The sequence below is a fragment of the Xanthomonas sp. WHRI 6106 genome, assembly GCF_040202405.1.
GTDB lineage: Bacteria > Pseudomonadota > Gammaproteobacteria > Xanthomonadales > Xanthomonadaceae > Xanthomonas > Xanthomonas cannabis.
Genome location: NZ_JBEGFC010000008.1, coordinates 1 through 57671, shown reverse-complemented (window position 1 = coordinate 57671; position 57671 = coordinate 1). Strand labels below are relative to the sequence as shown.

At 66.2% G+C, this 57671-nt stretch carries 48 protein-coding genes and 1 tRNA gene (1 of these 49 running past the window's edge); 29 read left to right on the top strand and 20 right to left on the bottom strand.

The window, feature by feature from the left end:
* The 4 genes in view from ABQZ09_RS12950 to ABQZ09_RS12935 are tightly spaced (at most 12 nt apart) and all read right to left on the bottom strand, a layout consistent with a single transcriptional unit that may run on beyond the window.
* Positions 1 to 938, bottom strand: partial view of a glycosyltransferase family 2 protein gene (locus tag ABQZ09_RS12950; protein WP_349777068.1) — the 5' portion only. It extends 1 nt beyond the left edge of the window; only the first 938 of its 939 coding nucleotides appear in the window; it begins with the start codon at positions 936 to 938; the stop codon is cut by the window's left edge — 2 of its three bases fall inside, at positions 1 to 2.
* Positions 935 to 2188, bottom strand: a complete 1254-nt coding sequence (locus ABQZ09_RS12945) for an O-antigen translocase (protein ID WP_349777067.1) — start codon at positions 2186 to 2188, stop codon at positions 935 to 937. The genes ABQZ09_RS12950 and ABQZ09_RS12945 overlap by 4 nt, the downstream gene beginning before the upstream one ends.
* Positions 2185 to 3297, bottom strand: a complete 1113-nt coding sequence (locus tag ABQZ09_RS12940) for a DegT/DnrJ/EryC1/StrS family aminotransferase (protein WP_456362211.1) — start codon at positions 3295 to 3297, stop codon at positions 2185 to 2187. Before ABQZ09_RS12940 ends, ABQZ09_RS12945 begins: the two co-directional genes overlap by 4 nt.
* Positions 3298 to 3309: 12 nt before the next feature.
* Positions 3310 to 3780, bottom strand: coding sequence for a sugar 3,4-ketoisomerase (locus tag ABQZ09_RS12935; protein ID WP_184557149.1), 471 nt, complete (start codon positions 3778 to 3780; stop codon positions 3310 to 3312).
* 311 nt (positions 3781 to 4091) lie between these two features.
* Between ABQZ09_RS12935 and ABQZ09_RS12930 the strand changes: the two genes are divergently transcribed.
* The 14 genes from ABQZ09_RS12930 (at position 4092) to ABQZ09_RS12865 (ending at position 15565) form a co-directional block, all read left to right on the top strand.
* A complete protein-coding gene (locus ABQZ09_RS12930; RefSeq protein WP_349777066.1) occupies positions 4092 to 4712 on the top strand; it encodes a cytochrome b in 621 nt (206 codons plus the stop codon).
* Positions 4713 to 4777: 65 nt separating this feature from the next.
* Positions 4778 to 6124 carry a cytochrome C gene (locus ABQZ09_RS12925; RefSeq protein WP_104580097.1) on the top strand — a complete coding sequence of 449 codons (1347 nt, stop codon included), beginning with the start codon at positions 4778 to 4780 and terminating at the stop codon, positions 6122 to 6124.
* A 34-nt stretch (positions 6125 to 6158) separates the two neighbouring features.
* The gene (locus ABQZ09_RS12920; RefSeq protein ID WP_228313807.1) at positions 6159 to 6548 is read left to right on the top strand and encodes a c-type cytochrome; all 390 of its coding nucleotides are present in this window, start codon (positions 6159 to 6161) and stop codon (positions 6546 to 6548) included.
* 527 nt (positions 6549 to 7075) lie between these two features.
* The gene (locus ABQZ09_RS12915; protein WP_166743155.1) at positions 7076 to 7753 is read left to right on the top strand and encodes a hypothetical protein; all 678 of its coding nucleotides are present in this window, start codon (positions 7076 to 7078) and stop codon (positions 7751 to 7753) included.
* 51 nt (positions 7754 to 7804) lie between these two features.
* A complete protein-coding gene (locus ABQZ09_RS12910; protein ID WP_179455132.1) occupies positions 7805 to 8398 on the top strand; it encodes an RNA polymerase sigma factor in 594 nt (197 codons plus the stop codon).
* A complete protein-coding gene (locus ABQZ09_RS12905; RefSeq protein ID WP_047696831.1) occupies positions 8395 to 9039 on the top strand; it encodes a zf-HC2 domain-containing protein in 645 nt (214 codons plus the stop codon). Before ABQZ09_RS12910 ends, ABQZ09_RS12905 begins: the two co-directional genes overlap by 4 nt.
* The gene (locus ABQZ09_RS12900; protein ID WP_166743156.1) at positions 9036 to 10361 is read left to right on the top strand and encodes a S8 family serine peptidase; all 1326 of its coding nucleotides are present in this window, start codon (positions 9036 to 9038) and stop codon (positions 10359 to 10361) included. Before ABQZ09_RS12905 ends, ABQZ09_RS12900 begins: the two co-directional genes overlap by 4 nt.
* A 10-nt stretch (positions 10362 to 10371) precedes the next feature.
* Complete coding sequence (gene ccmC / locus ABQZ09_RS12895) at positions 10372 to 11130, top strand: heme ABC transporter permease CcmC (protein WP_184557130.1); 759 nt, start codon at positions 10372 to 10374, stop codon at positions 11128 to 11130.
* On the top strand, positions 11127 to 11333 hold the full coding sequence (gene ccmD / locus ABQZ09_RS12890) for a heme exporter protein CcmD (protein WP_228313806.1): 207 nt from the start codon (positions 11127 to 11129) through the stop codon (positions 11331 to 11333). The genes ccmC and ccmD overlap by 4 nt, the downstream gene beginning before the upstream one ends.
* The gene (gene ccmE, locus ABQZ09_RS12885) at positions 11330 to 11800 is read left to right on the top strand and encodes a cytochrome c maturation protein CcmE (protein ID WP_039409431.1); all 471 of its coding nucleotides are present in this window, start codon (positions 11330 to 11332) and stop codon (positions 11798 to 11800) included. Before ccmD ends, ccmE begins: the two co-directional genes overlap by 4 nt.
* A gap of 63 nt (positions 11801 to 11863) precedes the next feature.
* Positions 11864 to 13852 carry a heme lyase CcmF/NrfE family subunit gene (locus ABQZ09_RS12880; protein ID WP_349777065.1) on the top strand — a complete coding sequence of 663 codons (1989 nt, stop codon included), beginning with the start codon at positions 11864 to 11866 and terminating at the stop codon, positions 13850 to 13852.
* The gene (locus tag ABQZ09_RS12875; protein WP_166743160.1) at positions 13849 to 14391 is read left to right on the top strand and encodes a DsbE family thiol:disulfide interchange protein; all 543 of its coding nucleotides are present in this window, start codon (positions 13849 to 13851) and stop codon (positions 14389 to 14391) included. The genes ABQZ09_RS12880 and ABQZ09_RS12875 overlap by 4 nt, the downstream gene beginning before the upstream one ends.
* Positions 14388 to 14873 (top strand): cytochrome c-type biogenesis protein, encoded by a 486-nt coding sequence (locus tag ABQZ09_RS12870; protein ID WP_349777064.1) that lies wholly within the window; start codon positions 14388 to 14390, stop codon positions 14871 to 14873. Before ABQZ09_RS12875 ends, ABQZ09_RS12870 begins: the two co-directional genes overlap by 4 nt.
* Positions 14873 to 15565 carry a tetratricopeptide repeat protein gene (locus ABQZ09_RS12865; RefSeq protein ID WP_503019079.1) on the top strand — a complete coding sequence of 231 codons (693 nt, stop codon included), beginning with the start codon at positions 14873 to 14875 and terminating at the stop codon, positions 15563 to 15565. Before ABQZ09_RS12870 ends, ABQZ09_RS12865 begins: the two co-directional genes overlap by 1 nt.
* Before the next feature lie 174 nt (positions 15566 to 15739).
* Here the strand turns inward: ABQZ09_RS12865 and ABQZ09_RS12860 are convergent, their stop codons facing one another.
* Both ABQZ09_RS12860 and ABQZ09_RS12855 read right to left on the bottom strand, forming a co-directional pair.
* A complete protein-coding gene (locus ABQZ09_RS12860) occupies positions 15740 to 17836 on the bottom strand; it encodes a PAS domain-containing protein (protein ID WP_503019077.1) in 2097 nt (698 codons plus the stop codon).
* Positions 17799 to 19313: an ATPase domain-containing protein gene (locus tag ABQZ09_RS12855; RefSeq protein WP_349777062.1), complete on the bottom strand. Its 1515-nt coding sequence runs from the start codon at positions 19311 to 19313 to the stop codon at positions 17799 to 17801. The genes ABQZ09_RS12860 and ABQZ09_RS12855 overlap by 38 nt, the downstream gene beginning before the upstream one ends.
* Before the next feature lie 298 nt (positions 19314 to 19611).
* On the opposite strand from ABQZ09_RS12855, the gene ABQZ09_RS12850 reads away from it, so the two are divergent.
* Entirely contained in the window at positions 19612 to 19956 is a 345-nt protein-coding gene (locus tag ABQZ09_RS12850) for a response regulator (RefSeq protein ID WP_039409498.1), read from the top strand.
* Between the two features lie 159 nt (positions 19957 to 20115).
* On the opposite strand, the gene ABQZ09_RS12845 is transcribed toward ABQZ09_RS12850, so the two are convergent.
* Entirely contained in the window at positions 20116 to 22971 is a 2856-nt protein-coding gene (locus tag ABQZ09_RS12845) for a hybrid sensor histidine kinase/response regulator (protein ID WP_349777061.1), read from the bottom strand.
* Positions 22972 to 23598: 627 nt separating this feature from the next.
* Between ABQZ09_RS12845 and ABQZ09_RS12840 the strand changes: the two genes are divergently transcribed.
* The gene (locus tag ABQZ09_RS12840; protein WP_349777060.1) at positions 23599 to 25710 is read left to right on the top strand and encodes a methyl-accepting chemotaxis protein; all 2112 of its coding nucleotides are present in this window, start codon (positions 23599 to 23601) and stop codon (positions 25708 to 25710) included.
* A gap of 72 nt (positions 25711 to 25782) precedes the next feature.
* On the opposite strand, the gene ABQZ09_RS12835 is transcribed toward ABQZ09_RS12840, so the two are convergent.
* The 3 genes from ABQZ09_RS12835 to ABQZ09_RS12825 form a co-directional block, all read right to left on the bottom strand.
* On the bottom strand, positions 25783 to 26388 hold the full coding sequence (locus ABQZ09_RS12835) for a DUF488 domain-containing protein (RefSeq protein ID WP_349777059.1): 606 nt from the start codon (positions 26386 to 26388) through the stop codon (positions 25783 to 25785).
* A gap of 355 nt (positions 26389 to 26743) precedes the next feature.
* Positions 26744 to 26833: transfer RNA gene (locus ABQZ09_RS12830), tRNA-Ser, on the bottom strand.
* Between the two features lie 356 nt (positions 26834 to 27189).
* Positions 27190 to 28206: a LysR family transcriptional regulator gene (locus ABQZ09_RS12825; protein WP_003485786.1), complete on the bottom strand. Its 1017-nt coding sequence runs from the start codon at positions 28204 to 28206 to the stop codon at positions 27190 to 27192.
* 100 nt (positions 28207 to 28306) lie between these two features.
* Between ABQZ09_RS12825 and ABQZ09_RS12820 the strand changes: the two genes are divergently transcribed.
* Positions 28307 to 28885, top strand: a complete 579-nt coding sequence (locus ABQZ09_RS12820) for an FMN-dependent NADH-azoreductase (RefSeq protein WP_349777058.1) — start codon at positions 28307 to 28309, stop codon at positions 28883 to 28885.
* Positions 28886 to 29232: 347 nt separating this feature from the next.
* Here ABQZ09_RS12820 and serS read toward each other — a convergent pair whose 3' ends face one another.
* Entirely contained in the window at positions 29233 to 30513 is a 1281-nt protein-coding gene (serS, locus tag ABQZ09_RS12815; protein ID WP_184557096.1) for a serine--tRNA ligase, read from the bottom strand.
* A 111-nt stretch (positions 30514 to 30624) separates the two neighbouring features.
* Between serS and ABQZ09_RS12810 the strand changes: the two genes are divergently transcribed.
* Positions 30625 to 31287 carry an energy transducer TonB gene (locus ABQZ09_RS12810; protein ID WP_349777057.1) on the top strand — a complete coding sequence of 221 codons (663 nt, stop codon included), beginning with the start codon at positions 30625 to 30627 and terminating at the stop codon, positions 31285 to 31287.
* Positions 31288 to 31638: 351 nt separating this feature from the next.
* Complete coding sequence (locus ABQZ09_RS12805) at positions 31639 to 32106, top strand: energy transducer TonB (protein WP_349777120.1); 468 nt, start codon at positions 31639 to 31641, stop codon at positions 32104 to 32106.
* On the opposite strand, the gene aroA is transcribed toward ABQZ09_RS12805, so the two are convergent.
* From aroA to serC, 3 genes are all read right to left on the bottom strand, one after another.
* Positions 32090 to 33406: a 3-phosphoshikimate 1-carboxyvinyltransferase gene (gene aroA / locus ABQZ09_RS12800; protein WP_184557092.1), complete on the bottom strand. Its 1317-nt coding sequence runs from the start codon at positions 33404 to 33406 to the stop codon at positions 32090 to 32092. The genes ABQZ09_RS12805 and aroA overlap by 17 nt on opposite strands.
* Positions 33407 to 33517: 111 nt before the next feature.
* The gene (gene pheA / locus ABQZ09_RS12795) at positions 33518 to 34759 is read right to left on the bottom strand and encodes a prephenate dehydratase (RefSeq protein WP_349777056.1); all 1242 of its coding nucleotides are present in this window, start codon (positions 34757 to 34759) and stop codon (positions 33518 to 33520) included.
* A 66-nt stretch (positions 34760 to 34825) separates the two neighbouring features.
* Positions 34826 to 35911, bottom strand: a complete 1086-nt coding sequence (gene serC / locus ABQZ09_RS12790; protein WP_039412638.1) for a 3-phosphoserine/phosphohydroxythreonine transaminase — start codon at positions 35909 to 35911, stop codon at positions 34826 to 34828.
* Positions 35912 to 36087: 176 nt separating this feature from the next.
* Here serC and msrP point away from each other — a divergent pair, with 176 nt between their 5' ends.
* Both msrP and msrQ read left to right on the top strand, forming a co-directional pair.
* The gene (gene msrP / locus ABQZ09_RS12785; RefSeq protein ID WP_039412641.1) at positions 36088 to 37056 is read left to right on the top strand and encodes a protein-methionine-sulfoxide reductase catalytic subunit MsrP; all 969 of its coding nucleotides are present in this window, start codon (positions 36088 to 36090) and stop codon (positions 37054 to 37056) included.
* A gap of 95 nt (positions 37057 to 37151) precedes the next feature.
* Positions 37152 to 37808, top strand: coding sequence for a protein-methionine-sulfoxide reductase heme-binding subunit MsrQ (gene msrQ, locus ABQZ09_RS12780; protein WP_349777055.1), 657 nt, complete (start codon positions 37152 to 37154; stop codon positions 37806 to 37808).
* Here the strand turns inward: msrQ and ABQZ09_RS12775 are convergent.
* Positions 37750 to 38556, bottom strand: coding sequence for an FHA domain-containing protein (locus ABQZ09_RS12775; RefSeq protein ID WP_349777054.1), 807 nt, complete (start codon positions 38554 to 38556; stop codon positions 37750 to 37752). The genes msrQ and ABQZ09_RS12775 overlap by 59 nt on opposite strands.
* A gap of 235 nt (positions 38557 to 38791) precedes the next feature.
* On the opposite strand from ABQZ09_RS12775, the gene ABQZ09_RS12770 reads away from it, so the two are divergent.
* The 3 genes from ABQZ09_RS12770 (at position 38792) to ABQZ09_RS12760 (ending at position 41126) form a co-directional block, all read left to right on the top strand.
* A complete protein-coding gene (locus tag ABQZ09_RS12770) occupies positions 38792 to 39067 on the top strand; it encodes a polyhydroxyalkanoic acid system family protein (RefSeq protein WP_039412646.1) in 276 nt (91 codons plus the stop codon).
* A gap of 165 nt (positions 39068 to 39232) precedes the next feature.
* Entirely contained in the window at positions 39233 to 39790 is a 558-nt protein-coding gene (locus ABQZ09_RS12765; protein WP_039412647.1) for a phasin family protein, read from the top strand.
* Between the two features lie 349 nt (positions 39791 to 40139).
* Positions 40140 to 41126 (top strand): restriction endonuclease, encoded by a 987-nt coding sequence (locus tag ABQZ09_RS12760; protein WP_349777053.1) that lies wholly within the window; start codon positions 40140 to 40142, stop codon positions 41124 to 41126.
* Between the two features lie 292 nt (positions 41127 to 41418).
* On the opposite strand, the gene hutC is transcribed toward ABQZ09_RS12760, so the two are convergent.
* Complete coding sequence (gene hutC / locus ABQZ09_RS12755; RefSeq protein ID WP_162183144.1) at positions 41419 to 42156, bottom strand: histidine utilization transcriptional repressor HutC; 738 nt, start codon at positions 42154 to 42156, stop codon at positions 41419 to 41421.
* 15 nt (positions 42157 to 42171) lie between these two features.
* Positions 42172 to 43569 (bottom strand): formimidoylglutamate deiminase, encoded by a 1398-nt coding sequence (locus ABQZ09_RS12750; protein WP_349777052.1) that lies wholly within the window; start codon positions 43567 to 43569, stop codon positions 42172 to 42174.
* Between the two features lie 60 nt (positions 43570 to 43629).
* On the opposite strand from ABQZ09_RS12750, the gene hutI reads away from it, so the two are divergent.
* From hutI to ABQZ09_RS12725, 5 genes are all read left to right on the top strand, one after another.
* On the top strand, positions 43630 to 44835 hold the full coding sequence (gene hutI, locus ABQZ09_RS12745; RefSeq protein WP_349777051.1) for an imidazolonepropionase: 1206 nt from the start codon (positions 43630 to 43632) through the stop codon (positions 44833 to 44835).
* 15 nt (positions 44836 to 44850) lie between these two features.
* Positions 44851 to 46392, top strand: a complete 1542-nt coding sequence (gene hutH, locus ABQZ09_RS12740; protein WP_228313791.1) for a histidine ammonia-lyase — start codon at positions 44851 to 44853, stop codon at positions 46390 to 46392.
* A 184-nt stretch (positions 46393 to 46576) separates the two neighbouring features.
* Positions 46577 to 47434 carry an N-formylglutamate deformylase gene (hutG, locus tag ABQZ09_RS12735; protein WP_349777050.1) on the top strand — a complete coding sequence of 286 codons (858 nt, stop codon included), beginning with the start codon at positions 46577 to 46579 and terminating at the stop codon, positions 47432 to 47434.
* A 16-nt stretch (positions 47435 to 47450) separates the two neighbouring features.
* Entirely contained in the window at positions 47451 to 49130 is a 1680-nt protein-coding gene (gene hutU / locus ABQZ09_RS12730; protein WP_349777049.1) for a urocanate hydratase, read from the top strand.
* Positions 49131 to 49375: 245 nt separating this feature from the next.
* Positions 49376 to 50104, top strand: a complete 729-nt coding sequence (locus ABQZ09_RS12725; RefSeq protein ID WP_228888754.1) for a hypothetical protein — start codon at positions 49376 to 49378, stop codon at positions 50102 to 50104.
* Positions 50105 to 50471: 367 nt separating this feature from the next.
* On the opposite strand, the gene ABQZ09_RS12720 is transcribed toward ABQZ09_RS12725, so the two are convergent.
* The 3 genes from ABQZ09_RS12720 to mtnA form a co-directional block, all read right to left on the bottom strand.
* The gene (locus ABQZ09_RS12720) at positions 50472 to 52952 is read right to left on the bottom strand and encodes a membrane-bound PQQ-dependent dehydrogenase, glucose/quinate/shikimate family (protein ID WP_349777048.1); all 2481 of its coding nucleotides are present in this window, start codon (positions 52950 to 52952) and stop codon (positions 50472 to 50474) included.
* 215 nt (positions 52953 to 53167) lie between these two features.
* The gene (gene gyrA, locus ABQZ09_RS12715) at positions 53168 to 55870 is read right to left on the bottom strand and encodes a DNA gyrase subunit A (RefSeq protein ID WP_184370052.1); all 2703 of its coding nucleotides are present in this window, start codon (positions 55868 to 55870) and stop codon (positions 53168 to 53170) included.
* Positions 55871 to 56079: 209 nt separating this feature from the next.
* Entirely contained in the window at positions 56080 to 57144 is a 1065-nt protein-coding gene (gene mtnA / locus ABQZ09_RS12710) for an S-methyl-5-thioribose-1-phosphate isomerase (protein WP_039565335.1), read from the bottom strand.
* Between the last annotated feature and the right edge of the window lie 527 nt (positions 57145 to 57671).

Genomic DNA, 57671 nt, shown 5'->3' with positions numbered 1-57671 from the left:
CAGGACGCTCTCCTGATGGTGGAAAGCACCAACGCAACAACACGCTTTTTTAGATACATCGACAAATGCCACGCCACAACAACGTAGCTTTTTTCTAGAAACGCGATCTTTGCGCGTATCAGGCTCAACCGAGCCTGCAACAGCCGACATTCGACACCGGAAAAAAAAGCACAGCCGCGTTCCGCCACCCGAGCGAATTCGCTGAGATTCGCCAACCGTCTTTGCACATCACGTGTCTTACTGACATTCGTTCCATGCAGCCGATACGCACAGACCTTGACATCAATGAAACCAAGAGAATTACTAGCAACCAATCGTAGGAATAAGTCCCAGTCCTCAATCCTGAGCGTCTCGTCCCACGTCATCCCCCTGTCAAAGGCACTACGCCTGAGCATTGTCACCGCACCGCTGACAGCCCAGTTGCAGATGACAGCGCGACGGATGCCCGGGTCGGATGCGTACAACCGCTTGTCGGCGCGATGAAGGTCGCACATAGCACTTGCATGCAGCAGCCTGCCCTCGCTATCGACAACGGATGCATCGCCAATCACAGCGAATTTATGGGGTGTGGCATCGAGATAGGCTACCTGTGCCTCGATTCCGCCGGGGATCAAATAATCGTCGCTTGCGACCACCCGCATGTACTCGCCACGCGCGATTCGCCCGGCTTCATTCAGTGTGCCTGCAACACCCCGGTTCTCCCGCTGCACAAATTGCACAGGCAGCCGATGCCCGTGCTCCGCGACCCATTCCCCGATCTTCTCGGCAGTGGCATCGCTGGAGCCATCGTCGATGATGACGATCTCCTTGCACGGGTAAGGCTCTTCCAGCACGCTGTCCAGACAGCGCTGAACGAAGCGCGCGTGGTTGAATGCCGGGATCAGCACCGACACCAGCGGCCAGTGTGCACGCTCCGACGGTGGCATTCGGTCGCTCACGCCGGTTGCACCAGGTAGCGACGCACCACCACGATGTTGAACAGCAGATAGAGCACGTAGTTGGCGACGAACGCGTACATCGCACCGACCAGGCCGAAGTGCGCGGTGAACAGGTACACCAACCCCAGATAACTGGCCGCAAACACGCATTCGGACAGCACGAACACGCGCGTCATCGCCTTGGCCAGCATCACATACGACAACACGAAGGCGGCGATCTTGACCACGTCGCCGAGCAGCTGAGGCGCGTACAACGCCCTGGCCGGGGAAAATCCTTGGTCGAACAGCACCCAGGTTACCCAGTCGCGGCAGACATAGACGCCCAGCGCCATGACGATCACCGCAGGCATCACGTAGCGGTACGCGGCGCGCAGCTCGCGCCCCAGCGCGGCACGCTCGTGCAATGAGGCCAGCTTGGGCAGGTAGTACACATTGATGGAGGTGGTGAAGAACAGCAGGTACGCATCCGACACCCGGCTCACCGCTTGCCAGTAGCCGACCTGCTGCCAGCCGAACTGCGCGACAAGATGGTCACGCACCAGCATGACCACCATTTGCGGCACCAGCGTGGAGGTCAGCGTCATCACCGAAAACGCGGCCAGACGGCGCGCCATCGGCGCATCGAAGCGCATGCGCAGCATCTCGCGTCGAAAGTACGGGCTGGCCCGCAAGGCCGGCACGCCGGCCAGCAGCCACAGCACCTGTCCCAGCACCAGCGCCAGCAGCGCGCCCTGCAACTGGGCCCGGCTGGACAACCACGCCACCAAGGCCACACTCAATACCGCACCGCTCACCTGCACCACGGCCAGGCGGCGCACGTCCATGAAGCCGTTGATCACGGCAAGAATGTAGTTGACCACTGCGATGCCCAGCTGCGCGATCGCCAGCACGCAGATCAGCGGCCGGTAGCCGGCATCGCCCAGCAGGCGCTCGGCGAGCGCCTGGCTGAACAGCAGTGCCAGCACGGCCAGCACGCAGGAGGCGCAAAACGCATACCACAGCGCCGTGCCCAGCAGGCGTGCCTGGGCCTGCGGGTCGCCGCGATATTCGGCCACATACTTGACGATCCCGGCGCTGATGCCGCCACCGGCCAGCACCGCCAGCACCGACATCAGATTGAGGAACTGCCCGAGCCGGCCCACCCCTTGCGGCCCGGCATGGATGGCCACCAGCTTGACCACCACCAGTGCAGCGAGCAGCTTGGCCAACGTCGCAACGCCGGTGTAGGCGCTGCTGCGCAGCAGATTCATGTGCGGGCGCCGAAGGATTGGCATGCGTCAATCACCCGCTGCACCGACGCGGCGTCCAGCGTCGGGCTCATCGGCAGACTGAGCACCTCCGCATGCAGGCGCTCGCTGACCGGCAGGCAGGCATCGCCCAGGGTGGCGTAGGCCGGCTGCCGATGCGGCGGCACCGGGTAATGAATCTGGGTGTGGATGCCATGGCGCAGCAGATGCGCCTGCAACGCATCGCGCTGCGGGCTACGCACCACGAACAGATGCCAGACATGCTGCTCGTCGCTGACCACGGCCGGCAGCGTGATCAAGGGGTTGGCGATCCCCTGCAGATAGCGCTGCGCCACCTCGCGCCGCAGCGCGATCTCTTCGTCCAGATAGCCAAGCTTGACCCGCAGCAAGGCGGCCTGCAGCTCATCCAGGCGCGAGTTCACGCCCTGATACAGGTGGTGATACTTCACCTCCGAGCCGTAGTTGCGCAGCGCGCGAATGCGCTCGGCCAGATGGGTATCAGCGGTGACCACCGCGCCGCCGTCGCCCAGCGCACCAAGATTCTTGGTCGGAAAGAAACTGAAAGCAGCGGCATCGCCGAAGGCACCGGCGCGCCGGCCGTGCGCCATCGCACCGTGCGCCTGCGCCGCATCTTCGATCAACAGCAGCCCGTAGCGGTGCGCCAGCGTCTGCAACGCCGCCATATCGGCCAGCTGACCGTACAGGTGCACTGCCATGATGGCGCGGGTGCGTGGCCCGATCGCCTTTTCCACACTGGCCGGATCCATGTTGAAGGTGGCCGGATCCGGCTCCACCGGAACCAGCACCAGATGGTTCTGGCTGATCGCCAGAAAGGTGGCAATGAAGGTGTTGGCCGGCACGATGATTTCATCGCCCTCGCGCAGCGCGCCAAGCTCCCGATAGCCGCGCAGGATCAACGATAGCGCATCCAGGCCATTGCCCACGCCCACGGCATGGGCGGTGCCACAGTAGCTGGCAAACTCTTCCTCGAACCCGGCCAGCTCCTGGCCCAGCACGTACCAGCCGGCATCGATCACCCGCGCGGCGGCGGCCTTGAGTTCATCCGCATAGCGCGCATTGACCGCGCGCAAATCCAGGAAAGGCACCTCCATAGAACCGATCATCTACGACTGCACTCCCAGCAAGGCACGCCGCTCGGAAGGAACCTGATGTGTATTCATCGGATCTTTGCCGCCACGCACTTCGCTCAGGAATTGGTCGTAGTCCAGGATGTAGTCGCCCGGGTCGTAGAACTGGTCGGCCAGCACCATCAGCACGCAGTCGGGGCTGAAGTGATGCAGGTCGCGCCACACCATGCGGCCCAGCAGCAGGCCTTGCGCCGGGTCGTCCAGCACCACTTCGGTCGGGCCATCGCCCTTGCCTTCGTCCAGCAGGATCCTCACCGAGCCGTGCAAGGCCACCGCAAGCTGGTTGAGCTGGCGGTGCGCGTGCTGTCCGCGGTGCACGCCACTGCGGGTGCCGAACAGGTAGTACACGCGGCGTATCTCGAACGGGACATCGCGCTGCTGCTCCAACGACACGAGCAGGCCGCGATCATCACCGTGGGTATGCAACTGGATGGGTTCGAAGGCCATGATCCGGGGGCGTTACCGCTGACTGCACGTAGTGCGACATGCCTGAGTGCGCCGCGATGCGCGAAAGGTTGCGCCACGCCGGGGCCCTGCGAAGCGGCCTGCGCGCAAGCGCAGCAGCACGCGTGGCGCAGCGCCGATGTCCCGCCGCCGCGATAAAAATTCGTTGTGGCGATGCAACCTTTCATCGGCATCGCCGCACATATCGGTGCACGTTCACCTGGCCGCAGCTTAGCCGGCGTGGGGAGCCAGGCCTGGCAGCGCGACACGCATTGCCGGAACCAACGACCACCACCGGTGAGGACACCGACCAGATGCGTTCTTCCCCTCAGGCTTCCGACCCGGCGGCCAGCGCCGATGCCACCGCGCTGCCATCGGCGCCAGACACCGCGCCGGCCGCGCGCGTCATTCCGCTCCCCAGACCGATGCGCGTGCTGCACTGGCTCACGGTGCTGTGCCTGGTGATGGCGGCCAGCCTGATCCTGCTGCGTGCCGAACTCGATGGTCGCGCATTGCGTCAGTGGCTGCTGGAAGGCCACCGCCACTTCGGCCTGATGGTGTTGCTGCTGTTCGTGTTGCGCGTCGGCCTGCGCCTGCGTCTGCGCAAGCTGCCGCCCGGCCCGCCCGCCCCGCTGATCACCCGCTTGCTGGCCGGTGCCACCCACCTGGCCATGTACGGCCTGATGCTCGCACTGCCGCTGATCGGCTGGTCGCTGAGCAACGCCTTCGGCAAGACGGTGCATCTGTTCGGCCTGCCGCTGCCGAACCTGGTCGAGGTGGACGCGGATCTCGGCGACACCCTGGGCACCTGGCATCTGAACGCGGCCTGGGCGCTGCTGGCGCTGGTGCTGCTGCATATCGGCGCCGCGCTCTGGCATCACCTGGTGTTGCGCGATGGCCTGTTGCGCCGCGTGTTGCCAGGCAAGCACGCATGAGCCCTCGCCCGTTCTCCGCACGCATCCAATCCGTTGCATTCCGTCCCGCCGAACAAGGACTTTCCATGCCCAACTCCCAGCCCGCTCCGCGCCGCGCCACCGCCTCGCGTGCCGCCTCCCTGACGTCGTTGCTGTGCGTCACCGGCCCGTTGCTGCTGATGGCGAGCAACCAGGCGCAGGCGGTTGCCGCCTTCGCACGCCAGACCGGTTCGTCCTGCGCTGATTGCCACATCGGCTCGTACGGCCCCTCGCTCACGCCGTATGGCATGCGCTTCAAGCTCGGAGGCTTCACCGATACCGACGGCAACGGCACCAAGATCCCGGTGTCCGGCCAGCTCACCTGGTCGCGCAACAACCCCAGCCGTGGCGACAGCACCGCACGCCTGACCCAGGCCGACCTGTATCTGGCCGGCCGCGTCAGCGACAACGTCGGCGGCTACTCCAAGATCCGCTCCAACAACAGCGGCAATGCCACCTTCGATACCCGCCTCGACGACGTCGATCTGCGCTTTGTGACCAAGCCGTTCCAACTGGCCGGCAAGGACACCATGGTCGGTGTCAGCGTCAACAACAATCCGGGCATCTCCGACCCGATCCACGTGTTGCCCAATGCCTCCACGCTGACCCCGGCGTCCAACGGCGGCGCCTCCACCATGCTCAGCTCCTCGTCGCTGTCCAACCGCGTCATCGGTGCCAGCGTGTACGGGCTGTATGACAAGAACTGGTACGGCGAAGTGGGCAGCTACAGCGCCTTGTCGCCGTCTGCACAGGACCGTCTCGGCTGGCCGATCAACGGCGACCCGGGCAAGCTCAGCGACACCACCTACGCGCGCGTGGCCTACATGAAGGACATGAAGCGGCAGTTCTTCTCGGTGGGCCTGACCGCGCTCAACACGCGTCGCCAGCGCCCGCGCAACGGGCCCAGCGACGACCTCACCGACTTCGGCTACGACCTCACCTACCAGTTCCTCGGCACGCGCGAGCACGTGGCGTCGCTGGCCTACGTCAACATCTACGAGCGCCGCAAATATGGCAGCCCGCTGATTCCGTCCGACCCGACCATGCCGGCGCTGGACCGCGGCAGCGTGCGCGATCAGACCTTCAGCGTGAACTACGCCTTCAAGCAGACCTATGGCGTGCTGGCCGCGCACATGATCAACACTGGCTCGTTCGATGCGGCGCGCTATTCGCCGGTGGGCATCCCCGACACCACCAGCAATCTGATCCTGCTGTACTGGAGCCCGTTCGGCCGCGAAGGCACCTACACCACCAACGCCAACCTGCGCGTTTCCGCTGGCTGGTTCCGGTTCGACAAATTCAACGGCAGCACCTCCAACGTGTTCCGTGGCCCGCCGATCACCAATCCGCGCGATCTCGACAGCTTCTCGCTGTCGGTCAACCTGGCGTTCTGATCCCCCACCGTTGCACGCAACCGTACGGACTCATATGCACTCATTCCACAAAACGTTGTTATGCGCACCGCTGGCCGGCCTGTTGCTGGCCGGCGCAACCCTGGCCACGCCGGCGCGTGCCGCCGATGGCAAGAGCGTCTTTGCGACCGAATGCGCCGAATGCCATAGCGCCACGCAGGGCAAGAACAAGAAGGGTCCGTCCCTGTTCGGCATCGTCAATCGCCCCGCCGGCACGGTGGCGGACTTCAGCGGCTACTCCCCTGAGCTCAAGGCAAGCAAGCGCACCTGGGATGCGGCCGGCCTCAAGGCCTTTTTGAGCGCGGATTCGAAGAAAGCGATACCGGGTACGAAGATGAAGTACGAAGGGCTTGAAGACGCGAAGGAGCTGGACGCCCTGATCGCCTACCTCAACACCCTGCACTGAGACGAACGGCAAGCCATGCCGGAAACGCCGGCCGGCGGGGGTGTCCCTGCCGGCACGGGGACGGCAAGGCAGTCGGGTCTGCCCGAGCCATCGCTGCAGGCATCTGAAGACCGCGCTCAGGCAGGGGCGATCGCTTCAAGCCAGGTACAGCCTGCCGGCCGCAGTCTCCGCGGCCAGCAGCCGATCACATGCCGCACCAGGACAGGTGCAAGGTATCGCGTTGCCTGAGCCGACACCTTCGCGTATACGGACGGAACCGCCGCAACCGGGGCGGTCTCGCCCTGCGTGATGGGTCACTATCGCGCCCCGCTTCGTGTCCACGTCCTACGCCCTTGCCGAACCTGCTGTCCGCCAAGCAGTCTCCGTATCTACCGCGACGCCATTGCGCCTGCGAGGGGCAGCCGTGGGCCGCATCGCACGGCTATGCACCGTCGTACTCCTCGTCGCCTCGACGCGTGCCCTGCCTGCACGCGCATTGCGGAACGCCGGCACCGCAGGTCCGGCGCTTACAGCTGCACCATGCAGTCATGCTCGCCTTGCTCCTGGGCCCCTGCGGCAATGCACTGGCGGATAATGTTGGCGGGGCGGTCGCAGTCGCCTCCTCCCTGATCGATCGCGGCATCGCGATTGCGCCCAACCGCGTCACCCTGCAGACCGCCGGCTACTGGCTGCCGTCGCCGGGCTGGTCGGTCTCGGTCTCTGCCGCGCTGCAATCGCCGTCGCTAAGCAAGCCGGTGGCATTCACCATCCAGGGCGCGCGCGCCTGGATGCTGGACGACCGCTGGCAGATGCAGGCCAGCCTGCTGTACTACGCCTACCCGGCCGACCGCCAGTCGCGCACCTTCGACCGCCAGGAAGCGAGCCTGGCCTGGTCCTACCGCGACATGCTGACCTTTTCGCTGTCCACCTTCAATTTCCCGCGCGCGCAGCGCTCGCCCTGGAACACGGTGATCGACGTCACCGCCAGCGTGCCGCTGTCGTCCAGTTTCAGTCTCTCCGCCGGCGCCGGCATCTCCGATTTTCCGGCGATGACCTACGGCGCTGCCAGTTCCGGCCGCTATCGGTATGGCCAACTGGGCCTGAAGTGGAACCACGCCGCATGGACCGTGAAGCTGGACCGGATCCTGACCAGCAGCAACACCCCGCGCGCGCAGGGGGGCCCCGGCGAAACGCCCTGGGTGGGCATGGTCTCGCGCGCGTTCTGATCCACCCGCAACCTTTTGCCCGCCTGCGGGCACTCAAAGGTGTCCTACGCCATGCCTGCCTCGATGAATGACACCGACACCCTGGGCGATGCCACCGATCGCATGCTGTTGCGCCGCATGGCGGCGGGCGATCGCGACGCGTTGGCCAGCATGTACACCAGTTATCACGGGCGGTTGTGCCGGTTTCTGTCGCGCCTGACCCGCCGCCCCGACATCATCGAGGAGGCCATCAACGACTGCTTCTGGATCGCCTGGCAGAAAGCCGGCGACTTCCGCGGCGATTCGCAGGTGTCGACCTGGATCATGGGCATCGCCTACCGCTGCGGGCTCAAGTGCCTGCGCCAGCATGACGGCGAGGCCATCGACGACACCGCGGTGGTGGAAGAGCACGCCCCCAGTGCAGACGACAACGACGACCGCGAGCTGCGCGACTGGCTGGACAAGGGCATGGAGCGCCTGTCGCCGGATCAGCGCCTGGTGATCGAACTGGTCTACGGCGTCGGCCACAAGCTGGAAGAAGTCGCCGACATCATGCAGTGCCCGGTGGGCACGATCAAAGCCCGGCTGTTCCATGCACGGGTCAAATTACGCAACGTGCTGCCCGGCCTGGCCGGCAGCGCGCCTTACACGGAGACCATGCAATGAAGACGTTTTTCATCGCGCCTGGCAAGGAATGCTCGCACGCGTGGGAGCTGATGCCAGCCGTCCTGCTGGACAGCGCCACCGAGGAAGAACACAGCTGGCTGATTGCGCACGTGGCCAAGTGCGCCTCATGCAGCGCCGAGTTCGCGCAGCAAAATCGTCTGCGCCAGGCGCTGGCGCTGCCGTCGGCCGTCACGCTGGACCCCAATGCCGGGCTGCAACGCCTGCTCGGCCGCCTGGATGCCCCGGAACAGCGCACCGCGCCGGCACCGGCAGTACGCCGCTCCGGCAGCTGGACGGTGCGCGCACTGGCCGCCGCCGCGTTGGTGCAGGCCATTGGCCTGGGCGTCATGGGCGTCAAGCTGGCCTCGCCGGCCCCCACGCATGACTACCGCACGCTGAGCAGCGCAACCGCGTTGCCGGTGCCGCAGGGCGCCATCCGCGTGGTGCCCGATGCCAGGATGACCGTGGCCGACTGGGATCGCCTGCTGCGCGCGCAGCAGTTGCAGGTCATCGCCGGACCCAACGACCTGGGCGCCTACACCGTGGTGCCGGCCGCGCCGCAGCCGCAGCCGCAGCAGACCGTGCAGCAACTGCGCGCCAATCCGGCCATCCGGCTGGCCGAGATCGTCTCCGCCCCATGAGCCGTCTTCTCGCCATCGGCCTGTGCGTCACCCTCATCGGCCTGGGCCTGCAGGGCAGCGCGCACGCTGCCGCGCCCACGCAGGACCCTGCGAACATGGCCGCCATCGCCGCGGCATCCGCCCCGGCCGATGCGCATACGCCCGATGCCAGCCGCGACATCCTGCTGGCGGTGGCCAATCCGCTCAGCGCACCACCGGCGCGTGCCGGCTCCAGCCTGATCGGCTACGCCTCCAGTTACTACGGTGCCGGGCAGAAGGCCGCCGTGCGCATGGAAGCCATCAAGCGGCGCTACAAACTGCGCGAGGTCTCCGGCTGGCCGATCACCTCGCTGGGGCTGTACTGCGCGGTGCTGCAGCCGCCAGAAGGCGTGTCGCGCGATGCACTGGTCAGCACGCTGTCCCACGACGACGGCGTGGAGCTGGTGCAGCCGGTGCAGGATTTCTCGGTGTTTTCTGCCGATGCCGCCGAAAAGAGCACACCGCTGTCGGGCTACAACGACCCGTACGTGGACATGCAGCGCGGCTTTATCGACACCGATGCCGCCAGCGCGCAGACCGTCACCCAGGGCCGTGGCGTGGTGGTGGCCGTGGTCGATACCGGCGTGGATACCAGCCACCCCGACCTGAAGACGCGCATCCGCGACGTGCACGATCTGGTCGACGACACGCCGGTCATGACCAGCACCGATTCGCACGGCACCGAAGTGGCCGGCATCATCGCCGCCGGCAGCAACAACCATCAAGGCATCGTCGGCATGGCGCCCAAGGCCATGCTGAGCATCTATAAGGCCTGCTGGTATGCGCCCACGGTCGGCGCCACCGCCCGCTGCAACACCTTCACCCTGGCCAAGGCGCTGGCGGCGATCAACAACAGCTCCGCGCGGGTGGTCAACCTGAGCCTGGGCGGCCCGGCCGACCCGCTGCTGAGCAAGATGCTGCTGCACCTGGTGCAGCAAGGCCGCATCGTGGTGGCCGCCATGCCGCCCAACGGCCGGCTGGATGGGTTTCCCAACGACGTGCCGGGCGTGCTGGTGGTGCGCAGCAGCAGTGCCAGCGCGGCGATGCCCGGGGTGCTCAGCGCACCCGGCAAGGACATCCTGACCACCCAGCCCAACGGCCGTTACGACTTCACCTCCGGCTCGTCGATGGCCACCGCGCACGTCAGCGGCATGGCCGCGCTGTTGTTGTCGCTGTCGCCGTCGATGGACGCCAGCGCGCTGCGCGAGCTCTTGCAGCGCACCAGCAAGGTCTCCGATGGCCAGCTGCAGGTCAATGCCGGCGCGGCGGTCGACGCGTTGTCGCCTTCCAAACATTCCAACTGACGACACCGGCATGGCCAAGTGGATCCCGTTGTGGCTGCACAAGCTGAGCTCACCGCCGCTGTTTTACCGCTTTGCCGGGCGCGTGCGTCCGTGGGCGCTGGCACTGGCGCTGCTGCTGGGCGCAGTGGCCGCTTATGGCGGGCTGGTGCTGGCGCCGCCGGATTATCAACAGCACGACGCTTACCGCATCATCTTCATCCACGTGCCCAGCGCCTGGATGAGCCTCTTCATCTATGCGGCGATGGGCGTGTCGGCCTTTATCGCGCTGGTGTGGCGGATCAAACTGGCCGAGGTGGTGACCATGGCGTCGGCACCGATCGGCGCGGCCTTTACCTTCATCACCCTGTGCACCGGCGCGCTGTGGGGCAAGCCGATGTGGGGCACCTGGTGGACCTGGGACGCGCGACTGACCTCGGAGTTGCTGCTGCTGTTTCTGTATCTGGGCGTGCTGGGCCTGTACTACGCGGTGGAAGACCGCCGCCAGGCGATGCGCGCGGCCGGCCTGCTCGCATTGGTGGGCCTGATCAACCTTCCCATCGTGCATTACTCGGTGGTGTGGTGGAACACGCTGCACCAGGGCTCCACCGTGCGCCTGCTCGGCCCCTCCAAGATGGGCGCAGACATGCTATGGCCGCTGCTGACCATGATGCTGGCCACCAAGTGCTATTACATCGCCAGCCTGTTCGGGCGGGTACGGGTGGAGCTGCTGGCACTGGACGGCGGCAAGGACTGGGCACGCCGCATCGTGCTGGCGGAGCGCACCGCATGAGCAGCTTTCTGGCGATGGGTGGCTATGGCCACTACGTGTGGACTTCTTATGCGGTGTTCGTGCTGGTGCTGCTGGCCGATCTGGCATCGCCGTGGTTGCGGCGCCGGCGCCTGCCGCGCGAGCTGCGCGGTCAACTGCAGCGGCAGACGCCGCGCCGCCAGCGCAATGTGCCCTTGCCGACACTGGAGCGCGACGCACCATGAATGCTACCCGCAAACAGCGCCTGTGGCTGGTCATCGGCGCACTGGCCGCCGCTGCACTGGCCGGCACGCTGATCGTGTTCGCATTGCAGCGGAACATGAGCTATCTGTTCACTCCCAGCCAGGTACACGCCGGCGAAGCGGCCGGTTACCAGCAATTCCGGTTGGGCGGCATGGTCAAGGCCGGCTCGATCCGGCGCGCCAGCGACTCGTTGAACGTCAGCTTCACCGTCATCGATAAACACGCAGCCACCCAGGTCGAGTACACCGGCATCCTGCCGGACCTGTTTCGCGACAACCAATCGGTGATCGCCAACGGGCGCATGCAGGGCGGGCGGTTTGTCGCCAACGAAGTGCTGGCCAAGCACGACGAAACCTACATGCCCAAAGAACTGAAAGACGCGATGGCCGAAGGCCATGTCGGCAAGCCGATTGCTGCCACCGCCGTGCCGCTGTCTGCGCCGCGCTGATGCGTCGTCGGCTGGCGCAAGGCACTGCAATGACTCTTCTTGGTTACACCCAGCGACCTATCCATGACGCCTGAACTCGGCCAGATCGCATTGATCCTGGCGTTACTGCTGTCGCTTGCACAGGGCGTGTTGCCACTGATCGGTGCCTGGCGCGGTAATCCCGCATTGATGGCCATCGCACGTCCTGCCGCCGCCGGGCAGGCGGTATTCGTGTGGCTGGCCTTCGGCCTGCTGGCCTGGTCGCTGCTGTCGCTGGATTTTTCGGTGGCCTATGTCGCCGCCAACGCCAACATCGCCCTGCCCTGGTACTACCGTTTCGCCGCGGTGTGGGGCGCGCATGAAGGCTCGTTGCTGCTGTGGATCGCCATCCTCGCCACCTGGACGGTGCTGCTGGCCGCCTTCAGCCGGCATCTGCCGCAGCACTTCGCCGCCCGCGTGCTGGCGGTGCTGGGGCTGGTGTCGGTGGGCTTCCTGGCCTTCATCCTGCTGACCTCCAACCCGTTCGGGCGGCTGTCGCCGATCCCGCTGGATGGCAACGAGCTCAATCCGGTGCTGCAGGACCCGGGCATGACCTTCCACCCGCCGGTGCTGTACACCGGCTACGTCGGCTTCTCGGTGGCGTTCGCGTTTGCGGTCGCCGCGCTGCTGGGCGGCGAGCTGGAACAGGCCTGGGTGCGCTGGGCGCGGCCGTGGACCAACGTGGCCTGGGCCTGCCTCACCGCCGGCATCGTCGCCGGCAGCTGGTGGGCTTATGCGGAGCTGGGCTGGGGCGGCTGGTGGTTCTGGGACCCGGTGGAAAACGCCAGCTTCATGCCGTGGCTGGTCGGCACCGCGCTGATCCACACCCAGGCGGTCACCGAGAAACGCGGCAGCCTGCGCGCCTGGACCATCCTGTTGTCGATCCTGGCGTTTTCGTTGTCGCTGCTGGGTACCTTCCTGGTGCGCTCCGGCGTGCTGACCTCGGTGCACGCATTCGCGGCCGATCCGCGCCGCGGGCTCTACATCCTGATCTTCCTGGTCGCGGTGGTCGGCGGCTCGTTGCTGCTGTACGCGCTGCGCGCGCCCAGGATCGCCAGCGGCAAACCGTTCGCTGCGACCTCGCGCGAGACCGCGATCCTGATCGGCAATCTGCTGCTCACTGTGGCCGCCGCCATGGTGCTGCTGGGCACCTTGTTCCCGCTGATTGCCGATGCCTTCGGCCTGGGCAAGGTCTCGGTAGGGCCGCCCTACTTCGGCCTGTTGTTCCCGTTGTTGATGCTGCCGGTGGTGCTGTTGCTGCCGTTCGGCCCTTACCTGCGCTGGGGCCAGGCCGATGCCGCGCCATTGAAGGCGCTCGGCACCCGTGCCGGCATCGCGGCGATTGCCTGCGCGCTGGTCGGCAGCATCGTTGCCGATGGACAGGCCAAGGCCATCGCCGGCATCGGCGTGGCGACCTGGGTGGCCGCCGGTACCGCGCTGTACGGTTACAAGCGCTGGCGCGAGCTGCCGCGCGGCCGGCGTTTCCCGGCTGAAATGGCCGGCATGCTGATCGCGCATGCCGGCGTGGCGGTCTTCGTTGCCGGCGTGCTGGTGTCCGAAAGCCTGTCGGTCGAACGCGACGTGCGCCTGGCACCTGGGCAAACCGCCGAGATCGCCGGCTACAGCTTCCGCTTCGACGGCGTGCAATTGATCGACGGTCCCAACTGGAAGGCCGAACAAGGCAGCGTGCAGGTCAGTCGCGATGGCCAGGTGGTGGCGCAACTGCATCCGCAAAAACGCCTGTACGGCAGCGAGCGCATCCAGACCGAATCGGCGATCGACCCCGGCATCACCCGCGACCTGTATGTGGCACTCGGCGAGCCGCTGGACGATCAACACATCGAATACGACTGGACGCTGCGGCTGTACTACAAGCCCTTTATCCGCTGGATCTGGGCCGGCGGCCTGCTGATGATGCTGGGCGGTTTCGTCAGCGCCTGCGCACGGCGCTTTCGTGCACCGGTCAGCGCCGCCAGGCCGGACGCAGTCCCCGCACATGATGGCCTGGTCATCGCGCAGGAGTCGCACCCGTGAATCGCATGCTGCCCCTGCTGGGGTTTTTGGTGGTGGCCGCCCTGTTCGGCTTCGGCATCTACTGGACGATGCAACACAACCCGCGCGAGGTGCCCTCGCCGCTGATCGGCAAACCGGCCCCGGCGTTCTCGCTGCCGCAGCTGGATCAGCCCGCGCGGCACGTCACCCGTGACCAGCTGCTGGGCAAGCCGTACGTGCTCAACGTGTTCGGCAGCTGGTGCGCCGAGTGCGTGCACGAGCACCCAGTGCTGATGGCGCAGGCCCAACGCCTTGGCGTGCCGTTGATCGGCTACAACTACAAGGACGCGCCGGCCGATGCCACCGCCTGGCTTGCACGCCTGGGCAATCCGTATGCCGTGGTGCTTGCCGACGAAACCGGCCAGACCGCAATCGACTTCGGCGTCTACGGCGCACCGGAAAGTTTCCTGATCGATGCGCACGGCATGATCCGCTACAAGCACATCGGCGTGCTGACCCCGGATGTCATCAACGACGAGCTGCTGCCGGCCATTGCTGCGCTGCCCAGGGGGGCGCCGTGATCGGGCGTTACCGTGGGCTGCAGGCACATCGGCAGCAACAGGCGCGGCAGCTGCGGCTGTTGCTGGTGTTGCTGCTGGGCCTGCTGCTTGCGCCCGGTCTCCAGGCGCAGGCAGTGGACCCGCTGCCGTTCAAGAATGCCGCCGAACAAGCGCGCTATCAGCGGCTGACCGCGCAGCTGCGTTGCCTGGTGTGCCAGAACGAGAACCTGGCCGATTCCAACGCCAGCCTGGCGCGCGACCTGCGCCACCAGGTCTTTGCGCAGCTGCAGGCCGGCAGCAGCGATGCGCAGATCAAGCAGTACATGGTCGACCGCTATTCGGACTTCGTGCTGTACGACCCGCCGGTCAAGCGCAGCACCTGGTTGCTGTGGTTCGGGCCGGCGCTGATGTTGGTCGCCGGCGCGGTGGTGGTGGCCCGTACCGTGCACCAGCGCGCACGCGCCGGCACGCCGGTGGCGCCGCGGCCGGAGGACGACTGGTGATGACAGGCTTCTACCTCGCAAGCGCCGCACTGGTGCTCGTTGCGCTGCTGCTCTTGCTGCTGCCGCTGTTGCGCAAGCCCACGCGCCACGGCGCCGCGCACTACACGCTGCCGGTGCTGCTGGCGCTGGGGCTGCCGCTCGCCACTGCCGGGCTGTATCGGCTGGTGGGCACACCCGATGCGATCGCGCCGCGCATCGACGCCGCGCCGCCCCAGAACACGCACACCGCCGTTGCCGACCGCCCACAGGCACAGGCCCCGGTTGCCGACGACGCCCAACTGCAGGCGCTCGATGCATGGATGCAGCAGGCCAAGGATCATGAACAGAACAACCGCCCCGCCGAGGCGCGCGACGCGTACGCACAGGCCCTGAAGCTTGCGCCGGACACCAGCGCAGCCATCGTCGGCTGGATTGCTGCCGACATGGCCACGCATGACGATTTTGCGATCGACGCGGCCGCACGCACGCGCCTGCAACAGGTGATCGTGCGCGAGCCGGACAACCAGCGCGGGCTGTGGCTGCTTGGCATCAGTGATTTCCAGCAGCACGACTACGCGGCCGCCACCACGCACTGGCGTCACCTGCACGGTTTGCTGGAGACCGGCTCGCCCATGCAGAAGGCGGTGGCAGACAAGATTGCCGTGGCGCAAGCGCTGGCCACCGAGCGGCAATCCGGGCGCGCTGCGCGCTAGACCTCCACCGCGACATACCGCCCACGGCGGCCGGCTCGCGCGACGCGTCTCGCCCGCCACCGCCGCAAGCCTTACTGCGGCGCCTGTGTGTGCCGCGGAGCGCAGCGGCACGACACCGCGATTGCGGTCACCGCCGCAGACCGGCAACAGCGCGCCAGGCTGCGCTCCGCGGGCTCACGGCGATGGCCCGAGCACCTCGTGCAATTTGCCGCTGAACTCGCCCAGCGTGAAAGGCTTGGCGATCATGCTCATGCCCTCGGCCAGAAACTCGCCACGGTCGCGCGCGGTTTCGGCGTAGCCGGTCATGAAGATCACCGGCAGATCGCGGCGCGACTGCCGCGCGATTTCCGCCAGCTGGCGGCCGTTGAGCCCGGGCAGGCCGACGTCGGTGACCAGCAGGTCGATCCGCCGTGGCGACGCCAGGATCGGCAACGCGGCATCGGCATCGGCCACCACCTCGGCCTGGTAACCCAATTCGCCCAGCAACTCGGTCACCAGCAGGCGCACCTGTTCGTCGTCCTCCACCACCAGCACCTGCTGCCCCTGCCCGGCCACCACCGCACCGCTCTGGGGCTCCGACACCGCACCCGGCACGGGCACCCCGGCCGGCAGATACAGGCTGACCGTGGTGCCCGCACCAATCTGCGACTCCACCCACACCTGCCCGTTGGACTGCTGCATGAAGCCGTAGATCATCGACATGCCCAGGCCGGTACCCTGCCCGATCGGCTTGGTGGTGTAGAACGGCTCGAACACCCGCTCCAGCACATCGGTCGGCATGCCGGTGCCGGTGTCGGTGACCGACACCACCGCATAGTCGCCCGGCGCCAGGCTGATGCCACGTCCAAGCTCCAGCCCTTGCGCCTGGACCTGCAGATGCCGCGTGGCGATGCGCAACAACCCACCATTGGGCATCGCATCGCGTGCATTGATGGCAAGGTTGAGCAGCGCGCTTTCCAGCTGGTTTTCGTCGACGTAGGCCTGCGGCAATGCACTGCACAGATCGGTTTCCAGGCGTACCGATTCGCCCAGCGTGCGCGCCAGCAGATCCTGCAGCGACACCACCAGATCGTTCAATTGCAGATGCCGCGCTTCCAGCGATTGCCGGCGCGAAAACGCCAGCAGCCGCTGCGTCAACGCGGCCGCACGTAGCGCCGAGGCCGACGCCACATCCAGGAACCGCCCCAGCCCTTCGGTGCGCCCCTGATCGATGCGCAGGCGCGCCAGATCCAGCGCAGACAGGATGCCGGTCAGCATGTTGTTGAAATCGTGCGCGATGCCGCCGGTCAGCTGGCCCACCGCTTCCATCTTCTGCGCCTGGCGCAGCGCTGCCTCGCTGGACTCGCGCGCCTGCATCTGCTGCTGCAGCTCGGCCGTGCGCTCGGCCACCTTGGCCTCCAGCACGGTGGCTTGCTGCTGGATCGATTCCATCGCCAGCGCCCGCGCGGTGACATCGGTCGCGAACACATGGAACCCGTCCACCTGGCCGTTCGCATCGAAACGCGGCATGTAGCGGATCTCGGCATCGCGGCGACGCCCATCGGCATGCGGCCAGCTGGTTTCCACCGTGAGCGCGCGCCCGGCCAGTGCCGCCTCGATCCACGCGCGACGCTCGGCCACCACCGCGGGCCCCACCACGTCCACCAGCGGCCGCCCGATCACATCCTGCGGCGGGATCCCGATCCAGTCTTCATACGAACGGTTGGCGAAGCGGTAGACCAGGTGCTTGTCGATGAACGCGATCAAGACCGGTAGAGCATCGGTGACACGACGCAGCTCTGCTTCGCTGAGCGCCAGCGCTGCCCTGCTCTCGGCCAGCTGTGCCATCTGATCGCGGATCACGAACTGCTTCTGGCGCGAACGCAGCGCGGTGGAAATCGCACTCAGCAACGACGACGAACTCAGTGGCCGCTCCAGCTCGATGACGTTGGTCATCTCCGGCGGCAGGCTTGCCCGCCGCCCGGCATGGCTGCCGCGCGGCGCACGCAACAGCACGAACGGGATGTCCGACCAGGCCGCCTGGGCCTGCAGGATCTGCTGCAGCTGTTGCAGATCGCCACCCACGGCCTCTTCGGTCAGGACCACCACACCGGAACTGTCGAGCAGGTCGCCGGCCAGCGCGGCCAGCGTGCCATACACCTTCTGGGTCAGTCCGTGCTCACTGACGATGCCGGCGATGCTTTGGGCATCGCGGCCGAACGGCGCGATGATGTGAACGATCGAGCCGTCTGCCTCACAACTGGCCAAGGGGACGCCCCAGCAACGGCGCATCGTCTCCGACGAACTGCGGAGTGCCGGTCAGCACGCCATGGAATTTTTCCAGCGGCTCGCTCAGCTGCAGACCGGCCGTGCCGATCTGCAGTTCGCGGATCGCGTCTTCGTGCGCGCCGCTGCGGTTCTTGATCACCGACAAGGCCTTGCGGATGCGGCCCTGCGCTTCGAAGAAGCGGAACAGGATGACGGTGTCGGCCATGTAGGACACGTTGAGGTTGCCGGTGGACATCGTCCCCACCAGGCCATGCTGTGGATTGATCAGGAAGGTGGTCACGCCGCTCTGATTGAGATACGACAGCAGCTCGTGTATCTGCAACATCAACTGCTTTTCCTGCGGCATCGACGACAGGTACCCGTTGAGGCTGTCGATCACCAGCACACGGCAGTTGCGCTTTTCCACGCTTTCGCGCACGGCCCAGGCAAACTCGCCGGGTGTCAGTTCGGCCGGATCCATCTGATGCAGCTCCAGCAAACCTGACTGCAGATGCTTGCGTAAATCCATGCCCAGGCTTTGTGCACGCGTCAGTAGGGTACCGGTGCGCTCATCGAACTCCAGCACGCAGCAGTGCTCGCCACGCTCGCAGGCCGCGTTGACATATTGCAGCGCCACGTTCGTCTTGCCCGAGCCGGCCGGTCCGGTCAACAGCGTGCTGGTACCGCGCAGCGGGCCGCCATGCAGCAGCGCATCGATCCGCTCCACGCCACTGGACACCGCATCGCCAACGAACGGCACGTGATGGTTGGAGGCAATCAGACGCGGATAGATATGCATGCCACCGGTGGCGATCGTCAGATCATGGTAGCCAGCGATGAAATTGACCCCGCGCAACTTTTGCACCTGCATGCGCCGCCGCGCCGCACCGAAATCCAGCGTCATGCGTTCCAGCGAGACCACACCGTGGCAGAGGCTGTGCAGATGGGCATCGCGCTCGCCATGTTCCCCGGTCAGGTCGTCCACCAGAAACACGGTGATATTGCGTGGGGCAAAGAATTGCTTGAGCGCCAGCACCTGCCGCCGGTAGCGCAGCGAATCCTGCGCCAGCAATCGCAACTCGGACAACGAATCGAACACCACGCGCGTGGGCTTGACCCGATCAACCTCGGCCTGGATGAGCTTGATCGTGCCATCCAGTTCCATTTCCCAGGGATGCAGGATGGACTGCTGACGCCCGTCGCCCAGGAACGCTTCGGCCGAGGCCAGCTCGAAAATATGCAGCGGCTCCAGCGACCACTCATGCGAGGCGGCCACTTCGGTCAGCTCGTCGATGGTTTCCGACAAAGTCACATACAGGCAACTATCGCCCCTGGCCGCGCCATCGAGCAGGAACTGCAGCGCCATCGTGGTCTTGCCGGAGCCCGGTTGGCCCTCGAGCAGATACAACCGGTTGGCGGGCAGGCCACCGCGGAGGATGGTGTCAAGCCCCGTCGTCCCGGTGGTGATACGGTTTGCGATCATCGGCTTTACGTTTTCCATGCCGCAGAATTTATCATGCGCCGGTGATACAGCCGCGTCAGGGACTGAATTGATCAGCTTGTTTGGCTTGACGCGCTGTGTGTTTTATCGCCTTCCTGCCGTGACACCGCTAACGTTTTACCTCCGGCGACGAATCGCACAAAAACTTGCGAGGATCTTGCTCGCCTACGCCGCCGGCTTTGTGGCAACTCCGACACATCCGTCACGCGCATACGCATAGCGTGGTCGATGGAAGCGAACGCGCCGTTGCGCTCGCTCGAGGACGGCAGTGAACGACGCATCAGGCAATGCACGCATTCTGTTGGTTGAAGACGACGATGCCATCCGTGCGATGGCCGCAGACATTCTGGGTGACGAGGGCTATCAGGTTGTTGTGTCCGCTGACGCCGAGCAGGCGATGCAGCAACTCACCACGGCGTGTCCGTTTGACTTGCTGCTTTCGGATATCTGCCTGCCCGGCATGAACGGACGCGACCTTGCCGACAATGCGCGGCGCCTGTATCCCGCGCTACCGATTGTCTTCATGACCGGCTATGCCGGTGCGATTGCCAAGCGCGCGGATTTTCTGGATACCGGCATGCGTCTGCTGCCAAAACCATTTTCGTTACGCGACCTGTTGGGCATTGTCCAGAAAGCGTTGTAACGCGTCGCCGAGTGCCACGTGTAGCCGCTACGCTGGAGCACACCCCAGCAGATGCCGGCGGCTTTGCTCCCGCTGCGCGGTGGAGAGCACAACGCCTGAAGCGCCTCGTCTCGCGGTCACGCCGTGTCTCCACGCCTGACCGCACACCGCCCTGACTCACTACGGGCGCCGCTTCAGCAACTGCGCCACGCGCCGTTCCAGGTCAGCTGCCAGGAAGGGCTTGGTCAGCACTTCCATGCCGTCATCCAACTGCCCTGCTCCCACGGCCGCGGTCGCCGCATAGCCGGTGACAAACAGGACCGGCAGCATCGGGCGATATTGCCGGCCCGCATCGGCCACCTGGCGCCCGTTCAAGCCGCCGGTCAGACCGACGTCGGTTACCAGCACATCGATGGTTTCCGCTGACCGCAGGCGCTCCACTGCCGCACTCCCCTCGGCCGTCTCGATGACGCGATACCCGGCGTCCGTGAGCACTTCGGAGATCAGCACACGGATCGCGGTTTCATCTTCGACCAGCAACACCGTGCAACTGTGCATCGTTGCCCGCTGCGGATCATCCTGCGTGGCCGGCCCTTCGTCATGCACCTGCTCGCCCATGAAGCGCGGCAGATACAGCGCCATGGTGGTACCCACTCCAACGTCCGATTCGATACGCACATGCCCGCCGGATTGGCGCGTGAACCCATAGATCATCGACAGGCCCAGCCCGGTGCCCTGACCGATGGGCTTGGTGGTGAAAAATGGCTCGAAAACCTTGGACATGATCTCTTCGCTCATGCCGGTACCGGTGTCCTGCACGCTCAGGCACACATAGTCGCCGGGCGGCAACTCCAGCAGCTGGGCCGCAGCGTGATCCAGCGAGCGGTTATGCAGGCTGATGGTGAGCTCGCCACCATCGGGCATGGCATCGCGCGCATTGATGCACAGGTTGAGCAAGGCATTTTCCAGCTGCGGCGCATCCACCAGCACCTTCCAGGCGTCGGCCGCCGGAATCACCTGCAAACTGATCGACGGCCCCAGGGTGCGCGCGATGATCTCGCGCATCCCATGCACCAGTGCCTCCACTTCCAGTGCGCTGGGCGCCAGGGTCTGCCGACGCGAAAACGCCAGCAGACGCTGCGTCAACGCCGCCGCGCGCGCGGCGCTGGTCTGTGCCATCTCCACGTAGCGTTCCAGCCGGTCGTATTTACCCTGCTGCACGCGCGCTTGCAGCAGCTCCAGCCCCACCGTGATGGCGGTCAGCAAATTGTTGAAATCATGCGCCAGGCCGCCGGTCAGCTGCCCAACGGCTTCCATCTTCTGGCTCTGGCGCAATTTTTCTTCGGCCAGCAGCAGTGCCGCGCTGCGCTCGCGCACGCGTTCTTCCAGGGTTTCGGTCAGCAGCCGCAATTGCTCTTCGGCCTGGCGTCTGTCGGTGACGTCCGATGCAGTGCCGAACCATTCTTCGATCGCGCCGTGCGCATCCAGCAGCGGCACTGCACGCAGCAGGGTCCAGCGCACGCGCTGGCTGGCATCCAGCACCCGCAGCTCCAGCTCCAGCCCGGATTTGCCAGCGATCGCCGCACCGATGGCGCTCGACAACAGCGCGCGATCGTCCGGATACACCCAGTCCTGTTGCCAGCGCGCGTTCGCCGGCAGGCTGTCGTTGAGCAGCCCGTCGCGCACGTGCTGGCGCAAGGCACTCCAGTCGGCAGCCGCAGAGAAGATCGATTGCGACGAGGCGCGCACCAGCGCATCCAGGCGGCGCTCGCTCCTGATCAAGGCTTCGCTGGCCAGACGCTCGGCAGTACGGTCGCGCAGGACCTTGACGAAACCGATCGCCGCGCCGGTTTCTTCGCGCAACACCATCAACGACCCGTTGGCCCAGAACAGTTCGCCGCTCTTGCGCACGTGCCAGCGTTCGTCCATGCCGCTGCCACTTTCCAGCGCGGCGGCAGCCTCGATGAGGATCTGCCGCCTTTCCAGGTCTTCCGGTGTGAACGTACGCTCCAGCGATTGCCCGAGCATCTCGCTCTCGCTCCACCCCAGAATGCGGCGTGCGCCCTCGTTCCACGAGGTCACCCGGCCGCGCATGTCGGTGGCGATGATCGCGTAGTCCATGACGCTGTCCAGGATCTGCCGGTTGCGCACTTCGGCCTCGCGCACCGCGCGTTCCAGGCTGATGCGGTCGGTAATGTCCAGCCCCTGCACAAAGATGCCCGACACCGTGCCGTCGGCACCGGCGATCGGTTGATAGACCAGATCCAGCAGCCGGCGCTCGGTCGGCCCGCCCGGCACGGCCTGCACGTCGTAGGCGAGCGCCGTGGCCGAATACGCACGTCCGGACTGAAACACCTCATCCAGCCGCGCCAGGTGTCCTTGCGCCACCACGTCGGGCAGCGCCTCGGCCAACGGGCGGCCGATCACGTCGCGGTGACCGATCAGGCGCGAATAACACGGATTGACGAACTCGACGACGTGCTGCGGCCCGCTCAAGAACGCCATGAACATCGGCGCCTGCTCAAACAGGCGGATCAGGCGTTCGTGCTCGTCGGCCAACCGCGCCTGCGCCACCTTGCGTGCGGTCACCTCGTTGGTCACGCAGAACGCGCCACCCACGCTGCCATCGTCGAGATAGATCGGCGAGAACGAGAACGTCCACCAGGTGTCTTCGGGCGTGCCATAACGGTTCATCGCGATCGGCACTTCTTCGAAGCGCGACGCGCGCCCGGCAAATGCCGCCTCGATCGGCGCACGCACGGCATCCCAGGCATCGGCCCACAACTCGCGCAGCGGCGCACCCAATGCCTGTGCCTGGCGCGGCCCCAGGATCGGCGTATAGGCATCGTTGTAGAAGAACGTCAGCGCCTGCCCCCAGACCACATACATGCTTTCGGGCGAGGCGAGCATCAGATCGACGACATTTCGTAACGGCAACGGCCACTGCGCGGGCGGCCCCAGTGGCGTGCCGCTCCAGTCATGGGCACGGACCGCCTGCGCCATCGTGCTATCGCCATGCGGGAATGCCGCGCTCATGCAGCGCACGACCATGGCGCGCCACTGCGTGCAGCGCAACGCGCAAGTGCAGCACTACGGGGGGCCAGGTGACCTGTCGACCATGGAAGCATCGTTGTGACCATCGGGAAGACTCAGGAATCGGCGCGTGGGTGACAGGCGACACACACGCCGGGCGCCTATCATCTTGCCTGCGACCGACGGCGTCCAGCGAACGGGCGACACGCCACTGAATCGATTACCTGCCAGCTCGGCAGCGGTTGTTCGCTGGCTACCGTACTCCGGCCGGGAGTGGGTGGAGACAGGCGCCTTGGCAGAACGGCTTTACACGGCGGGCATGACGTCTCCACCGGACGATGTGGGTCATGCCAGCTCCGCTCCGGGCTCGGCTCGGGCTTCGCGCGCCCACGCATCGCCGACGCCACCCGGGCGAGCTTGCTGGCGGCTCGACGCCGCCCCGGACGCAGCAACCGCACCTGAATCCCCCGGGCTGCAAAGTTCAGTTCTCCTGGCCGAGGCCGCTAACGGATAGGTCGAGACACACCCGACGCAGCGGCCTTGCGCTGCCCACGGCCGTATCGCGCCTTTCGCCTCGCCATTGCCGCGGGGACTCCTGCCATCCCGCTGTCGGATCACCGATCGAACCCTATGCATCTCCTTTCGAATCTGCGCATTGGTCAGCGCCTGGCGCTCGGCTTTCTGTCCATCATCGTGCTGATGGTGATCCTGACCGTGGTCGGCATCCAGCGCGTACGGAGCATCGACCAGCAACTGACCGCCATCAACGAGGTCAATAGCGTCAAGCAGCGTTACGCCATCAACTTTCGCGGCAGCGTGCATGATCGCGCGATCGCCTTGCGCGATGTTGTCCTGATGGACGCGCCAGCCGACCGCCACGCGGCCGAGCAATTGATCGACAAGCTCGCCGCCGACTACGCCCGTTCCGCGCAGCCGCTCGACGACATGATCGCGGCTTCGACCGACGCAAAAGAAAAAGCCATCCTTCAGCAGATCAAGTCCATCGAGCAGCGCACCATGCCGCTGATCACGCAGGTGCGCTCGTTCCGCGATGCATCGGACCGGTTGCACGCCGAGCAACAATTGCTGCAGCAAGCACGCCCGGCCTTCATCGACTGGCTGGCCAGCATCAACGCCTTCATCGACCTGCAGGAAGCCAAGAACCGCGCAGCGGCCAAGCAGGCCGTCGCCACCGCGCGTGGCTTTGCGATGTTGATGGTGATCTCCACCGTCGCCGCGCTGCTGCTCGGCGCAACCATCGCCTTCCTGCTCACCCGCAGCGTGGTGCTGCCGCTGCGTCAGTCGCTGCAGCTGGCCCAGCGGATCAACGAAGGCGACCTGCGCAGCCATGACGCCCCGACCGGCAGCGACGAATCCGGCCAACTGCTGCGCGCCATGCAGCTTATGCAGCATCGCCTGCAGGACGTGATCTCCGCACAACGCACCATGGCATCGCGCCACGATGCCGGCGAGATCAGCTATCGCACCGATGCGCAGCGCTTCCCCGGCGAGTACGGCCACATGGTGCAGGACACCAACGCATTGGTGCACGCACATGTGCAGACGCAGCTGCGCATGACCGAGGTCATGGGCCGCTATGCAGTCGGCGACCTGGCACCGGAAATCGAACAGTATCCTGGCGAAAAGGCCGCCATCACCGCCACCATGCAGCAGGTCAAGCAGAACCTGCGCGCGATCAACGCGCAGATCCACGCACTGACCCAGGCCGCCTGCGCGGGCGACTTCGCACTTCGCGGCCAGCCGGACAAGTTCGAGCACGATTTCCGCCTGATGGTGGAGAACCTCAACACCATGATGGCGACCTCCGACACCAACCTGGCCAAGTTCTCCGAGCTGCTGCGCGCCATCGCCGACGGCGACCTGACCGTGCGCATGTCCGGTAACTTCCACGGCGTGTTTGCATCCATGCGCGACGACGCCAACAGCACCGTGCACCGCCTCACCGATATCGTGACGCGCATCCAGACCACGTCCAACAGCATCGGATTCGCCGCCGAAGACATCACCGGTGGCAACCAGGAACTGACCCGTCGCAGCGAACAGCAGGCGGCCAGCCTGGAAGAAACCGCCGCCTCGATGGAAGAGCTGACCTCCACCGTCAAGCAGAACGCCGAGCATGCAGGCCGCGCCAACCAGCTCGCGCTTGGCGCGGCCGCCATCGCCTCGCAAGGTCGCGATGTGGTCGGCCAGGTCATCGAGCAGATGTCCGGCATCGAAGCCTCCTCCAAACGCATTGCCGACATCATTTCCGTCATCGATGGCATTGCCTTCCAGACCAATATTCTGGCGTTGAACGCCGCTGTCGAAGCCGCGCGCGCAGGCGAACAAGGCCGCGGTTTTGCGGTAGTCGCGTCGGAAGTCCGCACGCTCTCGCACCGCTCATCGGATGCAGCGAGGGAGATCAAACGCCTGATCGACGATTCCGTACAGCGCGTGGCCGATGGCTCGACCCTGGTGCATCAGGCCGGCACCACCATGGGCGAAGTCGTCACCAGCGTCCAGCATGTCACCGACATCATCGGACATATTTCCGCCGCCTCGCAGGAACAGGCCGGCGGCATCGAACAGGTCAACCACACCATCGCCCAGATGGACGAAACCACCCAGCAAAACGTGCGCCTCGTGGAAGCCGCCAGCACCGCCGCGCATGCGTTGGAGGAGCACTCCACGCAACTCACCCGCGCAGTGGAAGTCTTCAAGGTCAATGCAACGGTGCTGTGAGCCCGTATGATCGCGTTCAACGCGCATGCAATGGTTGCGGCCATCGTCTCGGCGTCGACCTACCGCAGGCGCCTATTCGGCAGAAAACAGACCAACCTGCCGCGGCGGATAGATCAGATCGCGCCCAACCGGGCGCGCATCGGCATTCAGCTGGTGCGGCTGCGCCGTGGTTTCGCCAAGGATGTGCAGCACCTGCCACCCTCGGTGCAGCAACAGATCTGCAATCAAACGGCGATGGCACTGCCACCATAGCGCTTCGGCACACATCAGCGCGGTACGCCGCTCCCGTGCCATGGCCGTCGCCTGCTCCAGTCCGGCAGCGAACTCGGCACTGGTCATGTGGTCGGCATAGCCCTGAAACGCCGCGTTGCGCCACCCGCCATTCGGCGATCCCGCCTGCGCCTTGCGACGGCCACCAAGCTCGGGCAGCCACAGATAGCGCACCGATACGGCATCCAGTGCCTGCGCCATCGTGTCGCTGGCAAACCAGGGGTAGCGGCGCGAACCCGGAAAACGCCGCACATCCACCAGTGCCTCAATCCCATGCGCGCTCAGCAGCGCAACGAACGCCTCCCAGGTCCTGGTGGAGTGACCGACCGTCCAGACTGTTTTGCCCGCATCGCCCGCCGTCTGCTGCGCAGGCGCGTTGGTGTTGATCAAGGGTGAGGTGTCATGCATCGCGGCAGGGGCTTGAGGGAGTGCCCGTATAGCACTATCACCGCGAGTGCCCATGCCAGGTGATGCCCACACGGACCCACTGCCGTGCGCAGTGCGGGCGTGCCTGTTTCACACGCATGCGATTCCTCGTCTCAGGGAGAGCGCTGCTTGCTTCAAATCGCCCTGGAAGCGTTCGTCCAGCTGCAAGCGCCGGCGACATAACCACCTGCGGTGCACGGTTGACGAGGCTGCTGAGCGATCAGCCTGATGAGAAATAGCCCCCACGGAAACCATAGCGCTGCGTATGGGATAGAAGATGGGACGACGGCGAACCTTGCAAAAAAAGTCCATCGCCTCAGCAACTTGTGGAAGCGTGTGGCGGAGAGAGTGGGATTCGAACCCACGGAAGGTTTGACCCTTCGCCGGTTTTCAAGACCGGTGCCTTAAACCGCTCGGCCATCTCTCCGATGCTGCTGCGCATGACCGCCGAAGGCATCGGCTGTCACGCTGGCGACCCGCATTGCGCGGGTGGCGCCTGACGGTGGCCGCAAGGACATCTTGTGCGGATCCACCACTCCCGGGATCGCTCCCGGGCGCGCATTCTCGCATGCCCGGGCGCTTTTTGCTCGATGACGCCCGCCGCCTTTCGCTGGCACAGCCTGCTGCGCCACTGCCGGCCGCTACACGCTGCGAGTTGGCCGGACGCACCTCAGCACACACGCACCCGGACAAGCGTTTCGAAGCAGCCGAGCTCCGGTCTCCCAACAGCCAGCGGACCGCCCGAATGGGATGTCAGCCAGTCTCGACCGGGAGACGTCGCACTCAGCCGGCTTCCGCCACCACCAAGCGCGGCGCGGTGCCGGCGGCGCGCTTGAGCTTTTCCGCCAGCTCGGCGCAGTTGCCGCCGCAATCCAGGCGCGAGCGTTCGATCTCCTGCGGCAGGTGCTCGGCCAGGAAGTCGATGAACACGCGCACCGCGGGCAGCAGGCCGCGGCGCGAGGCGAACACCGCATGGCAGATGCCCTGCGGCAGCGACCAGTGCGGCAGCACCACTTCCAGTTCGCCGCTGCGCACCGCTTCGGCGCACACGGTCTCCGGCAGCATGGTGATGCCGAAGCCGTCGCGCGCCATCGATTGCAGCAGCGGGAAGTCGAAGCCGGCCAGGCGCGGCTGCAGGTCCACGCGGCGCATCTCGCCGTTGGGCCCATGCAGCTCCCAGCGCTGGTGCGCTTCGTCTTCGCTGGTGCTCATGGTGGTGTGGTTGGCCAGCTCGCTCGGGTCCTTGGGACGGCCGGCGCGGTCCAGGTACTTCGGGCTGGCCACCAGCAGCTCCTGCACCTGGCCGAAGCTGCGCATCACCAGGCTGCCGTCGTCATCCAGGCGCGAGCGCACGCGTAGCGCAATGTCGTAGCCCTCGTTGATGACATCAACGCGGCGATTGCTGATATTGAGCTGCAGCCGCACCTTGGGGTACTTGGCCAGAAATTCCGGCAACAGCTTGGGCAACTGGATCTGCGCAAGCGAGACAGGAACGCTCACACGGACAAGACCGCGCGGTTCGGCGCTGAGACGATCCACCACCTCGCGCGCGGCCTGGGCCTCGGCCAGCATGGTCTGGGCATGCCGGTGAACGCTGGTGCCGACGTCGGTGACCGCAAAGCGGCGCGTGGAGCGCTGCAGCAGGCGCACACCCAGGTCGGTTTCAAGCTGGCTGATACGCCGGCTCAGGCGCGACTTGGGGATACCAAGCGCACGCTCGGCCGCGGCAAAGCCGCCGTGGTCCACCACCATCGCGAAGTAGTACAGGTCATTCAGGTCGTGCATGGCGCAGGTATCCATGGATAGAACGATAAGTGATATTTAACCAGCTTTATCCCAACAGGGCAACGACCTAGTCTGCGCATCCCCGCGGCGCTGCCGCTTGCCACAGGTCTTCGCCATGAAGCTGCTTCACATCGACTCCAGCGCCCTGGGCGCCAATTCCGTCAGCCGGGAACTCAGTGCCACCGCCGTTGCGCAGCAGCAGCAGCTGCACCCCGGGCTGCAGGTGACATACCGCGATCTGGATCAGGAGCCAATCCCCCACCTCAGCGGCAGGTCATTGACGCAGGCGGACGCGGCCGAAGCGGCCGTGGCCGAGCAGGCGATGCAGCAGTTTCTGGAGGCCGATGTCATCGTGATCGGCGCACCGATGTACAACTTCGGCATCCCTTCCACGCTCAAGGCATGGATCGACCGCATCGCGGTGGCCGGGCGTACGTTCCGCTACACCGCATCCGGCCCGGAAGGCCTGGCCGGCGGCAAGCGCGTCATCATTGCCAGCGCGCGCGGTGGCATCTACCCCGACCCGACCAATGATTTCCAGGAGCCCTACCTGCGTCAGCTGTTCGGCTTCCTGGGCGTGGACGATGTCAGCTTTGTACGCGCCGAAGGCGTAGCGTATTCGCCGCAGCACCGCAGCGACGCGATTGCGCAGGCGCTGGCTGGCCTGCAGCAGACGGCAGGCACAGTGGCATAAGCGCGCAGCACTAAACGCAGGCCAATGCCCTCGCCCGTACCGTAAGAGTGATAGCGACGTACTGGCTTGGCGCAACGCATTGCGATCCTGAGCGTGCTGCGTGATTTCCATAACGCGCGCCAGGCACTGCGCCATACGGCCAGCCAGCCGCGTACAACGCAAAACGGGGCCATTGTTGGCCCCGTTTTACGCGCTGAAACTGCACCGTTCGCCTGCAAGCGACACTGCACTTGCTCGTGCAAATGCGTACGTGCTGCCGATCCAACAATCACTCCAGACCGCGCGTGTGCATGCCGAGATCACTCGACGCCTCCACCGCTGCACAGCGCTCGCCGGCTGCATTGACGTCAACCGATCTTTTCCATCCCGCCCATGTACGGGCGCAACACTTGCGGCACATCGATCGAGCCGTCGGCGTTCTGGTAGTTCTCCATCACCGCAATCATGGCGCGGCCCACTGCGGTGCCGGAGCCATTGAGCGTGTGCAGCAATTCCGGCTTGCCGCTGGCCGGGTTGCGCCAGCGTGCCTGCATGCGCCGCGCCTGGAAATCGCCGCAGTTGGAGCACGATGAAATTTCACGATAGGTGTTCTGCGACGGCAGCCAGACCTCCAGGTCGTAGGTCTTGATCGCCGAAAAGCCCATGTCGCCGGTGCACAGCAGCACCTTGCGATAGGGCAGACCGAGTTGTTCCAGCACCACCTCGGCGCAGCGCGTCATGCGCTGGTGTTCGGCATCGCTGTCCTCCGGCGCGCAGGCCGTCACCAGTTCCACCTTCTCGAACTGATGCTGGCGAATCATGCCGCGCGTATCACGACCACCGCTGCCGGCCTCGGCCCGAAAGCACATCGAATGCGCAGTCATGCGCAGCGGCAGGCGCTCGGCATCGATAATCTCGTCGCGCACGATATTGGTCAGCGGCACTTCCGAGGTGGGGATCAGATAGCGGCGCGATTCACCCACTTCAGTCTGGAACAAATCGTCTTCGAACTTCGGCAGCTGCCCGGTGCCGCGCATCGAATCGGCATTGACCAGCAGCGGCACGTTGGTTTCTTCGTAGCCGTGCGCACCCACATGCAGGTCCAGCATGAACTGCGCCAGTGCGCGGTGCAGGCGCGCGATCGGCCCGCGCAGCACGGTGAAGCGTGCGCCCGACAACTTGGCCGCCGTCTCGCCGTCCAGCCAGCCGTGCGGCGCGCCAAGTTCCACATGGTCCTTGACCGCAAAATCGAACTGTCGCGGCGCGCCCCAGCGCGACTGCTCGACGTTGTCGCCTTCGTCCTTGCCCAGCGGCACGTCGCTTGCCGGCAGATTGGGCAGCCCCAACGCAATGGTGTCGAGCTTGGCGCGAATCGCATCCAGCGCCTCTTCCGACGCCTTGAGCTCATCGCCAAACCCGGCCACCTCGGCCATCAGCGCGGCGACATCCTCGCCTTTCGCCTTGGCCTGCCCGATCGCCTTCGACTTGGCATTGCGCTGGCTCTGCAGTTCCTGCGTACGCACCTGAATGCGCTTGCGCTCGCTTTCCAGCGACTCCAGTTCCGCAGTGTCCAGCGAGAAACTGCGGGTGCTGCGCAGGCGCTCGGCAAGGTCGGCGGGATGTTGGCGAAGCAGGGCCGGATCTAGCATCGGAAGTCTGTGTGTCGGTGAGGAGCGCGAGATTATCGCCTGTTCCGCCACCTGCTGCGATCGATTCACCGGGGCTATGCAAGAATTATGGCGATCCTTCAGGTGAGCCCTATGCCCGCGCCCCGCCCTGCGTCCGACCGCCAGATCGTTTTGCGCCTACCCCGCCACACGCTGAAAATTGCCGGTATCGCGTTCGCTGCCGGCCTGCTGCTGTTCCTGTTGGTATGGGCTACCGGCCGCAAGGACGATTTCTACAAGGCCTCCCCCACCCAACCGACCGCCGGCACGCCGGCGGCGGCGGATGACGCCATTCAACCGCTGCCAGCGCCGCTGCCCGCCCAGGATGGCGCCAGCGACATGCCACAGGCCAAGCCGCCCGCAGAGACGCCCACGTTGGTCGACACCGCGCCGGCGGCTCCGCCCGCACCACTCCCGGAAGAGGCCGTCCCCGGTGCACCAGGAACCGCAGCGCCGGCCTCGGCCCCGGTGGCCGGCGGCAACCGCCCGGTGCCGGTCCAGGGCCAGATGCCGCCGCCGCGCTATCCCTCCGCTGCGTTGCGGCGTGGCGATGCGGGCGATGTGGTGGTACGCGTGGACGTGGATGCCGCCGGCAATCCCGGCGGCGTCACCCTGGTGCAGCGCAGCGGGTCACGGGATCTGGACCGCGCAGCGATGGAAGCGGTCCGCCACTGGCGCTTCCATCCGGCCCAGCGCAATGGCCAGCCGGTGGCCGGCAGCCTGGATGTTCCGTTCGAATTCAAGCCTGCTCAGTAAGCGCCACTGACGGCAACGCAGATCAGCATCGCCCGGTACTGCTGATCGTGCGCACGACGGCCGTCGATATCCACTGATCGAGCCCTGCACGGCCATCACCCGGATGCAGCGGTCGCCACTGTCACCAACCTGAACATCTGCACGCCGGCAATCGCCGCCGGGCCCCGCGCCTTAGCTGCGCCTCAGGCAGTGCCGACCAGACTGGCCGCGTCATCCCCAAGATGCGCCAGGAGGTCTGCCATGTCCTTCATCTCGAACCCTTCAACGCCCCAGGCGCCGGCGATGTCGCGCCGCGCTCCACCTGTCACGGGCCGGGGGCCAGATGCGACAGACGACGGCGCCTCGCCATGGCTGTGGGCGACGCTGCTGGCTCTGCTGGTGGTAATCCCGGCCTGGTGGTGGAACCGGCATAGCGACGAGTCGTTTGCGACCGATACCGGCCCCGCTCCCGTCGCGAGCCGCCAGATTCTGCCCAGTGCCGATGGCCCCCGCGCGATGACCATGGTGGCGCATGCACCAGCACGCGCGGCCACCCCCAGCATCGAGGCCCAACCGTTACCCGGCAATGCAATGCCCAGCTATCCCGCCGAACTGGCGCGCGCCGGCATCCAGGGCAGCCGTACCGCGCGCCTGCAGCTGGATGTGCAAGGCCGGGTGCGCGAGGTTGTCATTGTCGAACGCACCGGCAGCAACGACCCGCGCCTGGATGCGGCGGTGAGCGACAGTCTGCGCCAGTGGCGCTTCGCGCCGGCCACGCGCGATGGCCATGCCGTGATCAGCAGCGTGCAGGTGCCGGTGGACTTCAGCGCAGCGCGCTGAGCCCGAAGCCGGCATCCCGCGCCAGGGTGTCGAACCCCGGGAACGAGGTCGCGACATTCGCTACATCGTTGACCTGCACGCTGCCGGTGGACAGCTGGCCGGCGATGGCGAACGCCATGGCGATGCGGTGGTCGCCGTGGCTTTCGATCACGCCGCTGCCAATGCTGCCGCCGTGGATGGTGGCGCCATCCGGCGTTTCATCGACCTGCACGCCCAACGTGCGCAGGCCAGTGGCCATGGCCGCCAGCCGATCCGATTCCTTGACCCGCAATTCGGCAGCGCCGGTGACCACGGTCTGTCCGCTTGCCGCAGCTGCAGCCACGAACAAGGCCGGAAACTCATCGATCATGTCCGGCACCAGGGCCTCGGGAATCTGCGCGCCCTGCAACGGCGCATAGCGCACGCGCAGGTCGGCCACCGGTTCGCCGCCGTGTTCGGCATGACGTTCTTCGGTGATGTCGGCGCCCATCAGGCGCAGCGCCGCCAGCAGCCCGGTGCGCCGCGGGTTCAATCCCACCGCGCGCAGTACGACCTCCGAGCCGGGGATGATGCTGGCAGCCACGATGAAGAACGCCGCCGACGAAAAGTCGGCAGGCACCGCGATATCGGTGGCGCGCAGTCGCTGGCCGCCGCGCAGACGCGCGGTGCCGGGAGCGAAATCGATCTCCACGCCGAACGCCGACAACATCCGCTCGGTGTAGTCGCGTGTGGGATGCGGCTCGGTCACCGAGGTCTCACCCCGTGCGTACAGGCCAGCCAGCAGCACCGCCGACTTGACCTGGGCGCTGGCCACCGGCGAAACGAATGCAATGCCCTGCAATGCCTGGCCACCGTGCACCCGCAGCGGCGGCGTGCCGTCATCCTGGGTGTCGATCCTGGCGCCCATCTGCGCCAACGGGCCGGTCACCCGCCGCATCGGCCGCTTGGACAACGAGTCATCACCGACCAGCACGCTGTCGAAGCGCTGCGCGGCAAGCACGCCGGCCAGCAGCCGCATGCCGGTGCCGGCGTTGCCGCAGTCCAGCGCCTCGGACGGCGGCTGCAGGCCATCCACACCGACGCCATGCACGATGCGCTGCGACGCCGATGGCGTTTCGATACGCACACCGAGCTGGGCGAAAATGGCCGCGGTAGAGCGCGTGTCTTCACCTTCGAGGAAGCCGTCGATCTGCGAGACGCCATCGGCGAGCGCGGCAAACATCACCGCACGGTGCGAGACCGACTTGTCGCCGGGAATGGCCAAGGTGCCACGCAAGGCGCTGCCTTGCCGGGCGATCCAGTGTTGCGTGCTGTTGCTCATGCGAATCATCCGAATGCTGCGCATCGCCACAGGCGGTGGCGATGCGCTTTGAAAGAGGGCGGCGTTGCCGACACCAACGCAACGCGCCGATGGCGGCGGCTGTTCGTGCGCCTAGGGAATCGCCACCGGATACGACCCCAGCACCTTGATCTGTGCCGAATGCGCTTCCAGCTCGGCGAGTGCCTGCTTCATCGCCTCGTCTTCCACATGGCCGACCAGATCGATGAAGAAGCCGTACTCCCACTTGGCCTGGTGCGAGGGCCGCGACTCGATGCGGTTCATGCTGATGCCGTGGCGTGCGAACGGGCTGAGCACATCGAACAACGCACCCGGCTTGTCATGGATGAACACCAGCACCGAGGTGCGGTCGTGCCCGGACGAGGGAAAGATCTGCCGGCCGATCACCAGGAAGCGCGTGGTGTTGTCGTCGTCGTCTTCGATCGACTTCATGATGACCTTCTTCAGGCCATACACGTGCGCCGCGCTCTCGCCGCCGATCGCCGCAGCGTCTTCGGCGTTACGCGCGCGCCGTGCACCCTCGGCGTTGCTGGAAACCGCAATCTTCTCCACCTTGGGCAGATGCGACCGCAACCAGCCGGCGGTCTGCGCGAAGGACTGCGAATGCGCATAGATGCGCTCGATGTCGTCCAGCCGGCCGTTGCGCGAGAGCAGATACTGATGCACGCGCAGTTCGACTTCGCCGCAGATTTTCAGGTTGGAGGTCAGGAACATGTCCAGCGTGACCTGGATGGTGCCCTGCCCGGAATTCTCCACCGGCACCACGCCGAAATCGGCATTGCCGGCTTCCACTTCCTGGAACACTTCCTCGATGGTCGCCATCGGCAGACCCACCGCCGAGCGACCGAAATGCTTGAGCACGGCCTGCTGGCTGAAGGTGCCTTCCGGCCCCAGGTAACCGATCTTCAATGGCTCCTGCTGGGCCAGACACGCAGACATGATTTCGCGATACACGTGCACCAGCACTTCATCGCTGAGCGGGCCCTCGTTGCGGTCCACCACCATGCGCAGCACCTGCGCTTCGCGCTCGGGGCGGTAGTAGTCCACCGCCGCTGCCAGTTTGCCCTTGGCCTTGCCGACCTGGTGCGCGAAGTTGGCGCGCTCAGCGATCAATGCCTGGATGTTGCGGTCGATCTCGTCGATCTTGGCGCGCACATCGGCCAGCACCGGTGCGGCCGCGACAGGCTTGGCGACGGCCTTGGCCGGCTTGGCGACGGATTTGGCAGCCACCTTGGCAGGTTTGCTGCCAGGCGCACGCGCTGACGTATCGGCAGACATGCTCGGGCTGTGTTTGCCGCCATTGGCGGCCTTGGGCTTGTTGGACTTGGGTGCCATCGCTGGGCATTCCTTGAAAAGACGGCGCACGCGCCTGCGCGGCATGCGCCGCGGTCGAAGTTGGACTCAGCCGTGACGCTGCTGGAAGTCGTGCATGAAGGCCACCAGCGCCTGCGCACCGGCCACCGGCATCGCGTTGTACAGCGATGCACGGATACCGCCGACGGCTTTGTGGCCCTTCAACGCAAGCAGCCCGGCGGCCTTGGATTCGCTCACGAACAACGCATCCAGCTGCTCGTCCGGCAGGAAGAACGGGATGTTCATGCGCGAGCGCACCGCCGGTGTGACCAGGTTGCGATAAAAGCCGCCGGAACGATCGATGGCCGCATACACCAGGCCGGCCTTTTCCGCGTTGCGCCGCGCAAATTCGGTCACCCCGCCCTGCTCCAGCATCCACTTCACGGTCAGCCCGAGCAGATACCAGTTCCAGGTTGGCGGCGTGTTGAGCATCGAATCGCGTGCCGCATGCGAGGCGTAATTGAAGATGTCGGCGCGCGGCTGCCCGGCGCGCTCGAGCAGGTCGCGCCGCACGATCAGCACCGAAATCCCCACCGGCCCGAGGTTCTTCTGCGCACCGGCATAGATCAGCCCGTAACGCGAGATATCCAGCGGCTCGGACGCAATGGATGAGCTGAAATCGGCAAACAAGGGCAGTGTGCCCACATCCGGTGTCTCACGGAATTCGACACCGTGGATGGTTTCGTTGGCGGTGATGTGCACATAGGCCGAGTGCGGCGACAAGGTCCAGCTGGCTACCGGCGGAATCTCGGTGAAGCTGCCCGCCTGTGCATCGGCGGCAATGCGTGCGTCTACGTAAGGTGCCGCCTGCTTGATCGCGGTCTTGCCCCAGTGACCGCTGATCACATAGTCGGCCGCCTGGCCGGGCGCGGCGAAGTTCAGCGGCAGCAGCGCCTGGATCGTGGTCGCGCCACCGGCCGTGAACAGCACGGCATAGTCGTCGGGGATCGACAGCAAGGTGCGCAGATCGGCTTCGGCCGCGGCCGCGACCGCCATGAAATCCGCGCTGCGATGGCTGATTTCAACGATCGAGGCACCAACGCCATTCCACTCGACCATCTCCGCCTGCGCCTGCCGCAGGACCGATTCCGGCAATGTCGCAGGGCCGGCACTGAAATTGAACGCGCGTGTCATGGCACACCTTGTCGAGCTAGCCTTCTAGTATGCCGCAGCGCATCGGCCTTGGCAGCGGGCAAAAAAGTTGCAGCTGCATCCTTTTGACTGAGCCTGACGTAACGTAGTGACAGCCGCGGGACGAACTTCTGCCCCGGTCGGCTACTCTCACGCTGCAGCCACTGCCGGAGCCTGCCATGTCGTTTCGCACTGCCTTCAACCTGCCCTCCAGCGAGATCACCGATGAGGCCGTTTACCGCGACCGTCGTCGGCTGCTGCAACTGCTTGCGCTGACGCCGGCACTGGGTGTGGCCGGTTGCGCCGAGGCCGACCCGCCGCCACCGCCCAAGACGGTGGTGACCCCGGCGCAGGCGCGCAGCGGATTTCGCACCGCCGAGGAGTTGACCAAGCTGGAAGATGTCACCAGCTACAACAATTTCTACGAATTCGGTACCGACAAGACCGACCCGTCGAAGGCCGCCAAGACACTGAAGCTGTCGCCGTGGTCGGTGAAAGTGGGCGGCGAATGCGAAAAGCCCGGCAGCCTGTCGCTGGATGAACTGCTCAAGGGCGTCACGCCGGAAGAGCGCATCTACCGGCTGCGTTGCGTGGAAGGCTGGTCGATGGTGATCCCGTGGACCGGCGTGCCATTGGGCGAGGTGCTCAAGCGTTTCGCGCCGACCTCCAAGGCCAAGTACGTGGCGTTCACCACGCTGGCCGACCCGCAGCAGATGCCGGGTGTGCGCTATCGCTCGATCAACTGGCCGTATCGCGAAGGCCTGCGCATCGACGAAGCGATGCACCCGCTGACCCTGCTGGCCACCGGCCTGTACGGCAAGCCGTTGCCGCAGCAGAACGGCGCGCCGCTGCGCCTGGTGGTGCCGTGGAAGTACGGCTTCAAGAGCATCAAGTCGATCGTGGAGATCCGCTTCGTCGAGAAGATGCCCGAGACCGCCTGGCACGATCTGCAGCCGTCCGAATACGGCTTCTTTTCCAACGTGAACCCGGCGGTGGACCACCCGCGCTGGAGCCAGAAGACCGAGCGCCGCATCGCCGGCACTGCCAGCAAGCTGTTTGCCGAGCGCATTGCGACCAAGCCGTTCAATGGCTATGCCGATCAGGTGGCGTCGTTGTACGCAGGCATGGATCTGAAGAAGTGGTTCTAGGCAACACTCACTCCGATATCCACCAGCCGTAGTCGCGCCCGGGTGCGCTACTACGCTTCATGCCCACGCGGCGTCGCTCCCCTCTTCGAGATGGCATGGCCAAGACCTCCATTGCATTGATCGCCGCAAAGACTGCGGTACACGTTGCCGCACTGGCGCCGATGGCGCTGCTCTGTTGGCAGTTCTGGCAGGTGTGGCAGAACGGCAGCGATGCACTGGGCGCCGACCCGGTGGCCGAGATCGAGCATCGCACCGGTCTGTGGGCACTCCGGTTTCTGCTGATCACGCTGGCACTCACGCCGTTGCGTCAGCTCACCGGCCAGGCGGTTGTGATTCGCTGCCGCCGCATGCTGGGGCTCTACGCGTTCTTCTACGCCAGCGTGCATCTGCTGGTGTACCTGACCCTGGACCTGCGCGGTTTCTGGACGCAGATCTTCGAAGAGATTCTCAAGCGTCCCTACATCACGGTGGGGTTTGCGGCCTGGCTGCTGTTGCTGCCGCTGGCGATCACCTCGACCCAGGGCTGGATGCGCCGGCTCAAGCGCAACTGGGGCCGCCTGCACCAGCTGATCTATCCGATCGGCGTGCTGGCGGTGCTGCATTTCTGGTGGCTGGTGAAGTCCGACATCCGCGAACCGGCACTGTATGCCGGCATCCTGGCCGTGCTGCTGGGCTGGCGGATCTGGAAAAAGCTCAGCGCGCGCCGAACCACAGCAAGGCACTCAGCGCCGCCGCCAGCAACACCGCGCTGAGCAGCAGCCAGGGCCAGCGTGCGACCTTCATCGGGGCGCGCGCCGGCGCGGCGGTGGCACGCGGCGGCGGCGGTTCGGAATCGGGAATGTCCCAGGTGGTGCCGTGATGGATGCGCGGGACTTCCACCACGAAGCGGTGACGCGCATCGAACACGACCTGGTCGCCGGCCTGCAACCAACCATCGCGCACCTGCACGCCATTGATCCAGCTGCCCTCTTCCGACCCCAGGTCGCGCATCAGCACGCGGTCGCCATGGCGTTCCAGGCGCGCGTGCTGGGCGGCGAACGCCGGGTCGTCGATGACGATGTCCGACGCCGGGTCGCTGCCGACCAGGCGTGAGCGGTCCAGGGTGAAGCTGCGTCCGTGATGGCGCCCGCCCAGCCCGCGCAGCAGCAGGCAAACTTCGCTCAGGCCGGCATTGTCCTCCGGCGCATCGTTGGCCGGCGCGCTCGACGGCGCGCTGCGCAACAGCATCTCCACACCGTCGGCGTAGATCGCATCGCCGGGACGCAGCAAGGCCATGCGCCGCACCGGGCGTCCGTTGACGTGAATGCCGCGGATGCCATTGGCCACCTGCAGCCACAGGCCACGCTGGTCCAGGCAGAACTGCGCCAACAGCAGCGCACCCTGCGCATCGGCGACCACCCGCACGCTGCCGGAGGCATGGCGGACGATCCGGTGGACACCGGGCGTGAGGGAATGATCCGGCTGCTGCCGGTGGGTGAAATGAACTTGCAGGTCGCGCACCCGCCGCAGCCTAGCAGGTTTGCCGCCAGCAGCGGCCAACCCGGCACTCTGCACACCGCCGGAGAGCGGCGGCAGGCTGTTGTGCAACGAGGCCTACGCGCTGGAAATGTGCGCATCGGCACCGACGTATATATCTCCACGATGCCGCCTGGAGCGCGGCGCGAGCGGCTGCACTTGGAGCCGGACGCGCGCATGCGCACAATGCGCGCCTACTTTCGTCTCACCCAGGCAGCTCATGTCCAGCATCGATATCCGCCACGACCATTCCCTGCCGCCGGCCCAGGCCCGCGCGGCGATCGACGAGGCGGCGCGCAAGCTGACCGATCGCTACGGCGTCGCCTCGCATTGGGAAGGCGACACCTTGCGCATCGCCCGTGCGGGTGTGGATGGCGCGATCACCTTACTGCCGCAGCAGGTACACGTGACGGCCGAGCTCGGCTTCCTGCTGTCGGCCGTGCAGCCGATGGTGGAATCGGAAATCCGCCGCCTGCTGGCGGAAAAACTCGCCTGAGCCAGCGCTGCGCGCAGGTTTGCCGCTTCAGCGCCAAGTCACCCGCCCCGCATGCGATGGGCGGATGCTTGGGCCAGGCCTGATCGGGTGGCGCTTCACCTGCCCGATGCAGGACCGGCACTAGGGTGAACGCAACGTCACTTTGGCAATCGACAGGAGCATTCCATGACGACCGGATACGACCAGAACGGCAATCGCGACCACACGGCGTCGGGCTTCCAGGCCCAGGCAGAGCAGATCTCGCGCCGGCTCGGCGAATCGGCGCAGACCGTGTGGCTGGCGGGACTCGGCGCGCTGGGCCGCGTGCAGAGCGAAGGCGGCAAATTGTTCGACTCGCTGGTGCGCGAGGGCGCTGCCTACGAGCGCACCGGCCAGCGCAAGGCGGCCGAAGGCGTGGACGAGCTGCGCGAAGAAGTGGAAACCCAGTTCGAGCAGGCACGCGATACCGCAGTGCGCGGCTGGGACAAGTTGGGCAAGGCCTTCGACGAGCGCGTCAAGGGCGTGCTGCGCACGCTCAACATCCCCGAGCAGGAAGAGCTGGAAACTCTGCGCCGTGAAGTGGAGTCGCTGAAGGCACAGGTGCGGGCCAATACCGCCGCGACCAAACGGGCCAACCGCACGGCCAATCAGGCCGCGCAGGCTGCCAGCAGCGAGACGACCAGTGCAGGCACCACCGCCGGCACCTCGCAGACCGGCAATACGGCGGCTTTCGACGGGGAGTGAACTGCGGGAAGGGGTCGGCCTGGTGCACGGGATGCAGGGCGTCGCACCGGCGCCCGTCGATAGCTGACGTCCTGCGCAGCCAGGTCGCCCCGGACCGCACCGGGGCCATGCGATAGCCGCCCCGCCGCCGTGTTGCAAAGCAGCATGGTTTTACAGACAATCGGGAACGACCCGCCAGTCCTGTATCACGAAGTCCGTTTGCTCCCCTCCCCTCACGGCTTCGGACTGGCGGGTCTTTCGTTGCCTGGGTCACGGCTCATGACATCACCGCCCGCGATCCATTGACGAATCCGGCACGAAGGATTCTTCTAGGCGCATCGACTCGTAATACGCGCCATCCCTTCGCTTGATGCTTATGCCTTCCTGGATTTTGGCGCTCCTGGCTGCACTGCTGCTCTGGTTGGCGGTGTGCGCTTACTTCTGGCTGGTGCGGCGTCGCGCCAACGAAGCCGACGAAGGCATCCGTGCCCTGGCTGCCCTGCATTGGCGCGACTTCTCCGCGGTGGTGCTGCGGGTGCTGCAGGACCAACGTGGCTGGCAACCGACCCAGCTACCGCAGGATGGCCTGCCCACCGCCGATTTCATGATGCAGACCGAACACGGCACCCGCCTGGTGGCCTGCAAGCATGGCCGCGGCTATCGCATCGGCGTGGCTGCGGTGAACGAACTCGGGGCGATGGCACGGCTGGCCGGCGCTGGCGGCGGGGTGATGGTGACCGAAGGCCGCATGGAGCGCGAAGGCCTGGCTGCGGCAGACAAGCAATCCATCGAAGTGCTGGACGGCACGCGCCTGTGGCCCTTGCTCAAACCCTATCTGCCGGGCGATGTGGAGACCCGCGTGGTGACCCTTGCGCGGCGGCGCGCGCTCCGCCACAGCGTCATTGCCGGTGCCGCCCTGGCCACGCTTGCCCTGGTGGCGGTGCTGGCACTGCGCCCGCTCGAGCCACACCCGGCACCGCCCGCTGCGGCTTCGCGGGCAAGCGCAACGCCGCCGAGCCCTCCCGCTGCGGCCGCCATGAACGCTGCACAGCCCGCAGCGCCGGCAGCGCCAGTCGGCGCCGCGACGGCAACCAGCGCAGAGCCGGATGCCGAGACCCTGCAAGGCTATCGGCGCGAGGTGTCCAGGGCATTAGCGCAGACGCCGGGCCTGGTGCGCGGGATCTGGATCACCCAGGCGACGCTTGCGGTGGATCGTGCGGTGGACGACAGCACGGCATGGCCGCTGATCTGCCGCGAACTGCAGCGTTACCCCTATCTGCGCACGGTGCGCGTGCAGCTCAACCCCCGACCGGGCGTGGACGAGCCGGTGCGCTGGCGACAATGCACCACGATCTGATGCGGGATGGACCGCGATGGTCTGCCACCCCGCTGGTGAACATATCGGGGCGTGGGGCGTGGGCACGCGCGAGTCCAGTCGATCCCACACTGATCCCCGCTGCGCTGGGCTGGGCTGGGCGATGACTGCGACGCGCCTCCCCTCATCGCGCATGCAGCGACCCGCCATTTACGACAACTGTGTCAGGCGAGCCGGGCTCTCGAAGCCGCCGTGCACACCGGCGTTGCAGCGACTGCGTTCTGCAACGCGATAGGCACTACGCGGGAGGCGCGCGCGAGGCTCCAGTACAGCGTCAGCGCATGCCCGGCGCAAACCGCGCCACGAGATCGTAGGAGCCGCCCAGGAACAGCTGGCGCACATAGGTCACCGGTTGCTCGCCACGCCAGGTGTGGCGGTCGATCACCAGACAGGCCGCGCCTTCGTCCACCTGCAGGCTGCGTGCCTGCGCGGCATCGGCGCTGACTGCGCTGATGCGGTGTTCGGCACGCGTCCATGGCACGTTGCGCAACAGCCAGCTGCCGGGAGCGAGCGTGGTGAATGGCTGGTCCAGGGCCTCGGGCACGGTGGTGACATCGATCACCCGCTGTTCCAGCGCAAACGGGCTGCCATCGGCCAGATGCAGGCTGTCCAGCGCGAGCAGCTTGCCGATGCTGCCCAGCGCGCGCTCCTGCGGCACGCGCGGGCGCACGTTGCGCAGCCGCCGCGACAACAGCGAAAACGTGTAGCGATGTCCGCGGGTGGTCATCTCCACTTCGATATCCGGGATCGACAGCGCCACCTGCTCCAGATGCGGATGCGGGCGCGCCACGAACGAGCCGGTGCGGCGGCGACGCTCGATCATGCCGGCGTCGGCCAGCAGGCCGAGCACCTTGTTGACGGTCATGCGCGAGCAGCCGTACTGCGCCATCAGTTCGTGCTCGGGCGGGATGCGGTGCCCGGGCGGCCAGTCGCCGCTATGAATGCGTTGCTCCAGATCCTGCCGGATGCGGTGGTGCAAGGTGCCGGGCGCGGCGATGGGGGTGGCGGTCAAAGCGGAGGTCTCCGGTCAGACCTGCATTGTGCGCGCATCGGCTCCGTTGCCCAGCACTGTGCGCAACACCTGTGCGAACCGCGCGGCGATGCGTGCGTGGTCGATATGCCGGCCATCGCGCACCACCGCACGCCCGGCGCGCCAGACGGTGCGCACCGCCCCCGCGCGTGCGGCGAATATCCAGCTGTCCAGCAGCGCGTCGTCGTCGCGCGCGAGCAAGGCCGGGTGCGAGGCATCCAGCTCCACCAGATCGGCCGCGGCGCCTGCCTGGATCCCGTGCACCACACTGCCCAGTGCCTGTGCCGCGCCCCCGCCGGCCTGGTCGTACAACCAGCGCCCGCTCGACACATCGGCGGGCGCCAGCACGTTGCGCGCCTGCACGCTGAGCCGCTGGCCATATTCAAGCAGGCGCAGCTCCTCGGCGGCATCGATCAGCACATTGGAATCCGAGCCCACACCGAAGCGGCCACCCGCGGCGGCGAACACCTGCATCGGGAAGATCCCATCGCCCAGATTTGCCTCGGTGATCGGGCATAGCCCGACCACCGCGCCGCGATCGGCAATGGCCTGCACTTCACTGCCGGTGACATGCGTGGCATGCACCAGGCACCAGCGCGCGTCCACCGGCGCATTGGCCAGCAACCAGTCCACCGGGCGCTGGCCCGACCAGGCCAGGCAGGCATCGACTTCACGCTGCTGCTCGGCAATGTGGATGTGCACCGGGCCGTCGGTGAGCGGCAGCAGTGCCATCAGCTGGTGCGGCGTGACCGCACGCAGGCTGTGCGGCGCCAGGCCGAGCACGCCGTCGGGCAGCGCAGTGAGGCTTTGCCTGCAATCGTCGAGCAGCCGTGCGAAGCCGTCGATGTCGTGGATCAGGCGCTTCTGCGCCGCGCTGGGTGCGGCACCGCCAAAATCCGAGTGCGCGTAGAACACCGGCAGCAGGCTCAGCCCGATGCCGGTACTGGCAGCGGCAGCGACGATGCGCGCGGACATTTCGCCGGCTTGGGCGTAAGGCGCGCCACCGGGGCTGTGGTGCAGGTAATGAAATTCGCCGACGCGGGTAAAGCCGCTTTCCAGCATCTCCACATACGCCTGCTCGGCGATCGCCTGCAGGCTGTCCGGGTCGAGCCGGTCCACAAAGCGGTACATCAGCTCGCGCCAGCTCCAGAAGCTGTCACCGCGACGCCCTCCCACTTCGGTCAGGCCGGCCATGCCGCGCTGGAAGGCGTGGCTGTGCAGGTTGCCCAGGCCGGGCAGCAGCGCCCCGGCACGGGTATCGGTGGCAGCCACCGCGGTATCGGGCTGCACCGACACGATGCGCCCCTGCGCCAGGCCGATGCGCACACCGCTGGCCCAGCCGCCTGGCAACAGGGCGCGCGCTGCCCACAACGCTTGTACCGGCTGGTCTGCCACTGGACACCCTCGATTGACGAACTTATTGTATATACATATCAGACACCACGAGCCTGCGCCATGCATTGCGACGTTCTCTGGCACAACGCGCAGCTGATGACCCTGGATGCTCCAGGCGGCGGTCTGGGTCCGGTGGACGATGGCGTGGTCGCCTGCCTGGACGGCCGCATCGTGTATGCCGGCGCGGCCGCGCAGGCGCCGGGGTTCGCAGCGGCTACCACGCATGACTGCCAACGGCGCTGGATCAGCCCGGGCCTGATCGATTGCCACACGCACCTGGTGTATGCCGGCAACCGCGCCAACGAATTCGAGCAACGTCTGCGCGGCGCCAGCTACGCCGACATCGCAGCGGCCGGTGGTGGCATCGTGGCCACCGTGCGGGCCACCCGCGCTGCCGACGATGCCGCCCTGCTCGCTGCCAGCCTGCCGCGCCTGGATGCACTGCTTTCCGAAGGAGTGACCACGCTGGAAATCAAATCCGGCTACGGGCTGACGCTGGAGGACGAAACCAAGCAACTGCGCGTGGCGCGCGCGCTCGCCAGCCTGCGTCAGGTCGAGGTGGTACCGACCTTTCTCGGTGCGCATGCGGTGCCGCCGGGCATAGATGCGCAGCCTTACATCGATGCGGTCTGCACCCGGATGATTCCGGCGATTGCCGCGCACGGCCTGGCCGAAGCGGTCGACGTGTTCTGCGAGCACCTGGCGTTTACGCCTGCCCAGGCCGAACAGGTCTTCATCGCCGCGCAGGCGCACGGGCTGGGCATCAAGATCCATGCCGAGCAGCTGAGCAACCAGCATGGCGCGGCGCTGGCCGCGCGCTACGGGGCGTTGTCGGCCGACCACATCGAATACCTGGACCAGGACGGCGTGGCGGCCATGGCCGCTGCCGGCACCGTGGCGGTGCTGCTGCCCGGTGCGTTCTATTTCACCCGCGATACCCAGTTGCCGCCGATCGAGGCCCTGCGCACGGCGGGGGTGCCACTGGCCCTGGCCACCGACTGCAACCCCGGTACCTCGCCGCTGACCAGCCCGCTGCTGGCGATGAACATGGCGGCCACGTTGTTCCGCATGACGGTGGACGAATGCATCGCCGGCTTCACCCGCGAGGCTGCGCGTGCGCTCGGCCGCAGCGCGCGGTTGGGCCGGTTGCGCGCCGGCCTGGACTGCGACCTGGCGATCTGGGACATCGATGCGCCGGCCGACCTGGTCTATCGCATGGGCTTCAACCCGCTTCACGCCCGCGTCTGGCGCGGGCATTCGACCTGATTCACTGGAGTTGTCATGAGTGCTTCTGTTGTCTTGCAACCCGGCCACGTGACGCTGGCGCAGTGGCGTGCGCTGTATCGCGGCGCCGAGATGAGGATGGACGACGCCTGCGCGGCCGCGGTGCTGCGCAGCGCACAGACGGTGGAGGCCATCGTCGCGCGTGGCGAGCCGGTCTACGGCGTCAACACCGGCTTCGGCAAGCTGGCCAGCGTGCGCATCGAGCGCGACGACCTGCAGACCCTGCAGCGCAATATCGTGCTGTCGCATGCAGCCGGCGTCGGCGAGCCCACGCCGGTGCCGGTGGTGCGGCTGATGATGGCGCTCAAGCTCACCAGCCTGGCGCAGGGTGCGTCCGGCGTGCAGCCGGGCACGCTGGCGTTGCTGGACGCGATGCTGCATGCGGGCATCACTCCGGTGGTGCCGTGCCAGGGGTCGGTCGGGGCGTCCGGCGATCTGGCGCCGCTGTCGCATCTGGCCGCAGTGATGATCGGCGTTGGCGAAGCCTTCGTCGGCGGGCAACGGTTACCTGCTGCCGACGCGCTTGCACACGCGCAGCTGCAACCGCGCGTGCTTGGCGCAAAGGAAGGCCTGGCGCTGCTCAACGGTACGCAATTCTCCACCGCCTGCGCGCTGGCCGGCCTGTTCGAGATCGAAACCGTGTTGCAGGCCGCGCTGGTGACCGGCGCGTTGTCGGTGGAAGCGGCCAAGGGCTCGGATACGCCGTTCGATGCGCGTATCCATGCATTGCGCGGGCAGCCGGGGCAGATCGCGACCGCCGCGGCGTTGCGCGCACTGATGGCCGATTCGGCGATCCGCGAATCGCACCGGCTCGGCGATGTGCGCGTGCAGGACCCGTATTGCCTGCGCTGCCAGCCGCAGGTGATGGGGGCGGCGCTGGACATCATGCGGCAGGCCGCGCGCACGCTGGAAATCGAAGCCAACGGCGTGTCCGATAATCCGTTGGTGTTCAGCGACACCGGCGAGGCGCTGTCGGGCGGCAACTTCCATGCCGAGCCGGTGGCCTTTGCCGCCGACATGCTGGCGATGGCGGTGTGCGAGATCGGCTCGATCAGCGAACGCCGCACCGCGATGCTGGTCGATCCGGCCTTGTCCGGTCTGCCGGCGTTTCTCACCCCGCGCCCGGGTTTGAACTCCGGCTTCATGATTCCGCAGGTCACCGCCGCGGCCCTGGTGTCGGAGAACAAGCAGCGCGCCTACCCGGCCAGCGTGGATTCGATTCCAACCTCCGCCAACCAGGAAGATCATGTGTCGATGGCCGCGCACGGTGCGCGCCGTCTGCTGGCCATGGCGGAAAACGCCGCGCACGTGATCGGCATCGAGCTGCTGGCGGCGGTGCAAGGCTGCGACTTCCATGCGCCGCTGCGCTCCAGTGACGCACTGGAAGCGGCACGCGCATTGCTGCGGGCGCAGGTGCCCACGTTGCAGGACGATCGCTACTTCCACCCGGACATGCTGGCCGCCAGCGCACTGGTGCGGTCGGGCGCCCTGGCCGAGGCGGTGGCGATTGCGTTGCCCGGTGTGGAGCCGCAGGCATGATGCGGCGCGTTGCAGCTCGCCTGTGCAACGTTCCGGTGCCATGCGCTGCAGCCGCGCGCGCATGCGCAGGATCTGCGGGCACTGCGTTTGCCTGCTGCGTCCAGCGCGAAGCCGGCCTGCATGCCACTGATTGCTGCCACCGGCCGCACTCGCTCGCCGCTGCGCGCATCACCGGAGCGCAACGATGAGTGCCCTGCCCGACTGGCTGGAGATCCACCGCGACAACGCCCCCTTGCTGATCAGTTTCCCGCACACCGGAACCGAGTTACCGGATCTGGTTGCCAGCCAGTTCGCCTCGCCGTGGCTGGCGCGCCGCGATGCAGACTGGTGGGTGCATCAGCTCTACGATTTTGCGCAGTCGCTGGGCGCCACCACGGTGCGCACCACGATCAGCCGCTCGGTGATCGACGTCAATCGCGACCCCAGCGGCGTTTCGTTGTATCCGGGGCAGAACACCACCGGCCTGTGTCCGCTGACCACCTTCGACAATCAACCGCTCTATGCCGAAGGCCAGGCGCCGGATCAGGCACAGATCGATCTGCGCCGCACCCGCTGGTTCGACCCGTACCACGCCGCGCTGGCCGACGAGATTGCGCGCCTGCGCCAGCAGCACGCAAGCATCGTGGTGTACGACGCGCATTCGATTCGCTCCTTCATCCCGCACCTGTTCGACGGCGAACTGCCGCAGTTCAACATCGGCAGCAACGACGACTGCAGCTGCGACCCGGCGCTGGCCGACACGGTGGAGCAACTGTGCCGCAGCAGCGGCTCCAGTACGGTACGCAACGGGCGTTTCAAGGGCGGCTGGATCACCCGCCATTACGGGCAACCCGACCAAGGCGTGCACGCCCTGCAGATGGAGCTGGCCTGCCGCGGCTACATGTGCGAACCCGACACCATCACCCCGGACAACTGGCCCACTCCGTGGCAGCCGGTGCATGCCGCTGCCCTGCGCGCGGTGTTGCGGCACGTGCTGCTGGCCTGTCTGGCATTCGCCAACGCACCCCGAACCGACACCACGCCGCACGCGGCCCACCGTTGATTGCAAGGAACCCGGCATGACCCGTCACGATGCTACCCGCGTCATCCGCGCTGCCACCGGCACCACGCTCACCGCCAGGAGCTGGCTCACCGAAGCGCCGCTGCGCATGCTGATGAACAACCTGGACCCGGACGTGGCCGAGCGCCCGCAGGAACTGGTGGTATACGGCGGCATCGGCCGCGCCGCGCGCGACTGGGAATCCTTCGATGCGATCGTGGCTGCGCTCACGCGACTGGAAGATGATCAAACCCTGCTGGTGCAATCGGGCAAACCGGTCGGCGTGTTCCGCACCCACGCCGATGCGCCGCGCGTGCTGATCGCCAACTCCAATCTGGTACCGCGCTGGGCCAATTGGGACCACTTCAACGCGCTGGATCAAAAAGGCCTGGCGATGTACGGGCAGATGACCGCCGGCAGCTGGATCTACATCGGCGCGCAGGGCATCGTGCAAGGCACCTACGAAACCTTCGTGGAAATGGGCCGCCAGCACTACGGCGGCAGCCTGGCCGGCAAGTGGCTGTTCACCGGCGGGCTGGGCGGCATGGGCGGCGCGCAACCGCTGGCTGCGGTGATGGCCGGCGCGTCCTGCCTGGCCGTGGAATGCCGCCGTTCCAGCATCGACATGCGCCTGCGCACCGGATACCTGGACACCTGGACCGACTCGCTGGATGAAGCGCTGCGCCTGATCGAGCAATCGTGCACCGCGAAGACGCCGCTGTCGGTCGGCCTGCTCGGCAATGTCGCCGACGTCCTGGACGAACTGCTGCTGCGCGGGATCAAGCCGGACCTGCTGACAGACCAGACCTCTGCACACGACCCGGTCAACGGCTACCTGCCGCAAGGCTGGAGCGTGGAAGAGTGGGACGCAAAGCGCGTGAGCGCGCCGAAGGAGGTGGAAGCCGCCGCGCGCGAGACGATGGCCAACCACATCCGCGCCATGCTCACCTTCCACGCGCTCGGCGTACCCACCGTGGATTACGGCAACAACCTGCGCCAGATGGCGCTGGAACAAGGGGTCGACGATGCATTCGACTTCCCCGGCTTCGTCCCCGCCTACATCCGCCCGCTGTTCTGTCGCGGCATCGGCCCGTTCCGCTGGGTCGCGCTGTCGGGCGACCCGGAAGACATCGCCAGGACCGATGCCAAGGTCAAGGAACTCATCCCCGACGATGCGCACCTGCATCGCTGGCTGGACATGGCGGCCGACAAGATCGCCTTCCAGGGCTTGCCCGCGCGCATCTGCTGGGTCGGGCTGGGTGACCGCCACCGGCTGGGCCTGGCCTTCAATGCGATGGTGCGCAGTGGCGAGCTCAAGGCGCCGGTGGTGATCGGCCGCGACCATCTGGATTCGGGCAGCGTGGCCTCGCCCAACCGCGAAACCGAGGCGATGGCCGACGGCTCCGATGCCGTGTCCGACTGGCCCTTGCTCAATGCCCTGCTCAACACTGCCAGCGGCGCCACCTGGGTGTCGCTGCACCATGGCGGCGGCGTCGGCATGGGCTTTTCGCAGCATGCCGGCATGGTCATTGTCTGCGACGGCAGCGAGTCCGCCGACAACCGCCTGGAGCGCGTGCTCTGGAACGACCCCGCTACCGGCGTGATGCGGCACGCCGACGCCGGTTATGCGATTGCCCGGGATTGCGCAGACGCAAAGGGACTGGATTTGCCGGGGATTACCGGCAAAAGAGGTCAATGAGATCTGCGATCGTTCGATAGCCACTGATTGCGTCAGCGGCAGGGCATGGAGCCGCCGCCCTTGCCGCAGCGGAGCTTAGGGCCGCTCCGGCGTCGAGTGCCCCTCGCCCCCCGCGGGCGGGGCTGGACGCGCTCCGCATGGGCAACGCCGACCTCACGCCTGGCCACCGCATCACACTCCCGACGATTGCCCTCAAGAACGCCGCTGTCTGGCCGACAAGGTATGCAACGTTTCGAGGAATCTCCATGGGCATCTTGATCTACCTGGTGCCTGCATTCGCACTCTGGGCCCTGATCGCCACGGCACTGGCATTCGTCCGCGGCCGCCAGTTGCGCGCCGAGTCTGGCCAGCTTGCCAGCACCCAGGACAGTCTTGGCCGCTACCAGGCGGCGCTGTCGCAGCTGAAGGCGCGTGCGGCAGCCAGCGCACTGGAGCTGGAATCGCTGCAACGCAGCTACGCTGTGCTCAAGCAATCGCTGGACCAGCAGGAGCAGAATGCAGCCGAGCAGCAGGACGCCGCGGCCACCGAGGTGATCCCGATGGTGATGGTGCAGCGGCTGGATATCGCCAACGAGATCGGCACCCTGTTTGCGCATGTCGCCCGCGTGGCACGCAGCCTGCGCCGCTACAGCGCCTACAGCCGCGGCCATAGCGCGCCGGAGCCAAGCACCGCGCGCTACGACCTGCACTGGCTGGCGGACTGCCTGCACAGCTTCGATCAGATCGGCCACGCGCTGGTACGCGGCAATGTGGCCGCCTTGATCACCGCCTGCCAGGATCTGCTGTCGATGTACGACCATTATTTGAAGGACGGCTCCGGCTACAACAGCCGTGACACCTTCCAGCGCCTAAGCAGCGATGTACCGCTCTCCGAAGCCACCGATGCCATCCGCTCCATCATCGTCAAGGCGACGCTGGCGCAGGATATGCGCGATGCGGTGCGGGACGATGCGGTGGCGGCGAACGTTGGGTGAATCGGGAATCGGGAATCGGGAATCGGGAATCGGGAATCGGGAATCGGGAATCGGGAATCGGGAATCGTAAGAGCGTACGGCCTGATGCATTCCGATGTGGCGTTATGTCTATCCACGAGGATGGCGTATCGAGCGAATCAAGCGTCTTAGCCCCTTGATTTCCTGCAAGGAAGCGCACCGCTTGCGGTGCGCTTTCTTTGTTTGCGGCCGACGAGTGATGCAGACGAACGTGGCTGCGGGCAGCCATGCGCCTGATCACTCCATATATGCATCGGCGCATTCCGATTTCAGACGCCGGCCGCGCGGCTCGGCAGCCACGCAGCCGTGTCATCGCCGGCCTACCAGCTATCTTCGATCGCCCGCAGCATCATGGCGCCTGCTGCGGTAGCGCGTAAGCCACCAACGCATCGCCTGCCGGGGTTTCCATGAAGTGATGCCCGCCGGCCATGATGACCAGATATTCGCGGCCACCGTATTCGTACACCATCGGGTTGGCCTGGCCGCCGGCTGGCAACTTGGCATGCCACAGCTCCTTGCCGGTGGCCAGATCGATGGCGCGGATCAGGTCGTCGGTGGCGGCGGCGATGAAGATCAAACCACCCGCCGTCACCACCGCGCCGCCGTTGTTGGGCGTACCGATCTCGATCGGCAGGCCGGAGCGGATGCCGAACGGGCCATTGCCGCGTGCGCTGCCGAACGGGCGGTCCCACAGCGTCTTGCCGCTGGCCAGATCGATGGCACGGATGCCGCCGTACGGCGGTTCCTTGCACAGCAATTTGGTGAACGGCAGCCGCCAGCCGGCATTAACGTTGATCGCATACGGCGTGCCTGCCTGCGGGTCGCCCGCGCCTTCTGCGCCACCGGCATCGCCACGCGCCTCGTCGCGCGGTGCCCAGCCCAGCGTGTCGGCCTTGGCGCGCGGCACCAGCAGGTTGTAATTGGGCATGTCGTTGTAGTTGGCCACGATCACGCCGCGTCGCGGGTCGACCGCCACGCTGCCCCAATCCGAACCGCCGTTATATCCGGGGTATTCGATCGAATGGCGCTCCGCTTCCGGTGGCGTATAGATGCCCTTGTAGCTGGCGGTGCGGAACTGGATGCGGCAAACCAGCTGGTCGATCGGGGTCATGCCCCACATGTCGCGCTCGGTCAGATCCGGCTTGCGCAGCGTGTGATACAGCGAAAACGGCTGGGTCTTGGCGCGCATCTGCGGCTCCACGCCGCCGCCCGGCACCGCACGTTCTTGCACGCCCACCAGCGGCTTGCCGGTGCGCCGGTCCAGCACATACAACTCGCCCTGCTTGCTCGGCAGCAAGACTGCCGGCACGTTGACGCCGTCCTTGGGGAAATCGATCAAGCTCGGTTGCGAGCCCAGGTCGTAATCCCAGGCATCGATGTGGGTGGTCTGGAAATTCCACACCGGTTTGCCCGTGGTCACATCCAGCGCCACCAGCGAGGTCGCGTAGCGATTCTCCTGCGGCGTGCGCGAGCTGCTCCAGTAATCTGCGGTGGAATTGCCCATTGGCAGGTACACATAGCCCAGCTGCTCATCGGCGGCCGCAGTGGTCCACATGTTCGGCGTGCCGCGCGTCCAGCTCTGGCCCGGCGGCGGTGCACTGTTCCAGTCCGGATGCGTCATGTCCCAGGCCCAACGCAACTTGCCGGTCACTGCGTCGAACCCCTCAATCACACCGGACGGCTCGTAACGCTTCTGCCCGTCGAGCACCTGATGGCCGGTGACCACCACGCCGCGCACGATGGCCGGTGGCGAGTTGATCGACACATAACCCGGCGGCGTCTGCCCCATGCCGACGGTGATATCGACCTGCCCGTTGTTGCCGAAGTCCGGACATGGCGTACCGCTGCGTGCATCCAGCGCGATCAAGCGGCCGTCCAGCGTGCCTTCGATCACGCGCGTGCGGCACAGCTGCGCCGATGACGTCGCAGCTGTTTCAGCATTCGCAGCGTTGGCAGCCGCCGGCACTTCGTAATACGACACCCCACGGCAGGCCGCCGTATATGGGATCGCCTCGTCCTTGACCTTGGGATCGTAGCGCCAGCGCTGCTTGCCGCTGGCGGCATCCAGCGCGATCACCTGGTTGCGCGCGGTGCACAGGTACAGGCTGTCGCCCACCTTCAGCGGCGTGGTCTCCGCGCCCCAACGCTTGCTCGGCAGATCGCCGGTATGGAATACCCACGCCTGCTGCAACTGCGCCACATTGTCGCGATTGATCTGCTGCAGCGGCGAGTAACGTTGCCCGGCCTGGCTACGTCCGTAGGCAGCCCAGTCGCCGTCGGCAGGTGCGTTCGCCGGCTGTGCGCCAGATGCCGCACCCGGGGCGGATGCAGTGCGACTGAGCAGACCACCCACCGTGCCGGCCGCCTGCGCCAGCGCGCCATCGGCTTCGGTGACGCCGTGCGGCACGAAGGCCAGCACGAAGGCGACCACAAACACTGCCGCCAACGCGCCCGCTACGCTGCGCGAGACCGCGCGCGACACCGGGCGTTGCAATTTCGGGAGCAACAGCGCGAGCACGAATGCCAGGCCGACGATCAAACCCAGGCGCGGCACCCAGCGCCAGTAATCGCTGCCCGATTCCCACCATGTCCACAGCAGCGAACCCACCACCACCGCAGCAAACCACCATGCGCCCGCATTGCGGCCCCGCACCAGTAAGACGCCGGCAATCACCATTGCCGCACCGGCCGGCAGGTAGTACCAGGAGCCACCCAGCGCGGCCAACCACACGCCACCGGCCAGAAGTACTGCACCCAGCACGGCAATCACACCTCCCAATATCGCCAGCGCCCAATGGCCGCGACCGGAAGGACGATCCAGAATCGTCATCAGTTGTTCCTCTTCGACTCAGCGGCAACGCAACGCCGCCGCACCGCCAACCACCTTCGGCCCGCGCGGGTGAAAGAACCGCCTTTTTCGGGGCAATCGGTCGAGGACACTGCGTTGCAGATGTCATGGCCTGCAACAATGACCGGCATAAAAAAACGCCGGCTTCCGCCGGCGTTTTCGGTGAGCTGCAGCAATGCCGCTGCACGATCAACCGATCATTCTTCGGTTGCCGGCGGCACTACGGTGGCCTGCGCGGCCACCTCTTCCACCACATCGTCCACTTCATCCAGCGATGCATCCAGGCGTTCGACCGCCTGCAGCTTTTCGCCCTTGGACAGCCGGATCAGCGTCACGCCCTGGGTGTTGCGGCCCACGCGCGAGATTTCCGAACCGCGTGTGCGCACCAGCGTGCCGCCATCGGAAATCAGCAACACTTCGTCGGTGGCGCCCAGCAGCACTGCACGCACCAGCTTGCCGTTGCGCTCGGTGGTCTGGATGCCGATCACGCCCTGGGTGCCACGCCCCTTGCGCGGATATTCGGCCAGCGGGGTGCGCTTGCCGTAGCCGTTCTCGGTGGCGGTCAGGATGTAGGCCACATTGCCGTCGTCGGCGACCTCGATCACGGCAGGCTCGCCGCCATCGGTGGCTTCCACCACGTCATCGACCTCGTCGCCTTCGATCTCCTCTTCGACACCGCCGGCACGCTCGGCCACGATCAGGCTGACCACTTCCTCGCCCTTGGTCAGGCGGATACCGCGCACACCGGTGGCGGTACGGCCCATCGAACGCACGGTGGATTCGCCAAAGCGCACGGTCTTGCCATTGGAGGCGAACAGCAACACGTCGCGGTCGCCATCGGTCAAGGCCACGCCGACCAGCGCATCGCCTTCATCCAGATTGATCGCGATCTTGCCGCGCGCCAGACGGAAGGCGAATTCGCTCAGCGGCGTCTTCTTGACCGTACCGTTGCGGGTAGCAAAGAACACATAGCGGTTGTCGGCGTATTCGCGCACCGGCAGCACCGCCTGCACGCGCTCGCCGGATTCCAGCGGAATCCAGTTGATGATCGGGCGGCCACGCGCATTGGAGCCGGCTTCCGGCAGCTGATGCACCGGCAGCCAGAACACCTTGCCGCTGCTGGTAAAGGTCAGCAGCGTGTCGTGCGTGTTGACCAGCCACAGCTGGTCGATGAAATCTTCTTCCTTGGTCGCTGCGGCGGACCGGCCACGGCCGCCACGGCGCTGCGCACGATAGGCGCTCACCGGCTGGCGCTTGGCATAGCCGGCATGCGACAGCGTCACCACTACGTCTTCCGGCGCGATCAGATCGAGGATGTCCAGATCTTCTTCGCTGTGACGGATTTCGGTGCGGCGTTCGTCGCCATACTCTTCGCGGATATTGATCAGCTCGTCGCGGATCACCTGCAGCAGCACGTCCGGGTTTTCCAGGATGCGGATCAGGCCTTCGATGACGCCGAGCAACTGCTTGTACTCGTCGGTCAGCTTTTCCTGTTCCAGGCCGGTCAGGCGATGCAGACGCATTTCCAGGATCTGCGAAGCCTGCACTTCGCTGAGCTGATAGAAGCCCTTGATCAGGCCCACGCCCGGCGGCAGATCTTCCGGCTTGGACGCTTCGGCACCGGCTGCGCCCAGCAGCGCGCCCACCAGACCCGGTTGCCAGGTCTTGGCCAGCATGCGCTCGCGCGCTTCCTGCGGGTTGGCCGAGGTCTTGATCAACTCGATCATTTCATCGATGTTGGCCAACGCAACGGTCAGGCCTTCCAGCACGTGCGCACGTGCACGCGCCTTGCGCAACTCAAAGATGGTGCGGCGGGTGACGACCTCGCGGCGGTGGCGGATGAACGCCTCCAGCATCTGCTTGAGGTTCATCAACTGCGGGCGGCCGTCGATTAGCGCCACCATGTTGATGCCGAACACCGACTCCATCTGGGTTTGCTGGTACAGGTTGTTGAGCACAACCTCGGCCGACTCGCCGCGCTTGATCTCGATGTAGATGCGCATGCCGTCCTTGTCGGACTCATCGCGCAGCTCGCTGATGCCTTCGAGCTTCTTTTCCTTGACCAGCTCGGCGATCTTCTCGATCAACCGCGCCTTGTTCACCTGGTACGGGATCTCGGTGACGACGATCGCCTCGCGGCCGTTGTCGGCCACTTCCACATCGGCCTTGGCACGAATGCGCACGCGGCCACGGCCGGTGCGATAACCGGCGGCGATGCCGGCAGTGCCGTTGATGATGCCGGCGGTGGGGAAATCCGGGCCCGGGATGTATTCCATCAGGCCTTCGACATCCAGCTCCGGGGTGTCGATCAGCGCGATGCAGGCGTTGATCGCCTCGGTCAGGTTATGCGGCGGGATGTTGGTGGCCATGCCCACCGCGATACCGGCCGAACCGTTGACCAGCAGGCTCGGGAACCGGGTCGGCATGACCGTCGGTTCCAGTTCCTTTTCGTCGTAATTGGGCTGGAAATCGACGGTTTCCTTGTCGATGTCCGCCATCAGCTCATGCGCCAGCCGCGACATGCGCGACTCGGTGTAACGCATCGCCGCAGCAGAGTCGCCGTCGACCGAACCGAAGTTACCCTGGCCGTCCACCATCATGTAGCGCAGCGAAAACGGCTGCGCCATGCGCACCAGCGTGTCGTACACCGACTGGTCGCCGTGCGGGTGGTACTTACCGATGACGTCGCCGACGATACGCGCCGACTTGAAGTAGGCCTTGTTGCTATGGGCGCCCAGCTCGTGCATCGCGAACAACACACGACGGTGCACAGGCTTGAGGCCATCACGGGCATCGGGGAGTGCGCGGCCCACGATCACGCTCATCGCGTAATCGAGATAGCTCTTGCGCATCTCGTCTTCCAGATTGACCTGGATGATTTCCTTGGCGGTTTCTGCCATTCGGGTTCCGTAAGTGAGGTGGCGGGCGAGCCGGAAAGCCGCGTCGGGGGCGCCTTAGTCACAGGCTGCCGACCCCACGCTCCCGCCGATCGATTCAAGCCCCGGATTGTACCACGAAGGGGCAGCCCGATGCCTCCGGTTTACCAGCCAGAAACAAGCACTTGCAGGACTTTGCCGGACGTTTGCGGCGCGGGTGCGCCGCGCCGGGCTCAGGCGCCGAAGGCTGCCTGCATCCGCGCCAGGTCCGGCTGCACGATCACCCCACGCTCGGTGACGATGGCATCGATCAGGCTGCCGGGAGTGACATCGAACACCGGGTTCCAGGCATGGATGCCGTCGGCCACCGTGCGCACCCCGCCCACACCGAACAATTCGCCCGGGTCGCGCTGCTCGATCTCGATCTGGTCGCCACTGGCGGTGGCCATGTCCACGGTCGACGACGGCGCCACCACCATGAACTTGACGCCGTGGTGGCGCGCAGCAATGGCCAGCTGATAGGTGCCGATCTTGTTGGCGGTATCGCCATTGGCGCAGATGCGATCGGCGCCGACGATCACCCACTGCACCAGGCCGGACTTCATCAGATGCGAGGCCGCCGAATCGGCGATGAGAGTGGCGTCGATGCCGTCCTGCTGCAGCTCCCACACGGTCAGGCGCGCGCCCTGCAGCCAGGGCCGGGTTTCGCCGGCAAATACCTTGGCGATGCGCTGCTGCGCCATGCCTGCGCGAATCACGCCCAGCGCCGTGCCGAAGCCGGCAGTGGCCAGCGAGCCGGTATTGCAATGGGTCAGCACGCCGCTGCCGGGGGCGATCAGGTCGGCGCCGAGCGCACCCATATGGCGGTTGGCGGCCAGATCCTCATCCGCGATTGCCTGCGCCTCGCGCGCGATCACCTCGCGCCAGTCCGCGCCGGCCGCGCCCAACACCCGACGCATGCGCATCAGCGCCCAGGCCAGGTTGACCGCGGTCGGGCGTGCGGCATTGAGCCGCAGCAGCGCCGGTTCGAGCTTCTGCAGCGCGGCGCTGCCGTCGTCGGCGTCGATGTCACGCGCGGCCAGCACCACGCCCCACCCGGCCGCAATGCCGATCGCCGGCGCACCGCGCACGGCCAGCGAATGGATCGCCTCGGCCACCGCGTCGCTGGTGTCGCAACGCACATGCTCCACCACGAAGGGCAGCTTGCGTTGGTCGAGCAATTCCAGGGCATCGCCGGTCCACAGTAGCGGCCGGATGTGGTCGTAGCGGGCGTAATCGATATGGGCGCTGTCGTTCATGCGTCCATTGTAAGGCGCAGGGGCGGTGCAGTCAGTGGAAGGCGTCGCCTAGATCGCAGGTCGTGCGCAGCAATGCATCAGGCGCAACCGCCCGGTTGGTCGAGATCGCGGCGCCCTCACGCCAGACGGTTGGCTGGCGGTCTTGCTGAGAACGAAATGCCGCGTCGCGCAGCTTGCCGTTGCTGATTGAAGACCCTGCGCACCGACCAACTTGACTGGCCCTTGCCCGCCCACCGTCGCGGGACCCTTGGCGGCATCCATGCCGCCACGAAGCTACATGGACGTACTTGCAGCGTGTCCTGCGATGGTGGGCGGGCAAGGGCTCTGCAGCAAAGCCGCAGATGATCCGCTCTTCGCCTGATCTACCAGCATTGAGCAATCAGGTAGCGACGCCTGCATCGTGCGTATCCCGATCGCTTGGCTGTCTTCAAGCCTGGTCGAGGGCGCGGCGCCCTCACCGCTCGCGGGACACGCCGCAAGTACGTCCCTGTAGGCTCGGTGGCGGCATCCATGCCGCCACACGGTCC

Bases quoted from the DNA above. Each gene is read 5' to 3' on its own strand.
- gyrA (WP_184370052.1), bottom strand. From the start codon at position 55,870: ATGGCAGAAACCGCCAAGGAAATCATCCAGGTCAATCTGGAAGACGAG.
- ABQZ09_RS12855 (WP_349777062.1), bottom strand. From the start codon at position 19,313: ATGGAAAACGTAAAGCCGATGATCGCAAACCGTATCACCACCGGGACG.
- ABQZ09_RS12905 (WP_047696831.1), top strand. From the start codon at position 8,395: ATGAAGACGTTTTTCATCGCGCCTGGCAAGGAATGCTCGCACGCGTGG.
- hutH (WP_228313791.1), top strand. From the start codon at position 44,851: ATGAGTGCTTCTGTTGTCTTGCAACCCGGCCACGTGACGCTGGCGCAG.
- serC (WP_039412638.1), bottom strand. From the start codon at position 35,911: ATGACACGCGCGTTCAATTTCAGTGCCGGCCCTGCGACATTGCCGGAA.
- ABQZ09_RS12915 (WP_166743155.1), top strand. From the start codon at position 7,076: ATGCTCGCCTTGCTCCTGGGCCCCTGCGGCAATGCACTGGCGGATAAT.
- ccmC (WP_184557130.1), top strand. From the start codon at position 10,372: ATGGCCAAGTGGATCCCGTTGTGGCTGCACAAGCTGAGCTCACCGCCG.
- ABQZ09_RS12920 (WP_228313807.1), top strand. From the start codon at position 6,159: ATGCACTCATTCCACAAAACGTTGTTATGCGCACCGCTGGCCGGCCTG.
- pheA (WP_349777056.1), bottom strand. From the start codon at position 34,759: ATGGCACCCAAGTCCAACAAGCCCAAGGCCGCCAATGGCGGCAAACAC.
- ABQZ09_RS12720 (WP_349777048.1), bottom strand. From the start codon at position 52,952: ATGACGATTCTGGATCGTCCTTCCGGTCGCGGCCATTGGGCGCTGGCG.
- msrQ (WP_349777055.1), top strand. From the start codon at position 37,152: ATGGCCAAGACCTCCATTGCATTGATCGCCGCAAAGACTGCGGTACAC.
- ABQZ09_RS12770 (WP_039412646.1), top strand. From the start codon at position 38,792: ATGTCCAGCATCGATATCCGCCACGACCATTCCCTGCCGCCGGCCCAG.
- ccmE (WP_039409431.1), top strand. From the start codon at position 11,330: ATGAATGCTACCCGCAAACAGCGCCTGTGGCTGGTCATCGGCGCACTG.
- ccmD (WP_228313806.1), top strand. From the start codon at position 11,127: ATGAGCAGCTTTCTGGCGATGGGTGGCTATGGCCACTACGTGTGGACT.
- ABQZ09_RS12910 (WP_179455132.1), top strand. From the start codon at position 7,805: ATGCCTGCCTCGATGAATGACACCGACACCCTGGGCGATGCCACCGAT.
- ABQZ09_RS12760 (WP_349777053.1), top strand. From the start codon at position 40,140: ATGCTTATGCCTTCCTGGATTTTGGCGCTCCTGGCTGCACTGCTGCTC.
- msrP (WP_039412641.1), top strand. From the start codon at position 36,088: ATGTCGTTTCGCACTGCCTTCAACCTGCCCTCCAGCGAGATCACCGAT.
- ABQZ09_RS12825 (WP_003485786.1), bottom strand. From the start codon at position 28,206: ATGGATACCTGCGCCATGCACGACCTGAATGACCTGTACTACTTCGCG.
- hutU (WP_349777049.1), top strand. From the start codon at position 47,451: ATGACCCGTCACGATGCTACCCGCGTCATCCGCGCTGCCACCGGCACC.
- ABQZ09_RS12725 (WP_228888754.1), top strand. From the start codon at position 49,376: ATGGGCATCTTGATCTACCTGGTGCCTGCATTCGCACTCTGGGCCCTG.
- ABQZ09_RS12845 (WP_349777061.1), bottom strand. From the start codon at position 22,971: ATGAGCGCGGCATTCCCGCATGGCGATAGCACGATGGCGCAGGCGGTC.
- mtnA (WP_039565335.1), bottom strand. From the start codon at position 57,144: ATGAACGACAGCGCCCATATCGATTACGCCCGCTACGACCACATCCGG.
- hutG (WP_349777050.1), top strand. From the start codon at position 46,577: ATGAGTGCCCTGCCCGACTGGCTGGAGATCCACCGCGACAACGCCCCC.
- ABQZ09_RS12835 (WP_349777059.1), bottom strand. From the start codon at position 26,388: ATGCATGACACCTCACCCTTGATCAACACCAACGCGCCTGCGCAGCAG.
- ABQZ09_RS12820 (WP_349777058.1), top strand. From the start codon at position 28,307: ATGAAGCTGCTTCACATCGACTCCAGCGCCCTGGGCGCCAATTCCGTC.
- aroA (WP_184557092.1), bottom strand. From the start codon at position 33,406: ATGAGCAACAGCACGCAACACTGGATCGCCCGGCAAGGCAGCGCCTTG.
- hutI (WP_349777051.1), top strand. From the start codon at position 43,630: ATGCATTGCGACGTTCTCTGGCACAACGCGCAGCTGATGACCCTGGAT.
- ABQZ09_RS12810 (WP_349777057.1), top strand. From the start codon at position 30,625: ATGCCCGCGCCCCGCCCTGCGTCCGACCGCCAGATCGTTTTGCGCCTA.
- ABQZ09_RS12900 (WP_166743156.1), top strand. From the start codon at position 9,036: ATGAGCCGTCTTCTCGCCATCGGCCTGTGCGTCACCCTCATCGGCCTG.
- ABQZ09_RS12930 (WP_349777066.1), top strand. From the start codon at position 4,092: ATGCGTTCTTCCCCTCAGGCTTCCGACCCGGCGGCCAGCGCCGATGCC.
- ABQZ09_RS12860 (WP_503019077.1), bottom strand. From the start codon at position 17,836: ATGCGCCGTTGCTGGGGCGTCCCCTTGGCCAGTTGTGAGGCAGACGGC.
- ABQZ09_RS12935 (WP_184557149.1), bottom strand. From the start codon at position 3,780: ATGGCCTTCGAACCCATCCAGTTGCATACCCACGGTGATGATCGCGGC.
- ABQZ09_RS12840 (WP_349777060.1), top strand. From the start codon at position 23,599: ATGCATCTCCTTTCGAATCTGCGCATTGGTCAGCGCCTGGCGCTCGGC.
- ABQZ09_RS12925 (WP_104580097.1), top strand. From the start codon at position 4,778: ATGCCCAACTCCCAGCCCGCTCCGCGCCGCGCCACCGCCTCGCGTGCC.
- ABQZ09_RS12765 (WP_039412647.1), top strand. From the start codon at position 39,233: ATGACGACCGGATACGACCAGAACGGCAATCGCGACCACACGGCGTCG.
- ABQZ09_RS12945 (WP_349777067.1), bottom strand. From the start codon at position 2,188: ATGAATCTGCTGCGCAGCAGCGCCTACACCGGCGTTGCGACGTTGGCC.
- ABQZ09_RS12865 (WP_503019079.1), top strand. From the start codon at position 14,873: ATGACAGGCTTCTACCTCGCAAGCGCCGCACTGGTGCTCGTTGCGCTG.
- serS (WP_184557096.1), bottom strand. From the start codon at position 30,513: ATGCTAGATCCGGCCCTGCTTCGCCAACATCCCGCCGACCTTGCCGAG.
- ABQZ09_RS12880 (WP_349777065.1), top strand. From the start codon at position 11,864: ATGACGCCTGAACTCGGCCAGATCGCATTGATCCTGGCGTTACTGCTG.
- ABQZ09_RS12940 (WP_456362211.1), bottom strand. From the start codon at position 3,297: ATGGAGGTGCCTTTCCTGGATTTGCGCGCGGTCAATGCGCGCTATGCG.